This is a genomic window from Cupriavidus sp. KB_39, from assembly GCF_052114485.1.
Lineage (GTDB): Bacteria > Pseudomonadota > Gammaproteobacteria > Burkholderiales > Burkholderiaceae > Cupriavidus.
In genome coordinates, this window is sequence record NZ_JBFREV010000017.1 from 56,864 (window position 1) to 114,534 (window position 57,671).

The window sequence follows — 57,671 nt, forward strand, 5'->3', positions numbered from 1 at the left end:
GCATGACGCGGAACGTTGGGCCGGCAAAGGGGCGCGCGCATGCGGGTGGCAATGTCTGGAATGTATTGCAAGCGGTCGGGAAATGCCATTTCGTTTTTTTTAGATCTGTTTCGAGACAATTGACTAAATTGTCATAAATAGACGCCGGCGCGCATTGCCGATSCCTGGGGCGCAACAAGCGCGTATCCCATGGGTTAACGGCATGACGCCGCGTGACTTGCGCGTTACCATACCGGGCAGCTTCGCCGCGACCTCACCCGCTCATCGCGGGGCAGGGCCGCAACCTTCATGCCAGGCTCCCGCACCCAGATCCCGCCTCATGTCTACCCAGCACGCCCTGTTGATTTCGCTGATCGAAAAGCCGTCCTCCGGCTACGACCTCGCGCGCCGGTTCGACARGTCCATCGGCTATTTCTGGCACGCCACGCACCAGCAGATCTATCGGGAACTGGGCCGCATGGCCGATCACGGCTGGATTGCGGCCGATGAGCAGGGCAATGGCGCGAGCAATGGCACCAACGGCGGCGAGCCCGCCGAGGCCGATGGCGTGGAGAAGAAGAGTCGCAAGAAGGTGTATCGCGTGTTGCCGGCTGGTCGCGACGAACTGGCGCGCTGGGTGCTCGCCCCCGGGCTGGGGATCGATCAGCGTGAGGAAATTCTGGTGAAGCTACGTGCAGATGCTGCAATCGGGCCACTGGGACTGGCCGACGAGATGGCACGGCTGATCGCGCTGCATGAGGCGCGGCTTGAGACGTTTCTCAAGATCGAGCAGAAGGACTTCGCGGCCGGGCAGGCCGACCGCACGCGGCAGATTCATCATGCGCTGCTCAGGCGCGGCATCCGCTATGAGGAAGACTGGGTGAAGTGGGCCAAGGACCTGCTGCCGCTGCTGGCGGCTCCCGCCGCCAGCGACAACACGTAACTGCTACCGTCAGGCCACGTCGAGCGCGGAGGCCGCGCTGGCCGGGGCGGCTTCGGCCAGACCGAGGCGACGGCGAGCGAGTGCATACTCCTCCACAAATCGACGCACCAGTTCACCGGCCGGCACCACGCGCTTGATCGCGCCCACGCCCTGGCCGGCGCCCCAGATGTCCTTCCACGCCTTGACGCTCGCCGAGCCGAAATTCATCTTCGAGGCATCGGAGGTCGGCAGGGCTTCCGGGTCCAACCCCGCGCGCACGATGCTGTTGCGCAGGTAATTGCCGTGTACGCCCGTGAACAAGTTGGAATAGACGATATCGTCCGCCGAGCTGTCGACGATCATCTGCTTGTAGGCGTCCTGCGCGTTCGCTTCCTGGGTGGCGATGAAGGCCGAGCCGATATAGGCAAGGTCCGCCCCGGCGGCCTGCGCGGCCAGCACGGCGTTGCCACTGGCGATGGCGCCGGACAGCAGCAGCGGGCCATCGAACCATTCCCGGATTTCATGCAGCAGCGCGAACGGCGACAGTGTGCCGGCATGGCCGCCCGCGCCGGCCGCCACGGCGACCAGCCCGTCCGCGCCCTTCTCGATCGCCTTGCGCGCGAAGGTGTTGTTGATGACGTCATGCAGCACGATGCCGCCGTAGGAATGCACGGCGTCATTGACTTCCTTGCGCGCGCCGAGCGAGGTGATGACGATGGGCACCTTGTAGCGCACGCACAGTTCCAGGTCGTGCTCCAGGCGGTCGTTGGACTTGTGCACGATCTGGTTCACCGCGAACGGGGCGGACGGACGGTCCGGGTGCCTGGCGTCGTGCTCGGCCAGATCCGTGGTGATGCGGTCCAGCCATACCTCGAGCTTCTCGGCCGGGCGTGCGTTCAGCGCCGGGAACGAGCCGACCACGCCGGCCTTGCACTGGGCGATCACGAGGTCGGGATTGGAAATGATGAACAGCGGCGAGCAGACGGCCGGCAGTGACAGGTTCTGGAGCAGGGCGGGAAGGGCCATGATGGGATTCCTCTGATCTCTAATAGATGGGGCGTGGAAATACGAGTCGCTCAGGCGCCCCGCAAGATGTGTTTCTGGGCGCCGAGGCGGGCGCCCATGGCCTCGCCCAGCGCCTGCAATGCGCTCAGCGGGCGCACCATGACTTCGAATTCGACGATCTTGCCGGTGGCATCGAAACGGATCATGTCGATGCCCTTCAGCGCCTTGYCGGCCACATTGGCACTGAATTCGAGCACCACGCTCGCCTGGTCGTCGCCGACGAAGCTGCGGTGGTAGCGGAAGTCCTCGAAGACCTCGTTCACCGTGGTCAGCACCAGCTGGATGGCGGCGCGGCCYGGGTAGGGCGTGTGCGCCACGGGTGAACGAAACACCACTTCGTCGGCGACGACGCTATCGAGCGCGTCCATATTGTGGGTGGCGATCATCGTGTGCCACGTGTCCAGCGATTGCGCCGCGGCGGGCGCGAGTGAGAGGTTTCGCATCGGGTCTCCTCCGATCACGTCGAAAGTCGTAGTGGAATCTGCTCTATGCAACTGGTTGCATAGTGAGTGGCAAGGTATCACGACGCGGAGGCGTTTTGCAAGCGGCAGGCAGCTTCGTGTGCCGGGTTGTCTACAATGCACGCATCGCCGTTTTTCGCGGCGCGTCATCCAGGAGCACTCTTGACCACGCTTTCCGGGGCCGACCCGCAGCCCGATGCCCTGTTCGATGCCGACCTCGACGCCTGGCGCCGTCAACCCGAGCGCGCGTTCGATGGCTGGCTGGCCAGCCAYGGTTTCCGGCACGGCACCGCCGTCGTCTATCGGGCGATGTGGGGCAAGCTGCTGCGCTGGTCCGGCGAGCAGGGYTTGCCGCCGCTGACGTGGTCGGCGGGGCAGATCGGCGCGTTTCTCGATGCCCAGGACCTGCACAAGCGCCATCGTTATCGTTATGCGCGGCTGATCGAGCGCGTGTTCCACCATCTCTCGCTGCKGCAACAGAACTTGCACAATCCCGCGAGTCAGGCGGTGAAGAATCATCTGACGGAGGGGGATAACGACCCCACGGCMTTCCTGCTGCCGGGCGAGCGCGATCTGCTGGTGGCGCGCGTGCTGTCGCCCGATGGGCTCGAGCGGCCGGACCTGTCGCGCGGCATTTCGCCTACGCAGTGGAAGCGCGCGCGCGACGTGGCGCTGATCGCCGTGCTGCTGGGTGGCGGCCTGAAGGTGGCAGAGGTGCGCGCGCTGCGYGTGGAAACCATCGACGGCTTGGAGGAAGGGGCTGGCGATGGTGGAGAGGGCGCCGCGCTGGCCCTGCGCATGGTGCGCCCGGACAACGGCCGCGCCTATACCGTGCCGCTGTTCCCGTTCGCCGAGGTGCCGCTGCGCCACTGGCTGGCGCTGCGCGCGGCCGCCGGCACGCTCGGCGAACTGGTCTTCCCGGCGATGGCCAATGGCCGGCCGATGCATGCGGCTTCGATCTACCGTCGCGTGGAGCTTCTATTAGAAGAGGCCGGCGTGCTGGCCGGGCGGCGCGAGCGGGCGTCGCCGCAGACGCTGCGCAATACGTGCGGTGCGATGCACTTCGATGCCGGTACTGCACCGGCCAAGGTGGCCCAGGTGCTCGGCATGCGCGATCTGGAGTCCGGCTGGCGGCTGCACGCCGCCTATGAGGCGTGGCAGGCACGTGCCGRCCTGCCGCCGACCCGGTCCGCCGCGCCTCAGCCGTCTTGACGATGGCGCTGTGACGCAGCCGTGATATGTTGGGCGTAACCCGCGCCGGCTATGATGAGCGCCCCGCGCAAATGCGCCCGATCCGGCGCKTGGCATCGCCCCCGAATTCCTATTTCTGACCCTGATCCTTTCCATGGCTGAGACCTTACTGCTGACCGGTGCCACCGGCTATATTGCTTCCCACACTTGGGTGGCACTGCACGAAGCAGGCTACAACGTTGTCGGTATCGATAATCTCTGTAACAGCAACCGTGCAGTTGTCGATCGCCTGACGCAGATTACTGGCGCGACGCCCAATTTCGTCGAAGGCGACGTGCGTGACCGCGCGCTGCTGGACAAGCTGTTCGCCGAACACAAGATTTCCGGTGCGATCCATTTTGCCGCGTTGAAGGCGGTGGGCGAGTCGGTGAGCCAGCCGATCGAGTATTACAGCAACAATCTCAACGGATTGTTGACGCTTTGCGCCGCGATGCAGTCGGCCAACGTGAAACAACTGGTATTCAGTTCGTCGGCCACGGTTTACGGGAATCCKCATGCCGTGCCGATCCTCGAGGATTTTCCGCTGTCCGCGACCAATCCGTACGGCCAGACCAAGCTGATGGGCGAGCAGATTCTGCGCGATATCGAGATTTCGGATGCGAGTTGGCGAATCGGATATCTCCGGTATTTCAATCCGGTTGGTGCCCATGACAGCGGGCTGATTGGCGAGGACCCGGGCGGCATTCCCAACAACCTGATGCCGTATGTGGCCCAGGTGGCGGGCGGGCGCCGGCAGAAACTGAGCGTCTATGGCGGCGACTACCCCACCGTGGATGGCACCGGCGTGCGCGACTATATCCACGTCTGCGACCTGGCCGACGGCCATGTGGCTGCGCTGAAATACTTGCGCGAGCAGCCGCGCGGCATGACCGTGAACCTTGGCACCGGCCGTGGCTACAGCGTCCTGGAGGTGGTGAAGGCTTACGAACGTGCGAGCGGCCGGCCTGTTCCTTATGAAATCGTGGCGCGGCGGCCCGGCGATATCGCTTCCTGCTATGCCGATCCGGCGCTTGCCCAGGAGCTGCTTGGCTGGCGCGCCCAGCATGACATCGACCGCATGTGTGAGGACTCGTGGCGCTGGCAGTCAATGAATCCGAACGGGTTTGCCGGCTGAGCGATGACGGGGTGCGTACCCGTTTCTGCGGCAGCGGGATAACCGACGCGCAATAAAAAACCGGGCCAAGGCCCGGTTTTTTATTGGTGCGGTGACGCGGCGATCAGCGGATCAGGAAATCTTCCACCGTTTTGCCGTTGGCCAGGGCCTGGGTCAGCCAGCCCGGGCGCTTGCCGCGGCCGGTCCAGGTATTGCCGGCGCTGTCGCGATAGCGCACCGGCACCTTGCGCGCGGCCTTCTTGCTGGCCACGGCCTTGCCGCTGCCAAATCCGAGATCGTCGGCGGTCAGGCCATATTGTTCGATTTTTTCGCGAATATCGGCAATCACAGTCGCCTGCTCGCGCGACTTGATCTCTTCCGCCTGCTTCTGCAGTTCGCTGATTTTCTGAACGATTTCCTGATAGGTCGCCATTTCCAAGCCTCTATTTATAGATGGGTCCGCGAATTGTCGAGGGCATTATAACCGCTGCACCCCGCCCTGCAAATCCYTTTTCCGCGCCAGGGGCCAATTTGCGAAAAGTCTCAAATCACTTAATCTCCTGAACTTTTATCAGGGAGGGCTGTCGCCGCCGGCATTTGCCGGGGCAATCGAGTAACGCCAGCGCGAATACCCGGGTGGTCAGGATAACCATCGATTCGGCACGGCAGCGCGCGGCCCGTAGATGCAAAACGGCGCGATATTCGGCGGACGCTGAACTGGCCTGCCGACGCGTTTCGGATTCTGCCGCATTTGAGACGATTCGCCTGTTTGAGTCGGCCGTTTTGTGCAGTGCATCCGGGGCATATGTGCGGTGTATGCCACCGCATTTTGCGCATTTGCCTCGGGTGCCTTATCCGCACAGTGAATTCGATTTGCCGGTTGCCTCAAGGATGGTTGAGACCGCGCCGTTATCGTGTCTTGAGCAGGCTGCCAGGGGTGTCCGCCTGCCGGACCGGTGCCGGGAGGGCGCCGGGTTTCCTCCTATTCATTCAGCGAATCATGTCCTTTCACAACGATATTCAGATCAAGACCCTTTTGCGGGGCGCCATGGTCGTGCTCACCGCCATCCTGCTGCTGGTGGGCGGGGCCGGGCTGCATGGCATCTCGCAAACCAATGATGCGCTGAAGGAAACCTATTCGAACCAGCTTGCCTCGGCGCTTGCGCTGAGCGAGGCGATGCTGGGCACCACCCGCGTGCGCCTGGCGCTGGACCGTGGCGTCATGCCCGGCAGCGAAAGCGACGACATGAAGAAGAACGTGGACCGCTCCATGATCTTCGTCGAGTCGTCCAACGCCGGCTGGAAGCGCTATTCGGCGCTGCCCCAGGGCGATGAGGAAAAGGCGCTCGCCACCCCGCTGGGCGTCGCGCGCCAGGCTTTCTTCGAGAAGGGCGTGACGCCGCTCCAGCAGGCGCTGGTCGCCGGTAACCGCGAAGAGTCCCTGCGCCTGGCCCGCGACGTGCTGCCCGACCTCCAGCGCACGATGGCCACGGCCCACGAGAAGCTCGAGAAATTCCAGATGAACGTGGCCAAGGGCAGCTTCGAAGGCGCCCAGGCCCGTTTTGAGAGCATTCGCCTGTTGTCGATCGTCCTGATTGTGGCCGGAACCGTCGTTGCCATCCTGGCGGCCGTGATGCTGCAACGTGCGATCGTGCGCCCGGTGGAGGAAGCGCTCGACGTGTTCGAGCGCATGGCGCGCGGTGACCTGACCTCGCGCATCGTCAGCATGTCGAAGAACGAGATCGGCCGGATGATGCAGGCGCTGGCGAAGATGCAGGAGAGCCTGTCGGGCATCGTCGCCGAAGTGCGCGGCGGTACCGATTCGATTGCCTCGGCCACGCAGCAGATTGCCGCCGGCAACACCGACCTGTCGCAGCGCACCGAGGAACAGGCGTCGTCGCTGGAGCAGACCGCGGCGAGCATGGAGGAACTGACCACGGTGGTGCGCCAGAACGCCGACAACGCGCGCCAGGCTGGCGTGCTGGCTGGCGAGGCGTCGCAGATCGCCATGAAGGGTGGCGACGTGGTGGGCCGCGTGGTGGATACGATGAACGAGATCAACGGCGCCTCGCGCAAGGTGGTCGAGATCATCGGCGTGATTGAAGGCATCGCCTTCCAGACCAACATCCTGGCGCTGAATGCCGCCGTGGAAGCGGCGCGGGCCGGTGAACAGGGCCGTGGCTTTGCCGTGGTGGCCGGCGAGGTGCGCAGCCTGGCGCAGCGCAGCGCCAACGCCGCCAAGGAAATCGAGACGCTGATCGGCGAATCGGGCCAGCGCGTGGAAAGCGGTACGCGTCTGGTGGCCGAGGCCGGCCAGACCATGGGCGAGATCGTCCAGGCSGTGCGTCGCGTGACGGACATCATGAACGAGATCGGCGCGGCGTCGCAGGAGCAGACCACCGGCATCGAGCAGGTGAATCAGGCGGTGAACCAGATGGACCAGGTGACGCAGCAGAACGCGGCGCTGGTCGAGGAAGCGGCGGCTGCCGCCGGTGCGCTCGAGGAACAGGCGCAGAAGCTCAAGAACGTGGTGTCGGTGTTCACGCTGGGTGGCGAGGACGGTCGTCGCGCCGCCGCGCCGGCCCCGGTGCATGCCGCGCCGAAGCTGGCCATGTCGTCGCCCGCGTCGGGCCCGGCACGCGCTGCCGCCCGCCCCGCCAGCGCACGGCCGCCGGTGGTGCGCAAGTCACGCGAGTCGCAGCTGGTGCGCCCGCAGTTGTCGGCGTCGGGGGCGGCCCCTGCCTCGCGCGCGGACGACGACTGGGCCGCGTTCTGATCGCCCAATCATCGTTTGAAGTAAGCGCTTGACTGTTCCCATGGCGGAGACACGATGCCGTGATACGGGCCGCCCGATGGCCCGCATCGAGGGTATGCCGGCATCCGTGCCCGCCACAAACGCGCCGCCCCCATGACTGCCACGACTTACAGCCTCCTGATGCTTGCGTCCGTGCTCGGCCTTGCCGCCGCGCGCGCGCGCCGCACGGCATCGGGCGACCGCACGCCGGGCCGCAAGGCCGCGCGCAGCCTGACGTGGTCGGCGGCATTGATGTCGCAGGCCACGCTCGGCATGCCGGTCTGGGTGGCCATCGCCTCCGGCACGCTCACCGCCGCCAATGACGGCGTGAAGATGGCCGCCACGTTCGTGGCGACGCTGGCGGCGACGGCCATCGTCGCGCAAGTGATTCCACCCATCTTCCATTGGTTCCGCCAAGGCCGACGCGGCTGGGGTGTGGCCGTGGCGCTGGCGATGGCGTCCGGCGCCGGCCTGGTGGCCGTGGCTGGCGCGCGCCTGGGAGGCGTGTGCGGTGGCACGGGCTTGAGCGCCCGCGCCTGCGTGGAAGCGACCGGGCTGCCCGCACCGGCCTGGCTGGCCGGCGGGTTGGCGCTGCTCTGCGCCGCGATGTTTGCGGTGCACCGCGCGCAGTCGCGCGGCTGGCTGCCGGCTGGCGTCGAGCCGGTTCTGGCGGGCGATGGCATCGACGAACTGCCTGCCGGCATGGTCTCGCGCCAGGAGCAGCGGGCAGGGCGGCGCGGCCTGTCGCGCATTCCCGGCCTGACCGTGCGGCCCGCCGCGCGTGGACAGGCACCAGTCGGCGAGTACAGCGTGACGACCGACCTCCCGGACCGCAACGCGTTCGCGCGGTGGCTCGACCAGACCATCGCCCATGCGCGGCTCTCCGACACCGGCTGCGCGGTGCTGCTGATCCATATCGCCGATTTCCGCGAGGTGGACGAAGTATTCGAGGTGCGCGCCGACGACATCCTCGCCCAGGATGCCGGCGCGCTGGCGCAAGCCGCGCTGGAGCCGCACGACTTCCTGGCCCGACTGGCGCGCGACGAATTCGCCGTGGGCGTGCCGGCACTGGTGCARCACAGCCGGGCGCATGAACTGGGCTCGCGCGTGCTCGGCTCGCTGGCGGAGTTCGTGGCGGCGCGGGGCTTGCAGATGCAGATCGGCGTGAATATCGGCATCGCCATCTATCCGCGCGACGCGCAGACCTCCGAGGCGCTGATGCAGGCCGCCCGCGTGAGCCTGGCGGAGGCGCGCGAGAGCGGCTCCAACCAGGTGCGCGTGTTCAATTCCGCCGCCGGCGAGCGCGCGCGCCGTATGCGCGTGATCCGGCGCGACCTCTGGCTGGCCATCCAGGACGACGGCCTGCGGCTGATGTACCAGCCCAAGTTCGATGTGAAGACCCGCCGCGTGGTGGGCGCCGAGGCGTTGTGCCGCTGGCGCCATCCCACGCTGGGCGCGGTCAATCCGGCCGAATTCATCATGGTGGCCGAGCAGTCGGGCCAGATCGACAAGCTCGACGACTGGGTGATCGCCACGGTCTGCGCGCAGGTGCGCCAGTGGCACGATGCCGGGCTGCCCATCGTGCCGGTGGCGATCAATGTGTCCGGGTTGCGYTTCGCGAGCCGGAAYTTCCCGCAGTACCTGCTGGAACAGATCCACCAGCACGACATTCCGCCTTCGGCCATCACGCTGGAGATTACCGAGACGGCGGCGATGAAGGACATCGGCAAGTCGCTGGAGACGCTGGCGGAACTGCAGGCGCTGGGCATTCAGGTGGCGCTGGACGACTTCGGCAGCGGCTATTCAAGCCTGGGTTACCTGAAGCGGCTGCGCGTAGGCACGCTCAAGATCGACCGGACGCTGATCGGCGGGCTCGATACGGACCCGCAGGGCCGCGCGATCGTCGGCTCCATGGTGGCGCTGGCGCACGAACTGCGCATGAAGGTGGTGGCGGAGGGCGTGGAGTCGAACTCGCAGCTGGACATCCTGCACGGCATGGGCTGCGACGAAGTGCAGGGCTTCCTGATGGCGCTGCCGCTGGAGCCGTCGGCGTTCGCCGACACCCTGCACGGCGCTGAACCGCTGCGCGCCTGACCTCGCGCCGGGATCCCCGGATTAGAAGCTTTCCTCTAATCGACGCGTTGTTKCCTCAAATCCGGGCACGAACGGGTCGATATGCTGAAGACAGGCAGTGGCACGCGTACCGCGTGCACACGGCTGGCCCGTCCGTCGCCAGCAGCCTGGGCGCGCGCGCCTCTTGCACGCACGCAGGCGGACCAACTTTTACCCCGGAGTCCCCCCATGTCCCTCCCGAGCATTCTCGTCGTCGACGATTCGCCTTCCCTTCGCCGCATGATCGGCGCCTGCCTGCGGGCTGGCGGCTACACGGTGACGGAGGCCGCCGACGGCAAGGAGGCCCACGAGGTGGCGCTGGAAGGGCGCTTCGGGATGCTGGTGACCGATCAGGTGATGCCCGGCATGGACGGCCTGGCGCTGATCCGCGCGCTGCGGGCGCTGCCGGACTATGCCGGCGTGCCGATCCTGATGCTTTCCACCGAGCACGACGACCGCATCCGCGATCAGGCCCGCGAGGCYGGCGCGTCCGGTTTCCTGGCCAAGCCGTTCGATCCGGAAGAGTTGATGGCGTCGGTGGAAGCCTTGCTGGACCTGCCGACCCCTCCCACGGAGGGGTAATGTCGCGGGCCATGTCGCCCTTCATTCACCCCGTTTGCTGCCGTAAATACTGGAGGGCCATAGCAGGTGTCCGGCGCGCGCCGGCTGCCTCTGGCCGCATATTGTGGGTCGCAAATCGCGGGTCGCCACAAGCCAAGGGGCACGGAACCCCGGCCTCGACCCATCCAGCCAGCGGGGGCAACCATGAATACGAGCATCAACAAGGCAGACGGCGCGGGTGAAGAATTCCTCGCGTTCCGCCTCGGTCGCGAAGAATACGGCATCGACATCCTGAAGGTGCAGGAGATTCGCGGCTACGAATCGGTGACGCAGATCGCCAACGCGCCCGCCTATCTGAAGGGCGTGATCAACCTGCGCGGCATCATCGTTCCCATCATCGACCTGCGCATCAAGTTCAATCAGGCCGAGGTCAGCTACGACCAGTACACCGTGGTGATCATCGTTGATCTCCATCAACGCACCACCGGCATCGTGGTTGACGGCGTGTCAGACGTGCTGACGCTGGCGCCGGCGCAGATCAAGCCCGCCCCGGCACTTTCCGGCGGCGTGGACACCGAATACATCCGCGGGCTGGGCTCGCTCGAAGGCCGCATGCTGATCCTGGCGGACATCGAGAAGTTGATGAACATCGACGACCTCGCCGCCATCGACGCCGCGGCCAGCAGCCACTGATCCCCACTTCACACCGGCCCACGGCGCGTACGCCTGACAAAGCGCGCTGGCGCCCACGGCTTTCACGCAGCAACGAGACATGCGCAACAACCAGCCTGTAACCCAACGCGAGCACCTGCTCTCGCCGAACGACTACCTGATTTCGCGAACCGATCTCAAGGGACGGATCACGTTCGCGAACCGGGCGTTCATCGAGACCAGCGGCTTCACGGCGGAGGAGCTGCTTGGCGCGGCGCATAACCTCGTGCGCCATCCCGACATGCCGCCGGAAGCGTTCGCCGATCTCTGGCGCGCCCTGGAGGCCGGCCAGTCCTGGACCGGCGTGGTCAAGAACCGCCGCAAGGACGGCGACCACTACTGGGTGCTGGCCACCGTCACGCCCACGCGCGTGGCAGATCGTGTGGTGGGCTACACCTCGGTCCGGGCGATGGCCAGCCGGGAGCAGATCGACGCCACCGCCGCGCTGTACCAGCGCTTCCGGGAGAACCGGGCGCGCGGGCTGGCGATTCGCGATGGCGCRGTGGTGCGCACGGGCCTCGCCGGGCTGCTGGGCCGCCTGACGCGCGTGGACCTCAAGCGCCGCATCCTCTGGGCCCAGCTGGCCGGACTGGTCTGGTTCCTGGCGGCTGCGGGCGGCGCGCACTGGCTCGCGCCGGAGGCCGCTGCGCAACTGTGGCCGTGGCTGTGGGGCGCCTTCGGGCTGGCCGTGCTGTCCTCGTTCGCGGCGGGCTCGATGCTGGTGACGCGGGTGGAGCGCCCGGTCGGCGAGATGCTCGACTTCGCCCTGCGCATGGGCGCGGGCGACCTGACCACTGGCTTCGACCACGAATCGAACGATGAAATCGGCGCGCTGGCGCGGGCCATGCGCACGATGCAGCGCAGCCTGCTGTCCGTGGTGCACGACATCCACGAAGGCATGGCGAGCATTTCCACGGCCACGCACGAGGTGGCGGCCGGCAACAACGACCTGTCGCAGCGTACCGAGCAGCAGGCGGCCTCGCTCGAAGAGACCGCCTCGAGCATGGAGCAGCTGACCAGCACGGTCCGCCAGAACGCGGACAACGCCCGCCAGGCGACCGGACTGGCCGCCAATGCCTCGGACACCGCCGTGCGCGGCGGTGACGCCGTGGGCCGCGTGGTGCAGACGATGGACGAGATCAACGAAGCCTCGCGCAAGATCGTCGACATCATCGGCGTGATCGAAGGCATCGCCTTCCAGACCAACATCCTGGCCCTGAATGCCGCCGTGGAAGCGGCGCGGGCCGGGGAGCAGGGTCGGGGGTTTGCCGTGGTGGCGGGCGAGGTGCGCAGCCTGGCGCAGCGCAGCGCCAACGCGGCCAAGGAAATCAAGGGCCTGATCGGCGACACCGTGGCGCGCGTGGAGAACGGCGCGGCGCAGGTGAGCGACGCAGGCGCGACCATGGACGAGATCGTGCAGGCCGTGCGCCGCGTGACCGACATCATGGGCGAGATCAGTTCGGCATCGGCGGAGCAGAGTTCTGGCATCGAACAGGTGAACCAGGCCGTGGCGCAGATGGACGAGGTGACGCAGCAGAACGCTGCGCTGGTGGAGCAGGCCGCTGCCGCGGCCGGCGCACTGGAAGAACAGGCCAACCGGTTGCGCGAGTCGGTATCCACCTTCCGCGTCAGCATGCAGGCCGAAGTCCGGCCGGCGCGCCCGCGCAAGGGCTTGCCGGCGCCGGAAGTGGGAAGCGGAGCCGGGTACGCAAGTATCTGAACGTCAAGACGCCGCGGGCACAACGTGGCGCCAGGAACGGGGTAAGAGCGGCCTAGCGGCCGCGATAACAACGCGGGAGGCGGCAACCGATGCCCATCCCGGTCTTTTTTGACAGAAGGGGGTAGTTCTATGCAGTGGTTCAATCAACTGCGCGTTACGACCAGGCTTATTGCCGGCTTCCTGGTCGTTTCCGTGATCGGCGCCATCATCGGCCTGCTGGGCGTTGTCAATATGGGGCGCATGGCGGAATGGACCGGCAAGATCTACAACAGCGATCTGCAGGCCCTGAAGGCCGTGCAGGACGGCAATATCARCCTCGTCTACGCCAGCCGCTCGCAGATCGCGCTGCTGTCCGCCTCGACGATGGGCGAGCGCGCCACCGAGCGCGAGACCATCGAGAAATCGCTGGCCGCCATGGAAGCGCGCGTGAAGGCCGCCAAGGACTCGTTCACCTCGCCGGAAGGCCAGGCGATGGTCAAGCAGTATGAAACGCTGGTGCCGGCCTTCCGTGAACGCATGGAGAAGTACGTGGCGCTGGTCGGCAAGCAGCCGCTGGACACGTCGCAGTTCGAATCCACCGTGTTCACCGAGAGCGCGGACCTGCTCAAGGACAGCCGCGCGCTGGAAGACGTGCTGTTCAAGATGGTCAAGCGCCGCGACGAGCGCGCCAAGCTCAACATGGACGAATCGACCAGCGTCTATAACAGCTCGCGCGTGCTGATGCTGATCCTGGTGGTCGGCGGTCTGGCGCTTTCCGTGCTGCTGGGCTGGTTCCTGGCGCGTCAGCTGTCGAAGCAGCTGGGCGGGGAGCCCGATTACGCAGCGTCGATCGCCTCGCAGATCGCCGATGGCGACTTCTCGGGCAAGGTGGCGCTGCGCAACGGCGACCGTGGCAGCCTGCTGCTGGCGATGAGCCAGATGCAGGAGCAGCTGTCGTCGATGGTGCGCGAGTTCAAGGAATCGGCGGAATCGATTGGCACGGCATCGCGCGAGATCGCGGCCGGCAACAACGACCTGTCGCAGCGTACCGAGCAGCAGGCGGCCTCGCTCGAGGAAACCGCATCGAGCATGGAAGAGCTGACCAGCACGGTCCGCCAGAACGCCGACAACGCGCGTCAGGCCAGCGGGCTGGCCGCCAATGCCTCRGAGACCGCCGTGCGCGGTGGCGAGGTGGTGGGTCGCGTGGTGAAGACGATGGACGAGATCAACGAGGCCTCGCGCAAGATCGTCGACATCATCGGCGTGATCGAAGGCATCGCCTTCCAGACCAACATCCTGGCGCTGAACGCCGCCGTGGAAGCGGCGCGTGCCGGCGAACAGGGCCGCGGCTTTGCCGTGGTGGCTGGCGAGGTGCGCAGCCTGGCGCAGCGTAGCGCCAATGCGGCCAAGGAAATCAAGGGCCTGATCGGCGACACCGTGGCGCGCGTGGACAACGGCGCAGCGCTGGTGGGCCAGGCGGGCAYGACCATGGGCGAGATCGTCCAGGCCGTGAAGCGCGTGACCGACATCATGGGCGAGATCAGCGCGGCCTCCGCCGAGCAAAGCTCGGGCATCGAACAGGTGAACCAGGCCGTGGCGCAGATGGACGAGGTGACGCAGCAGAATGCGGCGCTCGTGGAGCAGGCCGCTGCGGCGGCCGGCTCGCTGCAGGATCAGGCGTCGAAGCTCCAGGATTCGGTGTCGGGCTACAAGCTGTCGCATGACGATGTGGCGCCGTCGGCGCCCGCGCTTGGCCTGCCGGCCGCCCCTGCGGCGCGTTCGGCGGTCCGGCCCGGCGTCAAGGCGGTGACCTCGGCGCTGAAGGGTGCCAAGGCCCGTGGCGCGCGTAACAAGGCCGCTGGCACGGCGCTGGTCGTGGCCGGTGCCGGTGCGGCGGCAGCGGAAGCCGCCGACGACACGGCAGCGACCGAGCCGAAGCTGTTGCGTCCGTCCGCCACGGCGGCCGGTAATGGATCCGACAACGGCGACTGGAGCGCATTCTGACCGGCGCCACGCCGCTCTGATTGCCGTGCCCGGTCGCGCCGTGCGCCCCGGCTGCAGCGTTGTAAAAGCTGCGCCGGGGCGCGCTTGCATGCGATGACATCATGACTACCGATATCAACCTGTCGCTGTCGGCCGAAGCCACGGCAAGGCTGCGCGCGGACTTCGACGCCTTTGTAAAAGTTTCCACCGGCATCGATCCGCAGTTCGTGCCGCCCGCGTTCGATGACTTCCTGCGGGCGCGGCTGATGCAGCAGGACGGCCCGCTGACCGAGCGCGCCGTGATGCGGCTGCTGGCCAGCGGCGAGTACGGCTGGGCCAAGAAGGTCTTCGACAAGCAGCTCCCCAACGCGCTGGCGGCGCTGATGCGCGACGCGCAGCGCTTCGGCTTCGGCCTGGCCATCCAGCCCGACTGGACGCCGCAGCAGCGCGTGGAGCACGCGCGCGAGTGGGCCACGCAGATCCTCACCGAGGCCGGCGCCGACGCCGCCTTCACCGAAGCGCTGGCCGCGCAGATTTCTGCCTCCGCCATCGACATCCGCACGCTGGAGGAACGCATGCGCACCCCGGCGTGGCGGATATCCGACAGTCTTCGCCAACGCGCGTATGACGTCATGTACGCGTTGCAGACTGAGCAGAGCGAGGCGCTGGGCCGCAGCAAGGTGGGCGAGATGCGCGCGCTGCTGGGCCTTGCGTTGGAGTACGGCTCGGTCAGTGCCGATGAGGCCGCACGCATGCTCGAGCAAGTGGAGCGTGCGCGACCCCAGCTGTTCCGCGAGGCGCCTGACGACGTCTTCGCGCGGCTTGCCGCATGGTTGCGGCGCGTGTTTAGCCAAGGCGCGATGGTTCGTCAATAGTGGAATCTGCGGGGCGCTGTTTGGCCATGTCATGTCCACCGCACAAGGCGTGTATCCGTTTGGTACACGATGCGTTACGTGCTTGAGCACGCTTGATGTAAACCACAAGCAGGCGTGTGCTGGTGTTACAAATTCGGCGGGCCATGTCTTTTCCATGCGACATTTGCTGGACCCCAACTCAAGTAGGGATTGGCATTCCGGGCCGATTGCCGATATAAACGTAACAGTTTCACTTACACTCTGTAACAGATGTAACGTTTCTGAGAGAAGGTGTAACCGGGCGAAGTTCTTTCGTAGTACGTCGTACCCATCGAACACGCACTAAACGATCTGGTCGCCGGCAAGGGTCCTCACGGACACGAAGCTGGTAAGCGCCGGACAAGCGGTCGAAGGGTTTTGGTAGCGGGGAAAAATTGGAAAGCAGTGAAGTTCTCCAGGAGATCAGGGAGGTCAATCTCGCCTATCTTCTGCTCGCGCAAAGACTGGTGCGCGAAAACCAGGTGGAAGCCATGTTCAGGCTTGGCGTCAGCAAGGAAATTGCCGACATTCTTGCCAAACTGACCTCGGCGCAACTCGTCAAGCTGGCAGCATCGAACATGGTGCTGTGCCGTTTCCGCTTTGACGATCATGCGCTGCTGTCCACGCTCACCCACACGGCCAAGAGCCATGATATGCAGCAGATCCACGCTGCTATCCTGCTGGCCCGGCAACCTGTGGAGTCGCTCAATTGACCGCGCTCCTACAGGCCCAGCCGGCCCGCAGCTTTACGGCCACACCGGCACCTAACCGGAAAAGCGTCCTGCAGGACGCGAACCAGACCCAGCTCGCCATCGAGCTGATTGGCCTGGGCGCGCGCCTGCAGGTGCTGGAAGCCGAGACTACGCTCTCGCGCGACCGGTTGATCCGCCTCTACAAGGAGCTGCGGGGCGCCTCGCCGCCCAAGGGCATGCTCCCGTTCTCGACAGACTGGTTCACCACCTGGCTGCCGAATATCCATTCGTCCCTGTTCTTCTCCGCGTACCAGTTCATGGTGCAGGAAGGCGAGACGTCGGGCATTCGTGCAGTAGTGGCCGCTTACCGTCTGTACCTCGAGCACGTTTCGCTGCTGGGCGGCGAAATTGTCTTAAGTTTCACCCGTGCCTGGACGTTAGTACGGTTTTTCGAGAGCAATATGCTGCAGCTTTCCTCGTGCACATGTTGCGGCGGACAGTTCGTCACGCACGCTTATGAGCCGCACGCGAACTTCGTGTGCAGCCTGTGCCGTCCGCCGTCGCGTGCTGGGAAAGTGAAGAAGCTCTCGAAGGACGCCGCAGCCACGCAGACTGAAGCCTGATCCATCGGGCCAGACGTCCGCGCGGCAATCGGGCTCCCCGGGACGGGTGAGCGGTGACCCCGCTCGCCCCTACAGGATGCCCGTGCGTGCCTGACGCGTGTTTTTCAGACGGGGATCCGATCGTGCTAGTAGTTATTGGCTATGTCGTCGTGGTGGCATCGGTGCTGGGCGGTTATGCCATCACCGGCGGCCACATGGGCGCGCTTTATCAACCGGCGGAGCTCATCATTATCGGCGGTGCCGCCTTGGGCGCCTTCGTGAGCTCCAACAGCGGCAAGGCCATCAAGGCCACCATGAAGGCCATGCCGATGCTGCTGCGTGGCTCGAAGTACAACAAGGAGTTGTACCTCGACATCATGGCACTGCTGTACGTGCTGCTCTCCAAGGCCCGCCGCGAGGGCATCCTGTTCCTCGAGAAGGAAATCGCCGACCCGGCGGCCAGCAGCGTGTTCAGCCAGTATCCGCGCATCCTGGCCGATGCGGTGATGATGGAATTCCTCACCGACTATCTGCGCATGATGGTCAACGGCAACATGAACGCCTTCGAGATCGAGGCGCTCATGGACCACGAAATCGAAACGTACCGCCACGAGGCCGAGATTCCCGCCCATGCGCTGTCGCGCGTTGGCGACGGCCTGCCGGCCTTCGGCATCGTGGCCGCGGTGATGGGCGTGGTGCACGCACTGGCCTCGGCAGACCTGCCGCCGGCCGAGCTGGGCGCCCTCGTGGCCCACGCCATGGTCGGCACGTTCCTCGGCATTCTGCTGGCGTACGGCTTCGTCTCGCCGCTGGCCTCCCGCGTGGAGCACCAGGTGTCCGAGAGCGTGAAGATGTACGAGTGCATCAAGGTCACGCTGCTCGCCTCGCTCAATGGCTACGCGCCGCTGGTGGCGGTGGAATTCGGCCGCAAGGTCCTGTACTCCACGGTGCGGCCGTCGTTCCTCGAGCTCGATGACCACGTCCGCGAAGTCAAGAGCCTGACCTGACCGGAGAGACGTCATGAGCAGCGCCCAGGATCTGCGTCCGATCATCATCCGCAAGGCCAAGTCGCACGCCAAGCCGCATGGCAACCACAGCTGGAAGATTGCCTACGCCGACTTCATGACGGCGATGATGGCCTTCTTCATGGTGATGTGGCTGCTGAGCTCGGTCTCGCCGAAGACGCTGGAAGGCGTAGCGGAGTACTTCCGCACGCCGCTGAAGGTGGCGATTGCCGGCGGCGACAAGAGCAGCATGTCGAAGAGCGTCATTCCCGGCGGCGGCAAGGACGTGCAGGCCAAGGACGGCGAGGTGATGCGCGCGCAGACCAACGATCCGTCCGACGCCCAGCGCCGGCGCGACCAGATGGACACCGAGCGCCTGCGCGCCCTGAAGGGCCGTCTCGAACAGATCATCGAGAACAACCCGGTGCTGCGCCAGTTCCGTCCGCAGCTGCTGCTGGACATCACGAGCGAAGGGCTGCGCATCCAGATCCTGGATACGCAGAACCGGCCGATGTTCCGCACCGGCAGCGCCGCGGTGGAGCCGTACATGCGCACCATCCTGCGCGAGATCGGCCCGGTGCTGAACGAGATGCCGAACAAGGTGAGCCTGTCCGGCCACACCGACTCGGCCACGTACATGATGGGCGAGCGCGCGTACAGCAACTGGGAGCTGTCGGCGGACCGTGCCAACGCCTCCCGCCAGGAGCTGATTGCCGGCGGCATGCAGGAAGGCAAGGTGCTGCGCGTGCTGGGCCTGGCGGACACCATGCCGCTGGAGAAGAAAGACGTGCTGGCCCCGGTGAACCGCCGCATCAGCATCGTGGTGCTGAACAAGCGGGCCCAGGCGCAGTTCGAATCCGAAAACGCGAGCGCGGCCGAAGTGTCCGTGCAGGCGCAGAAGGGCCGTGCCGCAGAGGAGTTGCAGGCACAGGTGGAGCAGGCGCAGGCAGCATCCGCGCCGGCGGCCAGGCCGTCCGGCAGCGGCGCTGCAGGCAAGGGCAAGATCGAATGAGGCGTGCCGCCCGTCACAGGGCGGCACATCTTCCAGAGCAATTTAGCGAGTCAGGACGGTCATGTCTGTCGATATCGATATCACGCAGTTTTATCAGACCTTCTTTGAAGAGGCGGAAGAACTGCTCGTGGAAATGGAGCAGCTGCTGCTCGGGCTGGACATCGAGTCCCCCGATTCGGAAGAGCTGAACGCCATTTTCCGTGCCGCGCACTCCATCAAGGGCGGCGCCGCCACCTTCGGCTTCGCGGCACTGACCGCGACCACCCATATTTTCGAGAACCTGCTTGACCGTACGCGTCGGCGGGAACTGGCCCTCAACCGGGTCATCATCGACACCTTTTTGGAAACCAAGGACGTGTTGCAAGATCAGCTCAACGCCTACCGCAACGGCACCGAACCCGATCCGGAAACGCTGGCGCGCATCTGCGCCGTCCTGCAGCAGCTGGCCGAGGAAGCCGGCGGCGAGCCGGGCCATGCGCCGGTGGCCGCTGCCGCTCCGGCCCCCGTGGCCGCCGCACCCGCTGCCGGTGGTGGCGCTGGTAACCTGAAGATCAGCCTGCTCAAGGTATCGGCCGGCGACCAGGCGCTGCTGCGCGAGGAAATCGCCAACCTGGGCGAGATCACCGGCCAGCAGGAAGCCGATGGCGACCTCGTCATCTGGCTGAACAGCCAGTGCAGCGCCGACGACATCATCGCGGTCTGCTGCTTCGTGATCGACGACAAGCAGATCACCGTAGAAACCGTGGCTGCTGGYGCTGCGCCGGCCGCCGCCGCAGCACCCGCCCCGGCCCCGGTGGCMGCGCCGGCACCTGTAGCCGCTGCGCCGGCCGCCGCCGCGCCTGCCAAGGACAAAGAAAAAGAGAAGGCCAAGCCGGCCGCCGGCGCCGCCGCGCCGGATTCCGGCTCGATCCGCGTGCCGACCGAGAAGGTCGACCAGATCATCAACCTCGTGGGCGAACTGGTCATCACGCAGTCGATGCTGGCACAGACCGCTTCGTCGCTGGACCCGGTGCTGTTCGACCGCCTGTTCTCGGGCATGGGCCAGCTGGAGCGCAATGCGCGTGACCTGCAGGAAGCGGTGATGTCCATCCGCATGATGCCGATGGACTACGTGTTCTCGCGCTTCCCGCGCCTGGTGCGCGACCTGGCCAGCAAGCTCGGCAAGCAGATCGACCTGGTCACGTTCGGCAAGGCGACGGAACTCGACAAGAGCCTCATCGAACGGATCATCGACCCGCTGACCCACCTGGTCCGTAACAGCCTGGATCACGGCATCGAGACCCCCGAAAAGCGCGTGGCCGCCGGCAAGGAGCCGACGGGCCAGCTGATCCTCTCCGCGCAGCACGCGGGCGGCAACATCGTCATCGAAGTGAGCGACGACGGTGGCGGCCTGAACCGCGAGCGCATCCTGGCCAAGGCGATCCAGAACGGCCTGCCGGTGTCCGAGAACATCAGCGACGAGGAAGTCTGGCAGCTGATCTTCGCGCCGGGCTTCTCGACGGCCGAGGTGGTCACCGATGTGTCCGGCCGCGGCGTGGGCATGGACGTGGTCAAGCGGAACATCCAGGAAATGGGCGGGCACGTGGAAATCGCGTCGCGCCCGGGCAATGGCACCACCACCCGCATCGTGCTGCCGCTGACGCTGGCGATTCTGGACGGCATGTCGGTGCGCGTGGGCGAGGAAACCTTCATCCTGCCGCTGAACTGCGTGATGGAGTCCCTGCAGCCGAAGTCCGAGGACGTGCACACCGCCGCCAACGGCGAGCGCGTGATGAACGTGCGTGGCGAATACCTGCCGCTGCTGGAGCTGCACAAGGTCTTCAACGTGACCGGCGCGCTGCAGGAGCCGACGCAGGGCATCGCCGTGATCCTGGCCGCCGAGGGCAAGCGCTTCGCGCTGCTGGTGGACCAGCTGATCGGCCAGCACCAGGTGGTGCTGAAGAACCTCGAAACGAACTATCGCAAGGTGCCCTGCATCTCGGCCGCCACGATCCTCGGCGACGGCAGCGTGGCGCTGATCGTGGACGTGGGCGCGCTGCAGCGCACCGGCGTGCGCCGCCAGGACGCGGTTGCACAGTAACTGACAGCATAGCGACAGCAAAGGAGCACTGACATGGCCGGCATCGGACACATCGATACCCAGGCGGGCGAAGCCTCTGGCCAGGAATACCTGGTCTTCACGCTCGGCACCGAGGAATACGGCATCGATATCCTGAAGGTGCAGGAGATCCGCAGTTACGAGACCGTCACCCGCATCGCGAACGCCCCCGGCTTCATCAAGGGCGTGACCAACCTGCGCGGCGTGATCGTCCCGATCGTGGACCTGCGCCTGAAGTTCGACCTCGGCAACGTGCGCTATGACCACCAGACCGTGGTGATCATCCTCAACGTGGCGGGCCGTGTGGTCGGCATCGTGGTGGATGGCGTCTCGGACGTGCTCACGCTGACCGGTGACGATATCAAGCCGGCGCCGGAGTTCGGCGTGTCGGTGTCGAACGAGCACCTGACCGGCCTAGGCTCGGTGGAAGGGCGCATGCTGATCCTGATCGATATCGAACGCATGATGACCAGTTCCGAGATGGAGCTGGTGGAAGCCGAACTGGCCTGATCGGGCCAGCCGGCAGATCGCCCCCGAAGTCTCATTAGATTTACCCGCCGCGACCCGGCACTCCACGAAGATACACACCATGACGCCGCTCCGTTCTTCCTCCAGCGCCATCGGGAAGCCAGGCGCGGTTGCCGCCCCCGCCGCGCCGGTGCTGGCGCCGCTGCGCGACGACATGCGTGACTTCCTGCTCACCGAGCATGATTTCGAGAAGGTGCGCGCGCTGATTCACAAGCGCGCGGGCATCTCGCTCGGCAGTCACAAGCGCGAGATGGTCTACAGCCGGCTCGCGCGGCGCCTGCGCTCGCTGGGGCTCGCCGATTTCGGCAGCTACCTGGCCCTGCTCGAGTCCGATGATCGCTCCCAGGAATGGGAGTTCTTCACCAACGCGCTGACCACGAACCTGACCTCGTTCTTCCGCGAGGCGCACCACTTCCCGCTGCTGGCCGAGCATGCCAAGAAGGTTGGCCGGCCCTACAGCGTGTGGTGCGCGGCGGCCTCGACGGGCGAGGAGCCGTACTCGATCGCCATCACCCTGGCCGAGGCACTCGGCGACCGCGCCGGTTCGGTGCTGGCCACCGACATCGACACACAGGTGCTGGCCAAGGCCCGCGCCGGCGTGTACACGGCCGAGCAGGTGGGTCGGCTCTCGCAGGAACGGCTGAAGCGCTTCTTCCTGAAGGGCACCGGCGCACGTTCGGGCTCGGTCAAGGTCAAGCCGGACCTGGCGTCGACGATCGCGTTCGAGCCGCTGAACCTGCTGGCGCCGGAATGGGGATTGCGCGAGAAGTTCGACGCCATCTTCTGCCGCAACGTGATGATCTACTTCGACAAGCCGACCCAGGGCCGCATCCTGGAACGGTTTGCTCCGTTGCTCAAGCCGAATGGCCTGCTGTTCGCCGGCCATTCCGAGAATTTCTCGTATGTCACGCGCGCGTTCCAGCTGCGTGGGCAGACGGTATACGAACTGGCCGGCAAGGGCGGCAGCGGAGGTGCATGATGCGTACGCCCCAGATGCCGGAAGCCATTGCCACGCGCAAGTATTTCGACCGCGAGTTCGGCAAGCAGGCCATCAAGCTGCTGCCGAACGAGTACTACGTGAGCGGCGAGGACGTGGTGCTGACCACGGTGCTCGGCTCTTGCGTGGCCGCCTGTATCCGTGACGAAGTGGCGGGCGTGGGCGGCATGAACCATTTCATGCTGCCGGACGACGAGAACGCCGGGCCGGACCGCATGCTGTCCGCCTCGATGCGCTACGGCTGCTACGCGCTGGAAGTGCTGATCAATGAACTCCTGAAGATGGGCGCCCGACGCGAGCGCCTGGAAGCCAAGGTTTTTGGCGGCGGTGCGGTGCTGGCGAACATGACGACCCTCAATATTGGGGATCGGAATGCCGATTTTGTATTGAAGTACCTGAAGACCGAAGAGATTCGACTGGCGGCGCAGGATCTGCGTGGCCCGCACGCGCGACGGGTGAGTTATTTCCCGCGCAGTGGCCTGGCGCTGGTGCGCCGGCTGACACGACAAGACGATACGGTAGGCGTGGAACGCGAGGAGCGTGCGCTGGCACGCGCGATTTCCACCTCCACGAAGGCGCCCGTACGAGGCGCAGTGGAATTGTTCACGCGGCAGGCCACGGCAAGGGTGCCGACCTGAAAATGAGACGTAGAGACCAGATATGACCGCCGCGAAGATCAAGGTGCTGTGCGTGGATGATTCCGCGCTTATCCGCAGCCTGATGACCGAGATCATCAACAGCCAGCCAGACATGGAAGTGGTGGGCACCGCCCCCGACCCGCTGGTGGCGCGCGACCTCATCAAGCGCCTGAACCCGGACGTGCTGACGCTGGACGTGGAAATGCCGCGCATGGACGGCCTCGACTTCCTCGAGCGCCTGATGCGCCTGCGGCCCATGCCGGTGCTGATGGTGTCGTCGCTGACCGAGCGCGGGTCCGAAATCACCATGCGCGCGCTGGAGCTGGGCGCGGTGGATTTCGTCACCAAGCCCAAGCTGGGCATCCGCGACGGGCTGATGGAGTACACGGACACCATCGCCGACAAGATCCGCGCGGCGTCGCGCGCCCGGGTGCGGGCCCCCCGCGCCGAGGGCGCGGCCGAAGGCGCCCCGCCGGCGCCGCTGCTGCGCACGCCGTTGCTGTCGACGGAAAAGCTGATCATCGTGGGCGCGTCCACGGGCGGCACCGAGGCCATCAAGGAATTCCTGATGCCGCTGCCGCCGGACTGCCCGGCCGTGATGATCGTCCAGCATATGCCGGCCGGCTTCACGAAGTCGTTCGCGCAACGGCTGAACGGCCTGTGCCGCATCACGGTCAAGGAGGCCGAGCACGGCGAGCGCGTGCTGCCGGGCTATGCGTACATCGCGCCGGGTGACTCGCACCTGTTGCTGGCGCGCAGCGGCGCCAACTACGTGGCGCACCTGTCGCAGGAAGCGCCGGTGAACCGGCACCGCCCGTCAGTCGACGTGCTGTTCGACTCCGCCGCCGTGCATGGCGGCAAGAACGTCACGGGCGTGATCCTGACCGGGATGGGCAAGGACGGCGCGCGCGGCATGCTGCGCATGCGCGAGGCCGGGTCCTACAACCTTGCGCAGGACGAGCAGTCCTGCATCGTGTTTGGCATGCCGAAGGAGGCCATCGCCACCGGCGGCGTGCATGAAGTAGTGCCCTTGCATTCGATGAGCCAGCGCGTCATGGCGCACCTGGCCACCTTCGGTGCGCGGGCGCAGCGCGTGTAGGGCACCGACCCTGGGCACGCGCCGGGCGCAGTTTTCGTATTTGTTATCCACAACCGTATTGGAGCCGTATAGTGGACAAGAACATCAAGATCCTCGTGGTCGACGACTTCCCGACCATGCGTCGGATCATCCGTAACCTGCTCAAGGAACTCGGTTTCACCAACGTGGAAGAAGCCGAGGACGGCGCCGCCGGCCTGGAGAAGGTGAAGGACGGCAGCTTCAATTTCGTCGTGTCCGACTGGAACATGCCGAACATGGACGGCCTGACCATGCTGCAGTCGATCCGCGCGATTCCCGAGATCGCCAAGACGCCGGTGCTGATGGTGACCGCCGAGGCCAAGAAGGAAAACATCATTGCTGCAGCGCAGGCTGGCGCCAATGGCTATGTGGTGAAGCCGTTCACCGCGGCGACGCTGGACGAGAAGATCACCAAGATCTTCGAGAAGCTGGGTCAGTAAGAGGGGCACGACATGTCGACGACTCAGACTTTCAGCAATGAATCAGCCGATCAGATCATCCATCGCATCGGCAACCTCACGCGGATGCTGCGCGATAACATGCGGGAGCTGGGGCTCGACAAGGAAATCGAGCGGGCCGCACAGGCCATTCCTGACGCGCGCGACCGCCTGAGCTACATCGCCGCCATGACCGAGCAGGCCGCCGAGCGTACGCTCACGGCCGTGGAACTGGCGCAGCCGCTGCAGGAAGACCTCGAAGCCCGCGCCAACGCGCTGGACAAGCGCTGGGACGCGTGGTTCGAGACGCCGGTGGAACTGGGCGATGCCCGGGCCYTGGTGCTCGACACGCGCGAGTTCCTGACCGAGGTGCCGCAGAAGGCCAAGGCCACGGGCAGCCACCTGCTCGAGATCATGATGGCCCAGGACTTCCAGGATCTGACGGGTCAGGTCATCAAGAAGATGATGGACATGATCCGCTCGCTGGAGCAGGAACTGCTGCAGGTACTGATCGACAACGTACCGGCCGATCGTCGCGTGGAAGCTCCGCCCACGCTGATGAACGGTCCGCAGATCAACCCCGAGGGCAAGGCCGACGTGGTGTCGGACCAGTCGCAGGTGGACGATCTGCTGGCAAGCCTGGGCTTCTGAAGCCACATCAGGTCATGGCAGGATGCAACGGGACAATCGCGTCGGGCGATTGTCCCGTTTGTTTTTGGAGACGGTCCCGCGAGCACATCGCCGCATTCGCTGGCAGAATGTGATCGCTCCCCGGCTTCGCGGTACCGAGCAGGTCCCGGGCCGGGTTTTTGTGTCGTATCACTGCCAGAGGATACTGTCGCCATGCCAGCCCGTTGCCGTACCGTCTTCGCCCGTCACGTCGTCCCGTTCGCCACGCTGGCCTTCGCCGGGGTCGCCTCCGCACAAACGCTGACGGTGCCGCAGGTCTCGCCCCAGGTTGACAGCACCTATACGCGCCTCGAGGCCTCGCCGGTGGTGAAGAAGCTGCTCGACGACGTGAAGGCAGACGACGCCCGCGCGCTGACCGAACTGAAGACGATGACGGAGATTCCCGCGCCGCCGTTCAAGGAGTCCGCGCGCGCGCAGTATTTCGTATCGCGCCTGAAGGCGCTGGGGCTGACCGATGCGCGCATCGACGCCGAGGGCAATGCCATCGGTATCCGCAAGGGCACTGGCAACGGGCCCAAGYTGCTGATCTCCGCCCACCTCGACACCGTGTTCCCGCAGGGCACCGACGTCACCGTGAAATCGCGCGACGGCAAGCTCTATGCGCCCGGTATCGGCGATGACACGCGCGGCCTGGCCGTGCTGCTGTCCTGGCTCAAGGTGCTCAACGAGAACAACGTCCGCACGGTGGGGGACATCGTGTTCGTGGGCAACGTCGGCGAGGAGGAACTCGGCAACCTGCGCGGCATGAAGGCAGTGTTCCGCGATCATCCCGATATCGACGGCATGATCGGCCTCGAACCGGGCACCGGCGAGCGCGTGCTGACGCAAGGCACCGGCAGCCATCGCTACGAAATTACGTTCCGTGGCCCGGGCGGCCATAGCTTCGGCGCGTTCGGCCTGCCGAGTGCCATCCACGCGATGGGCCGCGCGATCGGCAAGGTCAGCGATGTCCGCACGCCGACGGACCCCAAGACCACGTTCACGGTCGGCACGGTGGGGGGTGGCACATCGGTCAACGCCATTGCCGGAGAYGCCAAGATGGCCATCGACATCCGCTCCAACGGCACGCCGGCCCTGCTCGAAACCGAGAAGCACATCATGTCCGCCATCGCATCGGGTGTGGCTGACGAGAACGGCCGCTGGTCGCCCACCAAGGGCAATGAGATCACCTTCCAGGCAAAGCAGATCGGCGACCGGCCGGCAGGCCAGACCGCCACGGACTCGGTCATCGTGCAGTCGGCCGTGCGCGTGATCAAGGCTAACAGCAAGGAAGCGCCCAGCCTGCGCGGCGGCAGCACCGATGCCAATGTGCCGATGTCGCTCGGCATTCCGGCGGTTATCCTCGGCAGCGGCGGCAAGTCGGGCGGTTCCCACTCGCGCGACGAATGGTTCGATCCGACCAATGCCCATGAGGGTGCGCAGTGGGCACTCACCACGGTGCTCGGGCTGGTCGGCGTGGAAGGCGTGAGCGAGCCCTTGCTCGCCAAGCGGCCGACGAAGTAGGGCGCTGCCCCGGATCGCTGTCAGGCGGGCAGTCCGAAGCGGGTGTCGAACGTCGATGCCACTTCGAGCCGCTGCTTCAGCAATCCGGATTTGAGGTAGAAGTCGGCGGTCTGCTGCTGGATGGCGACGAGGCTGGCATCGATCGGCTGCCATGTCGTATGGCGTCGCTCGAACTGCAGCCGCGCCGCCTCCGGCGAGATGCCGATGATGCGCGCCAGCGTGGCGGAGAACTCCGCCGCGTGTTCATAGGACCAGACCTGGGCGCGCACCACGCGCTGGAGGAAATCGGCCAGGACCGCGCGCTTGGCAGCGAGCGCCGCGTCGGTGGCGGCGAGATAGCTGAGCCCCGACCACAGGCCACGCCCGCTGACGAGTACCCGGGCATGGCCGCTGGTCTCCGCCATGGCCGTGTACGGTTCCCAGGTCGCCCACGCATCGACGGAGCCATTGGTCAGCGCGAGCTTGGTATCGGCTGGAGGGAGGAAGCGGATGTTGGCGTCCTCGGGTTTCAATCCGGCTGACGCCAATGCCTTCAGCGTCACGAAATGGCCAATCGAACCCCGGTTYGTGCCGATGCTCTTGCCTTTGAGGTCAGCCGCGGTCTTCAGCGGTGAATCGGGCCGCACGAGGATGGCGGTGCCATAAGGGTCCGACCGGTTGGCGCCAATCAGCTTGATCCGCGTCCCCGCCGCGAGTGCGAAGATCGCCGGCGCATCGCCAATCGGCCCGCAATCGACCGCCCCCGCATTGAGCGCCTCCGCCAGCGGCGCGGCGGCCGGGAACTCCGTCCACTGGATATCGTAGCCAATGCCCTTGAGYGCATCGGCGGATTCGAGCAGCGCCCGCAGGCCRCCCTTCTGGTCCCCCGCCTTGAGGACAGGGCGCGACTGCCCACGCGCGGTGGAAATCAGCACAGGAGCGGCGGCAAGCATGGCGCCATAGCGCAGGAACTGGCGACGGGAAGCGGTCATCGGAATCCGTTCGAACAAGGCCGGACTGGCCAACAGTCCAAGACCCTACGCCGTGCCCCCGACGATGCGAACGAATGTTTTCGCGCTTTGTTATGCGGGGGCGGGAGCTTCCCGGAACGCCCCGGTCCCCTAGCCATCTCCCGCTACCGCCGCGCCGCCGGTGCGTTCTCCGCAAACGCCTTCACGTCCCGCAGCCGATCCACGATTTCGGCGATGTGTGGCCATTGCTCCAGTTCGATGCCCGCGCGCTCCGCGTTGATCGCTTGGGGGAAGAGGAAGATGTCGGCGATTGTCGGCGTGTTGCCGGCCACGTAGGGGCCGGTGCGGCGGGCGGCGAGGCGGGCTTCCACGGCGGTCAGGCCTTCCAGGATCCAGTGGCGGTTCCACGTCACCACGCCCGTCGCGCCCATCCCGGGCATCTTGCCGAGGTAGGCCGCCACGCGCGGTGGCACCAGCGCGTGGATTTCGCTGGCGATGGCCAGGGCGATCGAGCGGGAGAAGGCGCGGCCCGCGCCGTCCTTGGGCAGCAGCGGTGGCAGCGGGAAGCGCTCGTCGAGGTACTCCACGATGGCCAGCGACTGGGTCAGCAACTCGCCTTCGTCGGTCTGCAGCGCCGGCACCAGTCCTTGTGGATTGATGCCGAGGTAGTCCGCCTGCCGGTTCTCGGCACCGTCGCCCAGGATGCCGACGGTGACCAYCTCGACCTGCACCCCCTTCATGGCCAGCGCGATACGCACGCGCGATGTGGCCGACGAAATCTCGTTCGCGTAAAGCTTCATGCTGAATCTCCTTGGATTGGCCGTCGGGTTACTGCGCCGGTGCCGCTGCCGCTGCCGGTACTGGCGCCGCTGCCGCGCCAGCCTTGGCTTCCTTCAGCAGCGTCTGGATGATCTGCTCGGACTTCTCGTAGTCCCCTTCGCCCACGTGGTAGTGCCGGATGCGCCCGTTCGCGTCGATGAAGTACAGCGCCGGCCAGTAGTTGTTCTGGAAGGCGCGCCAGATCTTGTAGTCGTTGTCGATGGCGATGGGGTAGGTGAGCTTGAACCGCTTCAGCGCGTCGCGGACGTTACCCACGTCCTTTTCGAACGGAAACTCGGGCGTATGCACGCCGATCACGGTCAGCCCCTGGTCCTTGTACTTCTCGGCCCAGCTGCGCACGTACGGCAGCGTATTGATGCAGTTGATGCACGAATAGGTCCAGAAATCGATCAGCACGACCCGGCCGCGCAGTTGCGCCATGTTCAGCGGAGGCGAGTTGAGCCAGGTCGTCGCGCCGTCCAGGGGGGGCGCCGGGGCGTCCGTGCGGGCGGCGCGGGCGTCGCTCAGGCCGGGAAACTGGCCGTTGGCCAGGCTGACGCCGACGGCGGCAAGCGCCGCCAGCGCCATGGCGCCAAAGGTGCGGCGCGTGAAGGAAGAGGGGGTGGTCATGGCAGTGCGCTCCGTTCGGGTGGTGTATGGTCGCTATCAGACACCGTGCGCGTGTACCGGATGTATCGCCCGCCGGCCGCCAGGTAAGGTATTGTCTGCCCGGCTTGGCCAGATACACTGGCATACAAAGGGAAGTGCAACCAATCGCCAGAGCGGGCAAACTCCGCTCATCGCCACTGAAATCTACCAAGAGCGCCGCCAGATGGACGCCCATATCGACCATATCCTTGTTGTTGACGACGACCGCGAAATCCGCGAGCTGGTGTCCACCTACCTGACCCGTAACGGGCTGCGGGTGACCATTGCGCCGGACGGCCGCCACATGCGGACCTTCCTGGAGTCGAACGTCGTCGACCTGATCGTGCTGGACATCATGATGCCCGGCGACGACGGCCTGACGCTGTGCCGCGAACTGCGCGCCGGGAAGCACAAGAGCACCCCGATCCTGATGCTGACCGCCCGCAGCGATGAGACAGACCGGATCATCGGCCTCGAAATGGGCGCCGACGACTACCTCGCCAAGCCGTTCGCCGCGCGCGAGCTGATGGCGCGGATCAAGGCGGTGCTGCGGCGCACCCGGATGCTTCCGCCCAATCTCCAGGTGTCCGAGGCGGGCCGGCTGCTCACTTTCGGCGACTGGCGTCTCGACACCACCGCCCGCCATCTGCTGGACAAGGACGGCACTGTCGTGGCCCTGAGCGGCGCCGAGTACCGGCTGTTGCGCGTGTTCGTCGACCATCCGCAGCGCGTGCTGAACCGTGACCAGCTGCTGAACCTGACGCAGGGCCGTGACGCCGAGCTGTTCGACCGCTCGATCGACCTGCTGGTCAGCCGCCTGCGCCAGCGGCTGGGCGATCACGCCCGCGAGCCGATCTACATCAAGACGGTGCGCAGCGAGGGCTACGTGCTGGCGATGCCCGTCGAGATCACCGAGGCACGCGAATGACCACGGCCGCCCTGGTAGCGCCGCAGTCGCGGGTGCGCTGGTGGCCCGGCACCCTGAGCGCACGGCTGTTCCTGATCCTGCTGGCGGGGCTGGTCATCGCCTATGCGATGTCGTTCACGGTGCTGTTCATGGAACGCTACGTCACCGCGCGCACGGTCATGCTGGGCACGCTGGAAAACGAAGTGGCCACTTCCATCGCCATTCTCGACCGCCTGCCCGCCGCCGAGCGCCCGGACTGGATCCACCGGCTGGACCGGCCGACGTACCGCTACGTCCTCGGCCCKGGCCTGCCGGGCGTGCCCGACATGACCATGCGCGCCAAGGACATCGCCAACAAGATCGAGGAGGCGGCCGGCCAGCGCTTCCCGGTCCGGGTCGAGATGATTCCGGGCGACGGCAAGCGCCTGCAGGCGCACCTGACACTGAGCGACGGCAGCCCGCTGACTATCGACGTCCATCCTGCCATGGCACCGCTGGCGCATTGGCTGCCCTATGTGATGGTGGCGCAACTCGCGCTGCTGGTGCTGTGCAGCTGGTTTGCGGTGCGGCAGGCCATCCGGCCGCTGGCGACGCTGGCCGATGCGGCGAACACGCTCGACCCGAACCAGACCACGCCGCGCATGAGCGAGACCGGCCCGAGCGAGGTGGCCCACGCGGCGGTGGCGTTCAACGCCATGCGCGACCGCATCGCCCATTTCGTGGAGGAGCGCGTGCGCATTCTCGCGGCCATCTCCCACGATCTGCAGACCCCCATCACGCGCATGAAGCTGCGTGCCGAGATGGCCGAGGAGTCTGTCGAGAAGGACAAGCTCATCAGCGACCTGTCCGAGATCGAGCGGCTCGTGCGCGAGGGGCTGGCCTATGCGCGCAGCACGCACGTCGATGGCGAGGCCGATACGCGTATCGACATCGGCTCGTTCCTGGAAAGCCTGGTCTACGACTATCAGGACACTGGCAAGGCCGTGACCATGGAGGAATGCGTGGGCGGGGCGATCGTCACGCGCCCGCATGCCCTGCGGCGCATCCTGACCAACCTGATCGACAACGCCCTGAAGTTYGGCGGCGCGGCCGAGATCGTCGCCCGGCGCGACGCCGATGGCGCCCTGCGGCTGATGGTGATGGATCGCGGCGCCGGCATCCCGGAGGAACAGCTCGATGCSGTGCTCCAGCCGTTCTATCGCGTGGAGGCCTCGCGGAACCGCGATACCGGCGGTAGCGGGCTGGGGCTGGCCATCGCGCAGCAACTGGCGCAGGCGCTCGGCGGCAAGCTGGCGCTGCGCAATCGCGAAGGCGGCGGACTCTCCGCGGAGGTGATCCTGCCTTGATGGCTTGATGCGCCGCGCGGGCGGCAGTTGCATCGTCCCCGCGCTTGCGATCCAATGGGCGCCTTCGCGTGATCACGCCCCTCACCTTGATGTCATCGATGAATGCCAATACAGAAATCCCGGCGCGGCCGCCGCTGCGCGCGCTGACGGCGCTGGAAGGCCGCGTGGTCGCTGTGCTGCTGGAGAAGCAGTACACCGTGCCSGACACCTATCCGCTCTCGCTCAATGCGCTGGCGTCGGGCTGCAACCAGAAGACCGCGCGGTCGCCGGTGATGAGCGTGTCGGAGGACGAGATCCTGACGGCCATCGACGGCCTGAAGTCGCTGAGTCTGGTGTTCGAGGGCAGCAGCAGCCGGGTGCCGCGCTTCGAGCAGAACATGGCCAAGGTGCTTGGCGTGCCGAGCCAGTCGGCGGCGCTGCTGTCCACGCTCCTGCTGCGCGGCCCGCAGACGGCGGCGGAGCTGCGCCTCAACACGGCGCGCCTGCACGCCTTCGCGGATATCTCGTCCGTGGAGGGCTTTCTCGATGAACTCGCCGAGCGCAATCCGGCCCTCGTTATCCGCCTGCCGCGCGCCCCGGGCGAGCGGGAGAGCCGCTGGATGCATCTGCTCTGCGGCGAGGTCAGCGTGGCAGACCTGGCGGCGCCGCGCGGGGCGTCGGCGCCGGAAGGCGGCTCGTCTTCGGAACTCGAAGCGCTGCGCATCAGCCAGCGCGAGCTGGCCGACAAGGTGGCGCGGCTGCAGGCCCTGGTCGAAGAGATGGCCGGGCAGCTCGGCATCGAGGTGGAACCCGGGCGGCYCGGCTAGCCTGCCACCTCCGCCCACTCAGCCTCAGCTCCCCGCTAGATGGCAGTTGCGTTAAACCCGCCGCCCCGCCAACGTGGGGGTGTTGCGGGGAGGAATCAGTCCGCGCGCGCGGGCGCCGTTATCGGCACGGCGTAAAAGGTTCGATGCTATAAAGGGGCGTCGGCCGTCACACGGCCTTGTTTGCCTGCGCCCTTCCGGAATCCTCATGAGCCAGCCCAGTGGCGACATCCAGTCCGCCATGGTGCGACTGCTGTATCGACAGTCGCATGGGGTCCTGTTCGCCAACTTCGTGATTCCGGTGGCCATCGTGTACGCGCTGCGCCACAGCGCATACATCGGGCCGCTGCTGTGGTGGATGGCGATGGTCTATGCCGTCACGCTTGCGCGCATTCTGCTCTCGACGGTGTTCTATCGGCATGAGTCCAGCGCCACGCCGCGCGCCTGGGCTAACCGCTTCGCAGCGATGTCATGGGTATCGGCGGCGTTGTGGGGATGGGTCGGCTCGACCGCGCTGTTCCCGCCGGGCGCCGAGTGGACGGCTTTCGCCTGCATCGTCCTGGCCGGCATGACGTGCGGCGCCGTGCCGGCGCTGTCCGCGCAGCCACGCATCTACGTCGGCATGGTCTTGCTGATGAGCGGCCCGTTCATCGTCCATTGCGCGATGCGGCCGGAGCCTATCTACAACGTTTACGCAGCATTCGGGGTCGCCCTGGTCGTCGTGAACAGCTATTTCAGCCGCGTCACGTATCACACCCTGCTGACCGGGGTGAAGCTGCGCTTCGAGAATCTCGCCCTGATCGGCCAGCTCGAGCATGAGCGCGACCGGGCAACCGCGGCCGACATGGCCAAGACGCGCTTCCTGGCCGCCGCCAGCCACGACCTGCGCCAGCCGGTGCATGCGCTCGGGCTGCTTTCCGCCTCGCTGTCGGCGGTGGCGGAGCGTGGCGATGTCCGCGCCGATGCGGCCACGCAGATCAGCCGGCGCCTGAACGGCACGCTCGACCGCATGGGCGGACTGCTCGACGGGCTGCTGCACGTGTCGCGGCTCGACGCCGGCCTGATGCCGGCACGGCGCCGGCCGTTGTCTCTCGGCAAGCTGCTCGCCGAACTGCGCGACGAGTATGCCGAGCAGGCCAGCCAGCGCGGCAGCACGCTGCGCGTGCGGGTCGCCCAGGCGTGGATCGACAGTGAYCCCGAGCTGCTGCGGCGCATCCTGGACAACCTGTTGAGCAACGCGCTGCGCTACGCGCCGCAGTCGCGCATCGTGGTGGGCGCCCGGCGCCGGCCCGGCGCGATCGAGATCCAGGTCCTGGACAGTGGGCCCGGCATTGACCCCTCGCAGCAGGCGCTGGTCTTCGAGGAGTTCGCCCAGTTGCCCAATGTGCAGAGCGAACACGGGCTGGGCCTCGGTCTCGCCATCGTGCGTCGGCTGGCGGACCTGCTCGGCCATCCCGTGAAGCTGCGCTCCACGCCCGGCCGGGGGAGCAACTTCTCGGTGACCGTGCCACTGGCGCGCGATGTCGAGCCGGAAGCGCCGGCCCTGACCAGCGCCGAAGGTCGCGCCCCGGCGGACCTCCAGGCGCGCTATGGCGTGATGCTGGTCGACGACGATCCCCAAATCCTCGCGGCGCTGGGCGACCTGCTCGCGTTCTGGGGCCACACGGTCTATGCGGGCGCCACGGTCGAAGCCGTCTGCGCCGCCCACCAGCGCGCGCGCATCGCCGGCCCGGCCCCGGTGGACCTGATCCTGGCCGACTATCGGCTGGCCGCGCAGGTGACCGGCCGGCAGGCCATCGCGTGGCTGCGCGAGTACCTCGACACCGAGGTGCCGGGCCTGATCGTCACCGGCGACACGGCGCCGGACCGCCTCAAGGCGCTCCACGCCAGCGGCTTCCGGGTGCTGCATAAGCCGATTGCCGCCCCGTTGCTGCGGCAGGCGATCGTCGAGACGGTACGTGGCGACGCGATGGCCGAGAGCCTCCATTCCGGCTAAGGTCGATTCACAACCAGCAGTTGCTTTTCATGTAATCYACATCACCATTGTTTGTGGAAGTCTGACTACCTACCATGGGTCTCAACGGTAACCGACACGCCGCGACGATCGCAGCGAAGGCCGGAACCGAGCCAACCCAATCCCAGGAGTCAGTCATGTCCGATTCGAAGCAATCCCAAAGCAAGGTCTGGTTCATTACCGGTGCGTCGCGCGGTTTCGGCACGCTGTTTGTCCGCAACGCGCTGGCACGCGGTGACCGCGTCATCGCCACGGCGCGCAATCCCCAGGCCATCGTCGATGCCATTGGCGACCAGCCCGGCCTTCTCGCGGTCAAGGTCGATGTGACCAACGAATCGGACGCCGTCGAGGCCGTGCGCCAGGGCGTGGCCTGCTTCGGCCGGATCGACGTGCTGGTGAACAACGCCGGCTACGGCGTGCTCGGCGCGGTGGAGGAGACCAGCATCGCCGAAGCGAAGGCTAACTTCGACACCAACGTCTTCGGCATGCTCGCCGTCASCCGGGCCGTGCTGCCGCAGATGCGCCAGCAGCGCAGCGGCCATGTCATCAATATCTCGTCGCTGGGCGGCTACTCGGCCTATCACGGCTGGGGCGTCTATGGCGCCTCGAAGTTTGCGGTGGAGGGGCTGACCGAAGCCATGTCCCAGGAGCTGGCCCCGCTGGGCATCCACGCCACGGTGGTCGAGCCGGGCTTCTTCCGCACGGACTTCCTGAACGACAACTCGCTGGTTGCCACCAAGACCGAGATTGCCGACTACGCCGAGACGGTGGGCGCGATGCGCGTCTTTGCTGCTGGTGCCAACCACAACCAGCCGGGCAACCCGGAGAAGCTCGCCGAGGCGATGCTGCAACTCGTGGACAGCGACCATCCCCCGCTGCGGCTGCCGCTGGGCACCGACGCCATCGCCCGCATCGAACAGAAGCACAAGTTCGTGGAAGCCGAACTGGCCGCATGGCGCACCCTGGCTGAGTCGACGGATCACGCGGACGTGGTGCGGTAAGGCAGCCGGGTTAGCGGTCAGGCATGGCCGCCAACCCGCGCTAAGTGAGACGCCGACGCTGCTGACGCGTACCAACGATACGCAGGATGTGAATGACCTCCTCCTGCGGATGCCATGCGTAGACCAGCACGTGTTCGCGATTCAAGAYAATGTGTCGTGTACCAGGCACTTTTCCGGCGGGATACATTGCTGGAAACCTGACAAGCGCTTCGAGGCGATCGGCAATGAGCAGGTTCAGGTTCACGGCGGCCAACCGGTWGTCAGCGGCGATGCGGTGGAACAGGGCCTTGCGTTCCTCCCGTGCGGTCGTTGACCACTCCACCCTCAACGGTCAACTCCCCCGGTTCGAATCGCGGGCGATGCTGGCCAGCAGCGCCTCATTCTCTTCCGCCATTTCCCGCAATACGACTTCGTGCGGCACGCGCGGCCGGGAATCATCTAACCCCGCCTGCACCTGCCCCTTAAACCACCGGTCATAAGCTGCCGCCTCATGGGCCGCGCGCATGCGCTCGGCGGCGTCCAGGCGGGGACGGGCGACGTGGGTGCCAGGCTGGAACGCCGTGGCGTCGACTTCGAATTCTGCTATCTGCATACGGACGAGAAAGTTGACCAACGTGTCGAGCTTCGGCCAGACGCGGACGTTGCCGCGCCGGACCACCAGGGTGCTCTCGCTCGTCCCGTACCGGACCACGATCCGCCAGCCGCCCGTCTGCGCCACCGCGCGTACGCGCTGCAGGCTGCCGGAGGCGGACAGTTTTTCGAGCATCGTCTGGTCGATGGTGGCCGTCTGTGCCGTCATGGCATATCCCCTCAATTGTGATCGATACGGGGAATATGCTACCAAACATCTATTGGCTGGCAGCCGATCCACTACAAAATGCGAGATTTTGCGAAAGCCAGGCCAGACTACCCGGACTGCCGGCAAAGACTGTCGAATTGCTGTTGAGATCACATGTTTGGTGCAATCTTTAACGAAAACACATCATTGCGTGGTACCGGCAAGACATGGCAAGATGGCCGCCCGATCGGTGCCAAAACGACGCCGGAGTGGCCGCCACCGCACCTTTGCCCTAAAGGTCGGTACCCCCCGGGCCGTTAACTCCGCTGCCCCCCTCATTCCTGAAACAGGCACCTGTTTYCCTCCCTTTTCCCCTGAATGCCAGCGCCCCCGGGATTTGATAATCCTCGCTGACGAAGTGCCGCCTGCGCGCTTCGCGTTGGAGCGTCCATGTCCGAGGAAAGCGATCTCGAGAAAACCGAACCCGCMTCACCCCGGCGCCTGGAAAAGGCGCGCGAGGAGGGGCAGGTGGTGCGTTCGCGCGAGCTCGGCACGTTCGTGATGCTGATGACGGGCGTGATCGGCCTGTGGGTCATGGGCGGCACGCTGGGCCGCCGGCTGGACGCCGTGATGCACAAGAGCCTGGCTTTCGAGCCGGCCACCGCGTTCGACACCAACCGCATGCTGTCGCAGTTCGGCATCGCTATCTGGGACAGCCTGCTGGCCTTCCTGCCGCTGCTGCTGATGTTCGGGGTGGCCGCGCTGATGGCCCCGCTGGCGCTGGGCGGCTGGCTGTTCGCGAGCAAGTCGTTCATGCCGGATTTCTCGCGCCTCTCCCCGCTGCAGGGGCTGGGCCGGATGTTCTCCTCGCATTCGCTGGTGGAACTCGGCAAGGCCATCGCCAAGTCGCTGCTGGTGGGCGGCGTGGGCGCCTGGATGGTCTGGCGCAAGCTGCCGGAGGCCGTGGCGCTGATGAACGCGCCCGTGCAGGAGGCGCTGCTGCACCTGATGGAGCTAGTGCTCTACGTGTGCGGCGTGGTGTCCGGCTCGCTGCTGCTGGTGGTGGCGCTGGACGTGCCCTGGCAGCTCTGGACGTTCTACAAGAAGCTCCGCATGACCAAGGAAGAGGTCAAGCAGGAGATGAAGGAAACCGATGGCGATCCGCACATCAAGGCCCGCATCCGGCAGCAGCAGCGGGCCATGGCGCGTCGCCGCATGATGACCGAGGTGCCCAAGGCCGATGTGGTGGTGACCAACCCCACGCACTTCGCCGTGGCGCTGCGCTATGAGGAAGGCGGCATGGGCGCGCCGCGCGTCGTCGCCAAGGGAACCGAGGAAGTGGCCGCTCGCATCCGCGAACTGGCCGCCGAACATCGCGTGCCGATCCTGTCCGCGCCGCCGCTGGCGCGGGCGCTGCACCGGCACGTGGAGCTGGGGCATGAAATCCCGGCGGGCCTGTATACCGCCGTGGCCGAGATCCTGGCCTGGGTCTATCAACTGAAACACTGGCACTACTCCAACGGTCCGCAGCCTTCGGGACCGACGGAGCTGGTGGTGCCGGACGAACTTGCCGTACCGGAAGCCCGCGCATGAACGCACTGACGAATTTCTTCAAYATCCCGGGCCTGCGCTCGGGCGCCCAGCTGAAGGCGCTGGCAGGACCGCTGCTGATCGTCATGATCCTCGGCATGATGATCCTGCCGCTGCCCGCGTTTGTGCTGGACCTGCTGTTCACGTTCAACATCGCGCTGTCCATCATGGTGCTGCTGGTGGGCATGTACACCCGCACGGCGCTGGACTTCGCGGCGTTCCCGGCCGTGCTGCTGTTCTCCACGCTGCTGCGCCTGTCGCTGAACGTGGCCTCCACGCGCGTGGTGCTGCTGGAGGGCCATACCGGCCCGGACGCCGCCGGCAAGGTGATCGAGGCCTTCGGCCACTTCCTGGTGGGCGGCAACTTCGCGGTGGGTATCGTGGTGTTCGCCATCCTGGTGGTGATCAACTTCATGGTGATCACCAAGGGTGCGGGCCGTATCGCTGAAGTGGGTGCGCGCTTCATGCTCGATGCCATGCCCGGCAAGCAGATGGCCATCGACGCGGACCTGAACGCCGGCCTGATCAACGAGGAAGGCGCCCGCAAGCGCCGTACCGAAGTGGCGCAGGAGTCCGACTTCTACGGYGCCATGGACGGTGCCTCGAAGTTCGTGCGCGGCGACGCCATCGCCGGGCTGATCATCATGTTCATCAAYRTCGCGGCCGGCATGGTCGTGGGCATGGTGCAGCATGACCTGGACTTCGGCACCGCGGTGCAYAACTACACGCTGCTGACCATCGGCGATGGCCTGGTCGCGCAGATCCCGGCGCTGGTGATCTCCACCGCCGCCGGTGTGATCGTCTCGCGCGTGTCGAACGAGCAGGACGTCGGCCAGCAGCTTACCGGCCAGCTCTTCTCGAACCCGCGCGTCATGTTCCTGACCGCCGGCATCATCGGCGCGATGGGCATCATCCCCGGCATGCCGCACTTCGCCTTCCTGCTGCTGGCCGGCGCGATGGCCTGGTTCGGCCGCTACATGCTGCGCCGCGACGCCGTGCAGGCCGAGACCAAGGTCCGCGAAGAGCGCAAGCCGGCCGTGGCCGCAGAAGCCGCCGAAGCCACGTGGGAAGACGTGACGATGGTCGACCCGCTGGGCATGGAAGTGGGCTACCGCCTGATCACGCTGGTGGACCGCGGCCAGAACGGCGAACTGCTGGGCCGTATCAAGAGCATCCGCAAGAAGATTGCGCAGGACATCGGCTTCCTGGTGCCGGTGGTGCATATCCGCGACAACCTCGAACTCAAGCCCAACGCCTACCGCATCACGCTCAAGGGCGTGGAGATTGGCAGCGGCGAGGCCACGCCGGGCCAGTGGATGGCCATCAACCCCGGCCAGGTCAGCGGCACGCTGCCGGGCCCGGTCACGCGCGACCCCGCTTTCGGCCTGCCGGCGGTGTGGATCGACGCCAGCCTCAAGGAGCAGGCGCAGGCCTACGGCTACACCGTGGTCGACGCCAGCACAGTGGTGGCCACCCACCTGAACCACCTGATCCAGATGCACGCCTCCGAGCTGCTGGGGCGCCAGGAAGTGCAGTCGCTGCTGGACCGCATCGCCAAGGAATCGCCGAAGCTGACCGAAGACCTCGTGCCGAAGACGATCTCGCTGACCGGCCTGCAGAAGGTGCTGCAGAACCTGCTGGACGAAGGTGTGCCGATCCGCGACATGCGCACGATCCTCGACGTGGTGGCCGAGCACGCCACCAAGGTCAGCGAGCCTACCGAACTCACGGCGCTGGTGCGCGTGGCGCTGGGCCGGGCCATCACGCAGCAGCTGTTCCCGAACAATGCCGACCTGCAGGTCATCAGCCTCGACGCCGGCCTGGAACGCGTGCTGACGCAGGCGCTGGCCAACGGCGGCGGCATCGAGCCGGGCCTGGCCGATGCGCTGCTCCAGCAGGCGCAGGGCGCGGTCGGCCGCCAGGAGCAGATGGGTCTCGACCCCGTGCTGCTGGTGCCGTCCCCGCTGCGGCCGCTGATGGCGCGCTTCCTGCGCCGTACGCTGCCCCAACTGAAGGTGCTGTCGCATGCCGAAGTCCCGGACAACCGCAACATCCGCATTACCGCAATGATCGGCGGCGCGGCGTAAGGAACGAACATGAGCGTGGCGAAGTTTGTGGCGGCCAATGGCCGCGAAGCGATGCGCAAGGTGCGCGAGGCCATGGGCCCCGACGCCGTGGTGCTGTCCAACCGGGCCATCGAGGGCGGCGTGGAAATTGTGGCGATGCGCGATGCGGACCTGGGCGCCGTCAGCGCCACGGCGCAGCCGTACGCGCCATCCGCGTCATCGGCGTCATCGGCATCGATGCTGTCGATGAGCCCGATGGCGCCGCTGTCTTCGATGCCCCCGTCGTCCTCGATGTCTCAGTTCGCACCGGCCCCGATCGCACAGATGCCGTCGATGATGACCGCCGACGCGTCCGACCCGGCCGCGCTGGGGGACCTGCGCGGCGAGCTGGCCTCGATGCGCAGCATGCTGGAGCGCCAGTTCGCCGGCCTGGCCAACACGCCCGCCGGCGTGGCCGCTGGCGACCCGCTACGCGAGTCGCTGTTCGAATGGCTCGTCAACGCCGGCTTCTCGGGCCAGCTTTCGCGCACGTTGCTCGCCCACCTGCCAGTCGGCACGGACCGTCCGGCCGCGATGGCCTGGATCCGCCAGGARCTGGCCCGCAAGGTGCCGGTGCTGGCCGATGAGGACACGCTGTTCGCGCAGGGCGGCGTGCTCGCGCTGATCGGCCCGACCGGCGTCGGCAAGACCACCACCACCGCCAAGCTGGCCGCGCGCTTCGTGCTGCGCCACGGCCCGGGCAAGCTCGCGCTGCTGACCACCGACCGCTTCCGGATCGGCGCGCACGAACAACTGCGTATCTATGGCGACATCCTCGGCGTGCCCGTGCATGCCGTGAAGGACGCCGCCGACCTGCGCTTCGCGCTGTCGGCCATGAAGGACAAGCACCTCGTCATCATCGACACGGTGGGCATGAGCCAGCGCGACCGCAGCCTGTCCGACCAGATCTCGATGCTGGCCGGCGTGCAGGCCCCGATGCAGCGTGTGCTGCTGCTCAACGGCGCCGCGCACGGCGACACGCTCAATGAAGTCGTGCACGCCTACCGCAACGACACCGCTGGCGACGCCGCCGGTATCGACGGCTGCATCATCAGCAAGCTGGACGAAGCCACCCACCTGGGCTCGGTGCTCGACGTGGTGATCCGCCACCGCCTGCCCGTGTTCTACGCCTCCACCGGCCAGCGCGTGCCGGAGCACCTCGAACTGGCTCAAGCCGATGCCCTGGTCGAACGTGCCTTCCTGACGCCGCGCCGTGGCTCGCTGTTCGCCGATGCCGATGTGGCGCGGCGCCAGGCCAGCGCCGCCGAGCCAGCCCAGACCGAGCGTGCCGGCGCCGACGATGTGCTGCGCTCGCTGACCGACAGCGCCAACGCCGTGGGCGTGTGCGTGGAGGAACTCAACGGCGCGCAGTACGGCTTCGACGTGGCCCGCTCGCTGTGGCAGCAACGCGGCGCCGGTGCGCCGGCGCTGCGCCAGATGGCCCAGCAGGTGCGCCTGTCGATGTGCCGCGACGCCAGCCGCGCGTGCGACCGCTACGTGCTCGCTGTGACCGGCACCGCCTCGCAGACCGTGCCGGGTCGCCGCGCCCCGCAACTGCTGCAACAGACGCTGTGGCTGGCCGACCGTGACGGCACGCCGCTGGCCACCACGGTGGTGCCCGCCGGCCGCACGCGCCAGTCGATGGCCGAAGCCGAGGCGGAAGCCGAAGCCGCCACCGTGCGCGCCACGCTGGCCGCCGCCCGCACCGTGGTCAACCTCAATGCCTCGCTGCCGTCCGCCGCCACGCTGGCGCGCTGGCAGCAACTGGGCGAACGCTGGGTGGCCGGCACGCGCAAGACCACGCGCGTGATTGCCGACGGCGCCGCCAACAAGCTCGACACCATTGCCGATACGCTGACCTTCCTCGCCATCGGCGACACCACCTGCCGCGACCGCGACGCCGTGCACTGGCTCGGCCACTGCATGGTGCGCGTGCCCGAAGGCCAGGTGCGCGCCGCCGCCCGTGGCCGTGGCCAGGGGGCCGGCGCCGAGGCCGGCACCGAGGCTTGCCTCGTGGTGTCCCGGCTGGTCGATCGAGAAACCGGCGACATGCTGTCCGTGGACTACGTGCTGTGCGACCCGGCGCTGGCCGACGTGGCCGCCCAGGTGGCCCGCTGGGCTCAGTGGACGCACCACGCGGAAGAGCAGTTCCGCACGCTGCGCCATGCGATGGAGCACTTCGCGCAGGGCAGCGAGGGCAACGGTGCGGGCGACGACGACACGCTCGGCACGCTGGTCTCGGTGCAGCTCGGCCTGACCGCGCTGCGCCTGCAACACAACCCGACGCCGACGGCGCCCGCGTTCCTGTCGCGCCTGGCTGGCCGCGCCACCGCCCGCGTCAATGCGCCGGTGTCCGGCGCCGTGCTCAACGAAGGCATGGGCCGCCTGCTGGCGCTGCTGGACGTGCTCGAGAACTACCCGGGCCGCAACGTGGCTTCGGCCCCGGCCCCGGCATTCGACGACACGCCCGACTCGGCGCGCCAGGCGATGGACGCCCTTGGTGCCAGTGCCGCCCGTCAACTGGCCCCCGCAGGAGAGTAAGCCTTGAACCTGATGGGCTCCGACCAGGCGGAAAGCCTGCGCCGCATGCTGGCACCGCGCGTCACCCGGCGTATCGCCGTGGTGGGCTGCGAGGCCGGCGCCGGTGCCACCACCGTGGCGCTCGGGCTGGCCAACGCGCTCGCCATGCAGGGCGAACGTGTGCTGCTGGCCGATGAAGACCGCGCCGCCGCGCGCGCCACCCGGCTTGCCGGCGCGGCGCCGAAGGCCACGCTGGCCGATGTGCTGGGCGGCCGGATGCCGTTCGACGCGGCGGCGGGCACCCGTGCCGCCAGCGGCGTGGCCGTGCTGCCGGCCGGCAACGTGCCCGCCGGCGCGCAGATCGACGACCGCGCCTTGCCGGGCATCCGYACGGTGCTGGTCGATGCGCAGTCGAGCGAGTCCGGCGCGCTGTCGCCCATGGCCGGCGCGGCGCACAACTTCGTGATCGTGATGCGGCCCGAGGCCACGTCGATCACCGCTGCCTACGCCTGCATCAAGCGGCTGCACCATGAATTTGCATGCCGTCACTTCCAGCTGATCGTCAATATGGCGGACAAGGAAGCGACGGTGATGGCCCTCTCGCGCAACCTGGCCCGCACGGCGAGCCAGTACCTGGGCGTGGAGGCAAGCCTGGCGGGCTACCTGCCGCTGGATCCGCTGGTGGCCCGTGCGCTGCAGCTGGGCCGCTGCGTCGTGGAGGCCTATCCGGCCGCCGCGGCCACCGGCGCGCTGCGCCACGTGGCCAGCGGCATCGGGGCATGGCCGCTGCGCCAGGAAGCAGTCTCTCCGGGGATGGCCGCGGCCGTTCCCGCCTGATACCAGAACAAGAAGTCGCAACAACCGGACCGACACTCAGCCAGCCAGTCCGCCCCGCAAGGAATGTGGGGCGCTGGCACCGAACCAAGTTATTACCGAGAATTCCACCATGTATACGATTCAGGGAAAGCTCGAACAGGCAGACGTGGTCAAGTCACATGCGCCGCTGGTGCGACGGATCGCGTTGCAACTGGCGGCCAAGCTGCCTGCCAGTGTCCAGATCGACGACCTGATCCAGGCCGGCATGATCGGCCTGCTCGACGCTGCCAAGCGCTATGAAGACAACCACGGCGCCCGCTTCGAGACCTACGCGAGCCAGCGCATCCGAGGCGCGATGCTCGACGAGGTGCGCGCCAACGACTGGCAGTCGCGCAGCCTGCGCCAGTTCACGCGCAAGATCGAGCGCACCCAGCGCAGCCTCGAACAGAAGCTCGGCCGCACGCCGATCGACTCCGAGGTGGCCAAGGAACTCGATATGGCGCTCGACGAATACCAGGAGCTGCTCAACGAGGTCTACGGCTGCCAGCTGCTGCACTACGAGGACTTCGAGCGCTCCGGCGAGGAAGACTTCCTGGACCGCCATCTCGGCGTGACCGACGACGGCAACCCGCTGACGGTGCTGATGGAGTCCGGCATGCGCGAGGCGCTGATCCGCGCCATCGACAAGCTGCCCGAGCGGGAAAAGCTGGTGCTGTCGCTGTGCTACGACCAGGAACTGAACCTGCGCGAGATTGGCGCGGTGCTGGAAGTGACCGAGTCACGCGTGTGCCAGATCCGCAGCCAGGCGATTACCCGCCTGCGCAACCAGCTGCGGGGTTTGCTGTAATGCGTGSCTGGCTGTCGATGACGGTGGCCGCRCTCTGCGGCTTCCTGCCGGCGATCCTGTCGGCGCAGGGCTTGACGAAGGCAACGCTCGAAATCGGCCCGTCGCGCCATGCCTGGACTGGCTCGGCGGTGGGCCCGATGATTGCGAACCGGGGCCAGCGCGCGCTGTCCGCGCCGATCGTGCCGGGCGGGGTGCTGCCGCAGTCGGCTGGCGTCATCACCGCGGTGCGCTGGCGTTACAGCTTCACGCGCGTGCCGCCGCCGGACCTGCAGGCCTACCTCTGCAATGCCGACCGCTGCGTGATGCTGCCGGGTGCCGAGGGCAAGACCAACGCCTTCGTTGGCGACGATGCCAGCAAGGGCTTCGTATTCGCCTTCCGCGTGCCGGGCAACGGCGGCCTGGCGCCGTCGCTGCAAGGGCGCAGCAACGAGGTGACGGTCAGCTTCCGCTAACCGTCCCGGGCTTTACATCTGCCGCCTCACGCCACGCGTGTGTGCGTGACGGCCACCACCTTCGCCCATCGCGCGATTTCCGCCTGCAGGAACTGCGCGAACTGGGCGGCGCTATTCCCCACTGGTACCAGACCTTCCCCCTGCAAGCGCTTGCGCATGGCCGGCGCYGCCACGGCCGCGCGGGCTGCCGTCTCCAGTTCCCGCACCATGTCCGGCGGCATGCCGGCCGGGCCGAGCAGGCCGTACCACGAGCTGTAGTCGAAGCCCGGCACGAGATCGGCAATCGGGGCGAGGTTCGGGAACGCCGCCAGCCGCTGCGGGCTGCTCACGCCGAGCCCCTTGAGCTTGCCGGCCACAAGCAGCGGCTGCACTGTGGCCACGTTGCCTAGCAGCAGGTCGGCCTGGCTGCCCACCACATCGGCCACGGCCGGGCCGGCGCCCTTGTACGGCACGCTGACGATGTCGATGCCGGCCTCGTGCTTGAGCATCTCTCCCGCCAGATGGTTGGCGCTGCCCACGCCGGCCACGGCGATGCTCAGCTTGCCCGGCTTCGACTTCGCCAGCGCCACCAGTTCGCGCAGGTTGCTGACGCCAAGGTCCGGGCGCGACACCAGGATCAGCGGCGAACTGGCGATCAGCGAGATCGGCGTGAAGTCCTTGATGGCGTCGAATGGCTTTTTCTCGAACAGCGCCGGATTGATCGCGTGGCTGGTGTAGCTCAGCAGCAGCGTGCCGCCATCGGGGTCCGCCTTGGCCACGGCGATGGCGGCGATATTGCCGGCCGCGCCGCCCCGGTTTTCGACGATGAAGGGATGCTTGAGCCGCTGCTCCAGCTCGGCCGACAGGGAGCGCGCGACGATGTCGGTGCCGCCGCCCGGCGTGGCGCCGACGAGGACTTTCGTGACGGCCGGCGCCGCCCGCGCCAGACCCGGGGGCAGGATCAGCGCCGCCGACAGCAGCGCGAGGAAATCGCGTCGTTCCATGGTTGTCTCCGTATTTATCTTTGTATTTTTTGTGGGGCGATGCTGGCGCCTAGGCCGTGGCGGGCTGGGCGGCTGGCGCCCACGGCATCAGCGGCATGCCCAGTGCGGCGGCCTGGCGGCGCTCGTAGGCGTCGAACTCGGCACTGCGCGCGCTGCCGCGCAGGCCACCCCGCACCGCACCCGCGCGGACGTCGGTGAAGTAGTCGGCCCACTCGTCCGGCAGCGGCTGGGCGCCCGGCACGGCCAGCCAGAGCCGCAGCAGGTGGCGCTTGCGGTCGAACTCCTCGTAGTCCTCGAAATTCGTGCGCGAATGCACAGTGACATAGTTGTTCAGCAGTTGCAGGTCGCCCTGTTCGAGCTGCATCGAGAAGCACAGGCTCGGGTCGGTCAGTAGCGCGTCCAGTTCGTCGAGGGCCGCTTCCTGGGCCGCCGTCAGGCGCGGCACATCGTCGAAGTCGCGCTGGGCGGCCACCACGTTCTTGCGGTTGGTGCGCATGGCGAAGGCCCAAGGATGGTTGCCGAGGATGGTGCAGGCATAGTGCGGCGGCTGGGCGGGGTCCTGCGCGCCCTGGTAGCTGTAGTGGAACGGGGCGTGGAGCACGGCTTCGAGGTCCGGGCGGCGGCGCAGCATGGCGTCGCGCAGGGCGATCGAGCTGACTACCTTGCTTGCGCCGCCGCTGCGGGCCGCGCGGCGGCACAGCAGGCCGACCACGTCGCAGGAATCGGTGTGGAAGTCGAGGCCGGCGTTGGTGTTGTAGCCGCGGCCGTTCTTGCCCTTGTACGCGGCGCCCACGTCGCGCACATCGTTCATGAAGTCGCTGGCGCGGTTCTGCGTGCGCGCCACGCCCATGTGCAGGCCCATGCCCCAGTAGGCGAGGCGGGTCTCGTCCTCGGTCCAGCGGTGCACGGGAAAGCCCTTCAGCAGGCACATGCCCCAGCGGCCCTGCGTGGTGTCGATGGCGCGGGCCAGCGCGTCGCGGGCGGCGGCGTCGAGCGGGAAGTCATCGGCGGTCATCTCCAGCAGCGGCTTGTCCAGCGCGATGGCGTGGGTGAGGGCGGTGTCGAAGCTGGCCACTTCGGCAGCGGAGAGGCGCTGGATCCAGGAGGTGTCGCGGTCGGCATCGGCGGCCAGCCACGCGGTGGGACGATAGGCGGTCATGGGGCGGTGTCTCGGAGTCTTATGGAAGGGACGTCTGGGYGCGGGCGCTGGGGGGCGCCTTGCATGACGTCGTGCAGCCAGTCTAAGCTTCAGAACAGCTAAGAAAAAGTGACGTTCCTTGACGTCGCTGATAAGGAAAACTGATGAAGCTGGAGACCTTCGCCACCCTCGCTGCCGTGATCGAGGAGGGCTCGTTCGCGGCGGCTGCCGCCACGATGCACCTCACGCCGAGCGCGGTCAGCATGCAGATGAAGCARCTGGAGCAGTATGTCGGCCAGCCGCTGTTCGATCGATCCGGCCTGCAGGTACGGCCCACCGCCGTGGCCCGCGAGGTGGCCGCCGCCATGGAGGGCGGGCTGCGCTACCTCCATGCGCTGCGGCGCCGGGTGTCCGTGGCCGTGGAGGGTTCGGTGCGGCTCGGGGTGATCGAATCGATCCAGCCGGTGCTGCTGCCGGGCACGCTGCGCTACCTGCGCGAYCACTACCCGAAGCTGCGCGTGCGGCCGGTGCGCGGCCGCAGCGCCGGGCTGCTGGATCTGGTCAAGGCGGGGCAACTCGATGCGGCGGTGGTGGCCCGGCCCGAAACCGGCCGCCTGGCGAGCCTGCGCTGGCATCCGGTCGGCACGCGGGAGATGGTGCTGATCGCCCCGCCGGACGCCGGGGAGGCCAGCGCGGCCGAGCTGCTTGCCCGCTACGACTGGATCCGCTACGACCGCGCCACCGTCACCGGCGCCATGGCGGCGCGGTACGTGCACGGGGTGATGCCGGAGAAACGCAGTGCGATGGAGTTCGACAGCGTCATCGCCATCGTCGCCATGGTCAGCGCGGGGCTGGGCGTTTCCGTGGTGCAGTTGATGGACCCGACGGTCTGCGACCGCTACCCGGTGCGGCGCGTGCGGCTGGGGGCCGACGCGCCGACGCTGCAGATCTCGCTCGTGTCGCGCAAGGCGGACGAGGACAGCCGGGTGCTGCAGGCGCTCACGGAGGCCGTGGAGCGCACCTTGCTGCGGGCGTCCGCTAGGCGTCCACGATGACCTCGAAGCCGCCGAAGATCATGCGCTGGCCGTCGAACGGCATCGGRTCCATGCCTTCCTTGAGCCGCTCGTCGGCCATCGCGGCGGCCATGCCCTTGTCGCGCGCCTCGCGCGACGGCCACAGGATCCACGAGAACACCACCGCCTCGTCGTCCTTGCGCTGAACGGCCATGGTGAACGAGGTGACCTTGCCTTCCGGCACGTCGTCGCCCCAGCACTCCACCACCTTCAGCGCGCCGTGCTCCTTGAACACGGTGGACGCCTTCTGCGCCACCTGCCGGTAGGTTTCCCGATTGGCCGTCTTCACGGCCAGCACGAATCCGTCGATGTATGCCATGGCACTCGCTCCGCTGGGTCTTGGGCTTATCACCATAGACCATGGCCGTGACGTATGACGAATAGTGCCTATTTAGGGGGCGATGCAGCGCCGCCGCAATTGGCGAGGAGCGCCAGCAAGGCCTCCAGCCCCACCGGCTTCACGAGGTGGGCGTCGAAACCATGCGCGCGGGTGCGGTCGCGGTCGGCGGCCTGGCCCCAGCCGGTCAGCGCGACCAGCATCACCGGGCGGTCGCGCCAGGTCTGGCGGATGCGCGTGGCCACCTCGTAGCCATCCATCGACGGCATGCCGAGGTCCAGCAGCACCACGTCCGGCCACCATTGGGCGAGGGCCTCCAGCGCGCTCGCGCCATCGTAGGCCACCGTGGCGGTCGCGCCGTACATGTCCAGCAGCATCGCCACGCTGTCGGCGGCATCGCGGTTGTCGTCCACCACCAGCACGCGCACCGGCTTGGGCAGCGAGCCGGGCCGGCTTTTCGCGTCGTCAGCCGCGGCGGGGCCATCGCTGGCCGGCAGCGAGACGGTGAAGGTGCTGCCGAGCCCCAGCCCGGGGCTGGCGGCCTGGACGTCGCCGCCATGCATCTGCGCCAGCTTGCGCGTCGTGGCGAGCCCGATGCCGAGCCCGCCCTGCGAGCGCGGCGCGTTCTTGTCGAACTGGCCGAACAGCGCGAACAGCCGCCCCAGATGCCCGGGCGGGATGCCGATGCCGGTGTCGGCCACGGCGGCGTGGATGCCGGCGGCGTCGCGCCACGCGTGCACGTCGATGCGTCCACCAGGGTCGGTGTAGCGCACCGCGTTCGCCAGCAGGTTGCCGAGGATCTGCGCCAGCCGCACCGCGTCGCCGAGCACCGGCAGCGGGGTGTCGGCCGGCTGGAGCGTCAGCACGTGGCCCGCCTGGATGGCGGCGGGGCGGGCGGCCTCCACGGCATTGCGCAGCACGTCGGCGAAGTCGAGCGGCTCAACCTTCAGCTCGATCACGCCCCGCGTGATGCGGGAGACTTCCATCAGCTCGTCGATCAGCCGCATCATGTGCTCCACCTGCCGGTCGAGCATGGCCTGGAGGCGCGGCGCGTCCATCCGGGTGGCAGCGGCGGCCTGGAGCTGGAGCGCATTGTGGATGGTGGCCAGCGGGTTGCGTAGCTCGTGGGCCAGCGTGGCGAGGAATTCGTCCTTGCGGGCGTCGGCCTCGCGCAGGATGGCTTCGGCCTGCTTGCGCACCGTGATGTCGAGCGCCGTACCCAGCACATTGGCTTGATGCCGCCGGCGACCCTCGCCCTCGAACTCGACCTGTCCATTGGCCGCGTGCCAGTGCTCGCTGCCATCGGGCCAGAGGATGCGGTAGTCCACCTCGAAGCCGCCGCCACCACTCTCGTCGGCCGTGGCGATGGCGGTTTCCACGGCCTGCAGCAGCCGGGGCCGGTCATCGGGGTGCACGCGCTGGAGGGTCTCGGCCAGCGGCATGACTTCGGCCTCGCCGCCGCCGCGCAGCTCGCGCATGCGCGCATCCATATAGACCAGCCCGGTTTCCGTGTCCTGCCGGAAGGTGCCGAGCCGGGCGATGGCCACGGCCAGTTGTGCCTGGGTTTCGGTCTTGCGCAGCGCCGCCTCGGCCTCGCGCCGGGCGGTGATGTCGCGGAACAGGACGCCGACCAGCGGGCGCACCCCATCGCCCACGCGGAAGGCGTAGACCTCGAACCAGCGGTCCAGCGCGCGCGCCTGCTCGACGAAGCGACGCGGATGGCCGCGCAGCGCCACCTCGCCATAGATCTCGAACCAGTGGGCCTCGTGCCCGGGTGCGAGGTCGCGCATATTGCGGCCCTGCGCCTGATGCAGCCCGGTCTGGGCCTCGAACACGTGGTTGACGGTGACGAAGCGGTAGTCGATCGCCCGGTCGCCGTCGAAGATCACCTCGATGACGCAGAACGCCTGGTCGATCGCGTCCGCCAGCGCGTGGAAGGCGGCGCTGTCTAGGCCGGCGGCGGCGAGGGCATGCGGGGATTCCTGCACGATGTGGCTTGCCTGGTGGTCAATGCAAAAACGGCCGGCACCACGCATTGCGCGGGTCCGGCCGTTCCGGCGATTCCGCCCCGGGTGCCGGGGCGGAGGGAGCAGTCATCAGCCCTTCACGGCCTCCAGGGCCGCGTTGAGCGTCTTGCTCGGGCGCATCACCGCGTCCAGCTTGTCGAAGTCAGGCTTGTAGTAGCCGCCGATGTCGGCTGCCTTGCCCTGCACGTCCGACAGCTCGCCGACAATGGTCTTCTCGTTGTCGGTCAGCGTCTTGGCCAGCGGTGCGAAGGTCTTGGCCAGTTCGGCGTCGTCCTTCTGCGCGGCCAGTTCCTGGGCCCAGTACATGGCCAGGTAGAACTGGCTGCCGCGGTTGTCGAGCTGGCCGGTCTTCGGCGACGGGCTCTTGTTGTTGTCGAGCAGCTTGCCCGTGGCGGCGTCCAGCGTCTTGGCCAGCACCTTGGCGCGGGCGTTGCCGGACTTGATGCCCAGCTCTTCCAGCGACACGGCCAGGGCCAGGAACTCGCCCAGCGAATCCCAGCGCAGGTGGTTCTCTTCCACCAGCTGGGCCACGTGCTTCGGAGCCGAACCGCCGGCGCCGGTCTCGTACAGGCCGCCACCGGCCATCAGCGGCACGATCGACAGCATCTTGGCGCTGGTGCCCAGTTCCATGATCGGGAACAGGTCGGTCAGGTAGTCGCGCAGGATGTTGCCGGTCACCGAGATGGTGTCCAGGCCGCGGATCACGCGTTCCAGCGTGTAGCGCATGGCGCGCACCTGCGACATGATCTGGATGTCCAGGCCGTTGGTGTCGTAGTCCTTCAGGTAGGTTTCCACCTTCTTGATCAGCTCGGCCTCGTGCGGACGGTACGGGTCCAGCCAGAACACGGCCGGCGTGCCCGAGTTGCGGGCGCGGGTCACGGCCAGCTTCACCCAGTCGCGGATCGGGGCGTCCTTGACCTGGCACATGCGCCAGATGTCGCCCTGCTCGACCTTCTGCGTCAGCGCCGTCAGCACTTCATTGGTGGCGTTGTCGACGATGCGGGCCTCGCCGTCTTCGGCAATCTCGAACGTCTTGTCGTGCGAGCCGTACTCTTCGGCCTTCTGCGCCATCAGGCCGACGTTCGGCACCGTGCCCATCGTCACCGGGTCAAAGGCRCCGTTGGTCTTGCAGAAGTTGATGATTTCCTGGTAGATCCGGGCGAAGGTCGATTCCGGGATCAGGCACTTGGTGTCCTTGGTGCGCCCGTCGGCGCCCCACATCTTGCCGCCGATACGGATCATGGCCGGCATCGAGGCATCGACGATCACGTCGTTCGGTGCGTGCAGGTTCGAGATGCCCTTGGCCGAATCCACCATCGCCAGTTCCGGGCGATGTTCGTGGCAGGCGTGCATGTCGCGGATGACTTCCTCGCGCTTCGACTCCGGCAGGGCCTCGATCTTGGTGTACAGGTCCACCAGGCCGTTGTTCACGTTCACGCCCAGTTCGTCGAACAGCTTCTGGTGCTTGGCGAAGGCGTCCTTGTAGAAGACCTTCACGGCGTGGCCGAACACGATCGGGTGCGACACCTTCATCATGGTCGCCTTCACGTGCAGGCTCAGCATGACGCCGGTCTTGCGCGCGTCTTCCATCTGTTCTTCGTAGAAGGCCAGCAGGGCCTTCTTGCTCATGAACATGCTGTCGATGACTTCGCCGTCCAGCAGGGCCACCTTCGACTTCAGGACGATGGTCTTGCCGCTCTTGGTGACCAGTTCCATGCGCACGTCACGTGCGCGGTCCAGCGTGATCGACTTTTCACCGTGGTAGAAGTCGCCATGCTTCATGTGYGCCACGTGGGTGCGCGAAGCCATGCTCCAGTCGCCCATGCTGTGCGGGTGCTTGCGGGCGAAGTTCTTCACGGCGGCCGGTGCGCGGCGGTCGGAGTTGCCTTCGCGCAGCACGGGGTTCACGGCGCTGCCCAGGCACTTGGAGTAGCGCTTCTGGATGGCCTTTTCTTCGTCGTTCTTCGGATCTTCCGGGTAGTCGGGGATCTTGTAGCCCTTCGACTGGAGTTCCTTGATCGCGCTGACGAGCTGGAACAGCGAGGCGCTGATGTTCGGCAGCTTGATGATGTTGGTGTCCGGCAGCAGCGTCAGGCGGCCCAGTTCGGCCAGGTTGTCCGGCACGCGCTGCTCTTCGGTCAGGAATTCGGGGAATTCGCCCAGGATGCGGCCAGCCACCGAGATGTCGCTGGTCTCGACGTTCACGCCAGCCGGGGCTGCGAACGTGCGGATGATGGGCAGGAAGGCACTGGTCGCCAGCAGCGGAGCTTCGTCGGTCAGGGTGTAGATGATGGTTGGCTGCTGGGTACTCATTGCTTATCTCGCATCAAGAATCAGGTTGGAAAATGCCCCGGGTGGGTCACAGCCGGGGGCAAGACCCGAATTTTGCCTTATTTTTGGTGTCGGGAGGGGCGAACCATTGCGGTTTTTGCGCGGATGTATGCAAAGGCATTCAGATGTCGAAGTCGTCTCTGTCGCGCATCAAGCCTGCAAGTCCGTCAATTGTCGGCCATCTTCCTTCAAATTGCCGACTGACGGCTAGGTGTGGAACCCTTGCGGCGCAGGGTCCACGCYGGAGCGCTCCACGGCGGCAATGACCTGGGCGCCGAACAGCAGCAGCGTGGCGGCAATCTCCAGGCTCAGCAGCACCACGATGGCCGTGGTCAGGGAGCCGTACACCCGCCCCACCTGCGACAGCGTGGCGAAATACCAGACCAGCACGTGGCGGGACACCTCCCAGAGCACGCAGGCGAAGACCGCCCCCACCAGCGCATGGCGCACGGACAGCCGGCCCACCGGCATRACGAGGTAGATCGAGGTCAGCAGCAGGATCTCGCCGGCCAGCCCGAGCAGGTAGAGCAGGGTGCCGGACAGGCGGTCCAGCGACCATTCATGGCCGAGCACCTCCAGGTGCCGTTCGCCGATGGTCTGGAGCCCGCCCGCCACCAGCGTCACCACCAGCAGTCCCACGCTCAGCACGAGGATGTAGCAATAGGGCAGGATGGCCGAGACGAGGAAATGCCGCCGCCGGATGGCCACGCGATGGATGAAGATGACCGACATGGCGTTCTCCAGCACGGTGAAGGCCAGCGAACTGAAGAAGATCATCGTCACCAGCAGCACCCAGCCGAGGGCGCGGTGGTCCATGAAGCGCGCCAGTTCGGCCACCAGTGCGCGCGACTGCCCGGGCAGTAGCCATTCCAGATAGCGCGCCAGCGTATCGAGCAGCCGGGCCGGCTCGATCACGTGCGACAGGCCAATCAGCATCAGGATCAGCAAGGGCACGATCGACAGCAGCGCGTAGTACGCCACCGCCCCGGCCAGCAGCAGGCCCTGGTTGGCGCGGAATTCCCGGAGCGTGGTCAGGATGAAACGCCCGGGGTGCTGGAGGACGTGCCGGATGCGGGTGTCGAGGATGGGCATGGGAGGCAAGGAGGCGTCACAGACCAATGTGGCCCATCGGCGGTGCCCCGGCAAGGCGAGTTTGTCCGACACGGTGCCCGGGGCTGTACACGGTGCTGTACAGATCGGCCCGAAAGTCATGCCGATCTGTATCCAATCGACGCTGGCCCCCGTCCCTATAATGGCCCAATCCCCCGAAGTCGCCCTTTTTGAAGGAAATCCGACATGCTCGACTGGCACGACCTGGCCTTTTTCGCCCTGGCGGCCCTTGTTCTGGTGCTGACGCCGGGGCCGAACATGATCTATTGCGTGTCCCGCGCGCTGTGCCAGGGCCGAGCGGCGGGGCTGGTCTCGCTGGCGGGCGTGCTGCTCGGGTTTGTGGTCCACCTGATGGCCGCCGCGCTGGGGCTGACCGCGCTGCTGATGGCGGTGCCCTTCGCCTTCGATGCCATCCGGCTGGCCGGCGCGGCCTACCTGCTCTGGCTGGCCTGGCAGGCGGTGCGCCCCGGCGGCGCCGCGCCGTTCCAGGCCCGGGCGCTGCCCGACGATCCACCGCGCAAGTTGTTCAGCATGGGCTTTGTCACCAATCTGCTGAATCCCAAGGTGGCGATGTTCTACCTGTCGTTCTTCCCGCAGTTCCTGCATCCCGAGCAGGGCTCGGTGCTGTGGCAGAGCCTGCAACTGGGCGCGGTGCAGATCGGCGTCAGCGGCGCGGTGAATTTGCTGCTGGTGATGGGGGCGTCCGGGATTACCGCATTCCTGTCGCGTAGCGAGCGGTGGTTGCGTGCGCAGCGCTATGTGATGGGAACCGTACTTGGCGCGCTGGCCATGCGCATCGCGCTGACAGACCGGAAGTAGCCCGATTCAGCGCGTGGCGTAGGGAAAGTGATGCTGCGCCGCCATCTGGGACAGATGGTCGCGCAGATGGCCCAGTTCGGCCGACAGCTGCAGCGTCAGGAACGCGAACGAGCTATGGCCGATGGACGGATCGTCCGGGTGCGGCGCCGGCAGGGTGATGTTCTGGCGAACCATGGACTCGTCGCCGGCTTCCAGCGCGCTGGAAATTTCCAGCAGCAGGTCGCGGATGCAGTGCTCGTCCCCGCAGGCATCGATGCTCTCGGGCGGAATCGTCGCCAACATCTCCAGCGCGCTGATGCACACCCGCGCGCAGTGCTGGACCTCCTCCAGATCCGCCGGCAGCGTGCCGGTTTCCTTCGCTACCGAGGGGATCAGGCTGCGCAGYTGCACCAGCGGCGGGCCCAGCTTCATCATGGCCTGCTGCCGCTCGCTCTCATCCGCAAAACCCCGTTCGATCTTGGCGTGCACGGCCGCACAGGCGCGCAGCAGCCCGGCCAGCTTGAAACGCCACGAATATGACGCATAGGCCGGCAGCGCGAACGAGAACACCAGCGCGATGGCCGTGCCGATCATCACATCAACCGTGCGCCAGAGCGCGTCATAGACGTTCTGGTCRCCGTGGCCRGCCGTGATGACCACCGTAATGCCAGCCAGCAGCGCGATATATCCCCCCTTGCCGACCGCATGGTAGGCCGCATACCCGCACGCCACGGCGATCAGCAGGTAGGTCAGCAGCGGAATGCGGAAGTAGCTTTCCTGGAGGATCAGGAAGAGGCCGACGAAGGCGCCGATCAGCGTGCCCACCCCGCGCTCGGCGGCGCGGCGGCGGATATTGCCGTGATGCTGGAGCCCGCCAATGACCACGAGCACCGTGATCGACGCCCATTCGCCATGCGGCACGTTGATGCCGGTGGTCAGCGCGATGGACACCAGCAGGGCCAGCGCCACGCGCGTGGCGTGGAAGATGCGGGCCTGGCGGAATCGGCGATCGGGGTCGAACAGCGCGCTTGTTGTATTTCGCAGGGCCTCAAGCATGGGGGCGATCACCTTCAGGGGGGGCCGGGACGCTTGTAGTGTATAGAGCCCGGCGCACGATCCGCAACATGGGCCGCCGCTTCCCTGGCGCTGGGGGTTCCTGGCCGCCATCTGAAGTCATGCAGATCTCATTGAAGTTTATCTAAGCGCACTTTCGAACTTGTCATATTCGATGATGCGAGCCTTCGCCGCATTGTGCTGGCTGCGCCGCGCAGCAGCCGATGCAGCCGTCGCCTTGCCTTCATCCTGTGTCGACATGCTCCGATATGCGCAACCCCTCGCCGTCGCCGTCCCGTACCGTCTCTGTCCGTTGCGCCGGTCTGCCCACGTTGATGGGTGCACCGGCGCTGGTGTTCTCGCGGYTGTCCGGGACGGAGCGGCTGTGCGAGTTGTTCGAATACGAAGTGCAGCTGAAGACGCCCGACGCCCGGTATGCGCCGTCCGGTCCGGCGGCGAACCTCGACACGCAGGCCCTGCGCGGCCAGGAACTGACGGTGGCCATCGAACTCGATGGCAGCGGCACCGGGCCAGTTGGCCGCACCGGCGTGGGCACGCGGGAGATCACGGGGCTGATTACCGACGTGCGTGGCCCGATCCCGCAAGGCCGGCAGATCGCCTACTGCCTGACGCTGCGCCCGTGGCTCTGGCTGGCCACGCTGACCACGAACTTCCGCGTCTTTCAGCAACAGACCGTGGTCGGGATCCTCGAAGCGCTGCTCTCCGCCTACACCTTCCCCATCGAATGGCGCCTCGACGTGGGCCGCTACCCCAGCCGTGAATACCAGGTCCAGTACGGCGAGAGCGACTTCGATTTCTTCCAGCGCCTGACCCAGGAGTGGGGCATTTCCTGGCACATCGCGCACAGCGATGGCAAGCACCGGCTGGTGCTGACCGATGCCAACAGTGCCTTCGCGCCATACACCAGCCTCGCCTACCACACCATTCGCTGGCAGCGCAGCGCGGACCGCATCGACGAGGAGTGCCTGCACGCGTTCGTGCTGCACGACCGCCTCGTGTCCGGCCAATGGGCCAGCTCCGACTACGATTTCGTCAAGCCAGGCGCGGATCTGGCGGTGCGCTCGGCGGCGCCGCTCGATACCGCGCATGCCGAGGCAGAGATCTATGAATATCCGGGCGACCATGGCCAGCCYGCCACCGACAACGACCCGTGGCGCGAAGGCGGCCATCTCGCCCAGTTGCGGATGGAGGCACTCCGCCAGCACGGCAGTCGGGCGAGCGGACGCGGCCACGTGCGCGCGATGGTGCCCGGATGCACGTTCAAGCTGAGCCATTTTGTCCAGGACAAGGCCAATCGCGAGTACCTGATCCTCGGCACCGATCTGGAGATCGAGGATGTCCCCGAAGTGTCGGGCATGGGCCAGCAGTGGCGTTGCGAGGTCGCCTTCACGGCGCAGCCGACGAACGTGCTGTTCCGGCCCGAGCGGACCCAGCCCAAGCCGCGCACSAGCGGCCCGCAGACCGCCACGGTGGTMGGGCCGGAGGGCGAGGAGACGTGGACCGACGCGTACGGGCGCATCCGTATCCAGATGCATTGGGACCGGMTCGGCCAGCGCAACGCCAACAGCTCATGYTGGGTGCGGGTSTCTTCGGCGTGGCAGGGCAATCGCTTCGGGGCGGTGCACGTGCCGCGCATCGGCCAGGAGGTGGTGGTCGAGCACCTGAATGGCGATCCCGATTGTCCTATCGTCACCGGCCGTGTACCGAACCGTCTCAATATGCCGCAGTGGCCGCTGCCGGCGCAGCACGCGCTRTCCGGCTTTGTCAGCAAGGARTTGCATGGCGAGCGGGCCAACGCCTTTGTCCAGGACGATACCCAGGGAGAAATCCAGACCCAGCTGCAGAGCGGCCATCAGACCTCGTGGCTGGGCCTCGGCTTTCTGACGCGCGTGCTGCACGGCGCCGGGCGCAAGGACAAACGGGGCGAGGGTTTCGAGCTGCGCACAGACGGGCAGGGCGTCGTGCGCGCCCACGGCATGCTGCTGACCACCGAGCGACGTGCCAACGCCCGGGCGCATCACAAGGACATGGGCGAGACCGTGGAGCGGCTGGCCGTGGCGCGCGCGCAGCAGGAAACGCTGGCCGAACTGGCGCAGCAGCACGCGGCGCAGGACGCGGCCGACCAGGCCGACCACGCCGAAGTGGCCCGCGCCATCCAGCAGCAGAACGAGGACATCCACGGCACAGGAACTGCCAATGCGGATGCCGGCAGCTTTCCGGAACTGTCCGCGCCGCACCTTGTGCTGGCCAGCCCGGYCGGCATCGAGGCCACCACGGCGCGCTCGACGCAYCTCGCTTCGGGCGAGCATCTGGCGCTTACCAGCGGTGGGCATACCAGCCTTGCCGTGGGCAAGCGGCTGCT

The 57,671-nt window shown here is 66.8% G+C and carries 50 protein-coding genes and 1 pseudogene (1 of these 51 cut by a window edge); 36 read left to right on the plus strand and 15 right to left on the minus strand.

Features of this window, described 5'->3' with window-relative positions; all coding sequences use genetic code 11:
- Window positions 1-319 precede the first annotated feature (319 nt).
- Entirely contained in the window at window positions 320-922 is a 603-nt protein-coding gene (locus AB4Z27_RS14775; protein WP_441644678.1) for a PadR family transcriptional regulator, read from the plus strand.
- Window positions 923-931: 9 nt separating this feature from the next.
- On the opposite strand, the gene AB4Z27_RS14780 is transcribed toward AB4Z27_RS14775, so the two are convergent.
- The gene (locus AB4Z27_RS14780) at window positions 932-1,927 is read right to left on the minus strand and encodes an NAD(P)H-dependent flavin oxidoreductase (protein WP_441644679.1); all 996 of its coding nucleotides are present in this window, start codon (window positions 1,925-1,927) and stop codon (window positions 932-934) included.
- 50 nt (window positions 1,928-1,977) lie between these two features.
- A complete protein-coding gene (locus tag AB4Z27_RS14785; protein WP_441644680.1) occupies window positions 1,978-2,409 on the minus strand; it encodes a nuclear transport factor 2 family protein in 432 nt (143 codons plus the stop codon).
- A 180-nt stretch (window positions 2,410-2,589) separates the two neighbouring features.
- Between AB4Z27_RS14785 and AB4Z27_RS14790 the strand changes: the two genes are divergently transcribed.
- Together AB4Z27_RS14790 and galE are read left to right on the plus strand one after the other, a co-directional pair.
- Window positions 2,590-3,639, plus strand: a complete 1,050-nt coding sequence (locus AB4Z27_RS14790) for a tyrosine-type recombinase/integrase (protein WP_441644681.1) — start codon at window positions 2,590-2,592, stop codon at window positions 3,637-3,639.
- Window positions 3,640-3,772: 133 nt separating this feature from the next.
- Window positions 3,773-4,792 (plus strand): UDP-glucose 4-epimerase GalE, encoded by a 1,020-nt coding sequence (gene galE, locus AB4Z27_RS14795; RefSeq protein WP_441644682.1) that lies wholly within the window; start codon window positions 3,773-3,775, stop codon window positions 4,790-4,792.
- A 103-nt stretch (window positions 4,793-4,895) separates the two neighbouring features.
- On the opposite strand, the gene AB4Z27_RS14800 is transcribed toward galE, so the two are convergent.
- Window positions 4,896-5,204, minus strand: coding sequence for an H-NS histone family protein (locus AB4Z27_RS14800; protein ID WP_092295967.1), 309 nt, complete (start codon window positions 5,202-5,204; stop codon window positions 4,896-4,898).
- A gap of 567 nt (window positions 5,205-5,771) precedes the next feature.
- Between AB4Z27_RS14800 and AB4Z27_RS14805 the strand changes: the two genes are divergently transcribed.
- The 19 genes from AB4Z27_RS14805 (at window position 5,772) to AB4Z27_RS14895 (ending at window position 26,842) form a co-directional block, all read left to right on the plus strand.
- Entirely contained in the window at window positions 5,772-7,547 is a 1,776-nt protein-coding gene (locus tag AB4Z27_RS14805) for a methyl-accepting chemotaxis protein (protein ID WP_092295964.1), read from the plus strand.
- Window positions 7,548-7,679: 132 nt separating this feature from the next.
- Window positions 7,680-9,659, plus strand: coding sequence for a putative bifunctional diguanylate cyclase/phosphodiesterase (locus tag AB4Z27_RS14810; RefSeq protein ID WP_441592656.1), 1,980 nt, complete (start codon window positions 7,680-7,682; stop codon window positions 9,657-9,659).
- 207 nt (window positions 9,660-9,866) lie between these two features.
- Window positions 9,867-10,259, plus strand: a complete 393-nt coding sequence (locus AB4Z27_RS14815; protein WP_441592655.1) for a response regulator — start codon at window positions 9,867-9,869, stop codon at window positions 10,257-10,259.
- A gap of 183 nt (window positions 10,260-10,442) precedes the next feature.
- Entirely contained in the window at window positions 10,443-10,931 is a 489-nt protein-coding gene (locus AB4Z27_RS14820) for a chemotaxis protein CheW (RefSeq protein ID WP_092295955.1), read from the plus strand.
- Between the two features lie 79 nt (window positions 10,932-11,010).
- On the plus strand, window positions 11,011-12,669 hold the full coding sequence (locus AB4Z27_RS14825) for a methyl-accepting chemotaxis protein (protein WP_092295952.1): 1,659 nt from the start codon (window positions 11,011-11,013) through the stop codon (window positions 12,667-12,669).
- A 129-nt stretch (window positions 12,670-12,798) separates the two neighbouring features.
- Complete coding sequence (locus tag AB4Z27_RS14830) at window positions 12,799-14,652, plus strand: methyl-accepting chemotaxis protein (protein WP_441644683.1); 1,854 nt, start codon at window positions 12,799-12,801, stop codon at window positions 14,650-14,652.
- A 101-nt stretch (window positions 14,653-14,753) separates the two neighbouring features.
- Window positions 14,754-15,506, plus strand: coding sequence for a DUF4088 domain-containing protein (locus AB4Z27_RS14835; protein WP_092295946.1), 753 nt, complete (start codon window positions 14,754-14,756; stop codon window positions 15,504-15,506).
- Window positions 15,507-15,919: 413 nt separating this feature from the next.
- On the plus strand, window positions 15,920-16,237 hold the full coding sequence (gene flhD, locus AB4Z27_RS14840) for a flagellar transcriptional regulator FlhD (RefSeq protein ID WP_010812713.1): 318 nt from the start codon (window positions 15,920-15,922) through the stop codon (window positions 16,235-16,237).
- Complete coding sequence (gene flhC / locus AB4Z27_RS14845; RefSeq protein WP_092295943.1) at window positions 16,234-16,839, plus strand: flagellar transcriptional regulator FlhC; 606 nt, start codon at window positions 16,234-16,236, stop codon at window positions 16,837-16,839. Before flhD ends, flhC begins: the two co-directional genes overlap by 4 nt.
- A gap of 122 nt (window positions 16,840-16,961) precedes the next feature.
- On the plus strand, window positions 16,962-17,825 hold the full coding sequence (gene motA, locus AB4Z27_RS14850; protein ID WP_092295940.1) for a flagellar motor stator protein MotA: 864 nt from the start codon (window positions 16,962-16,964) through the stop codon (window positions 17,823-17,825).
- A gap of 13 nt (window positions 17,826-17,838) precedes the next feature.
- Complete coding sequence (motB, locus tag AB4Z27_RS14855) at window positions 17,839-18,834, plus strand: flagellar motor protein MotB (RefSeq protein WP_092295937.1); 996 nt, start codon at window positions 17,839-17,841, stop codon at window positions 18,832-18,834.
- Window positions 18,835-18,895: 61 nt separating this feature from the next.
- Window positions 18,896-20,914, plus strand: a complete 2,019-nt coding sequence (cheA, locus tag AB4Z27_RS14860; protein ID WP_092295934.1) for a chemotaxis protein CheA — start codon at window positions 18,896-18,898, stop codon at window positions 20,912-20,914.
- Window positions 20,915-20,947: 33 nt separating this feature from the next.
- Window positions 20,948-21,442, plus strand: a complete 495-nt coding sequence (locus tag AB4Z27_RS14865) for a chemotaxis protein CheW (RefSeq protein ID WP_092295931.1) — start codon at window positions 20,948-20,950, stop codon at window positions 21,440-21,442.
- A 79-nt stretch (window positions 21,443-21,521) separates the two neighbouring features.
- Window positions 21,522-22,439: a CheR family methyltransferase gene (locus AB4Z27_RS14870; RefSeq protein WP_092295928.1), complete on the plus strand. Its 918-nt coding sequence runs from the start codon at window positions 21,522-21,524 to the stop codon at window positions 22,437-22,439.
- Window positions 22,439-23,095: a chemoreceptor glutamine deamidase CheD gene (gene cheD, locus AB4Z27_RS14875; protein ID WP_092295925.1), complete on the plus strand. Its 657-nt coding sequence runs from the start codon at window positions 22,439-22,441 to the stop codon at window positions 23,093-23,095. Before AB4Z27_RS14870 ends, cheD begins: the two co-directional genes overlap by 1 nt.
- Before the next feature lie 22 nt (window positions 23,096-23,117).
- Window positions 23,118-24,194: a protein-glutamate methylesterase/protein-glutamine glutaminase gene (locus AB4Z27_RS14880; RefSeq protein ID WP_441592652.1), complete on the plus strand. Its 1,077-nt coding sequence runs from the start codon at window positions 23,118-23,120 to the stop codon at window positions 24,192-24,194.
- Window positions 24,195-24,265: 71 nt separating this feature from the next.
- Entirely contained in the window at window positions 24,266-24,652 is a 387-nt protein-coding gene (gene cheY / locus AB4Z27_RS14885) for a chemotaxis response regulator CheY (protein WP_144199859.1), read from the plus strand.
- Between the two features lie 12 nt (window positions 24,653-24,664).
- A complete protein-coding gene (cheZ, locus tag AB4Z27_RS14890) occupies window positions 24,665-25,300 on the plus strand; it encodes a protein phosphatase CheZ (RefSeq protein ID WP_092295916.1) in 636 nt (211 codons plus the stop codon).
- 192 nt (window positions 25,301-25,492) lie between these two features.
- The gene (locus tag AB4Z27_RS14895; RefSeq protein ID WP_441592651.1) at window positions 25,493-26,842 is read left to right on the plus strand and encodes a M20/M25/M40 family metallo-hydrolase; all 1,350 of its coding nucleotides are present in this window, start codon (window positions 25,493-25,495) and stop codon (window positions 26,840-26,842) included.
- A gap of 20 nt (window positions 26,843-26,862) precedes the next feature.
- On the opposite strand, the gene AB4Z27_RS14900 is transcribed toward AB4Z27_RS14895, so the two are convergent.
- From AB4Z27_RS14900 to AB4Z27_RS14910, 3 genes and pseudogenes are all read right to left on the minus strand, one after another.
- Entirely contained in the window at window positions 26,863-27,813 is a 951-nt protein-coding gene (locus AB4Z27_RS14900) for an ABC transporter substrate-binding protein (RefSeq protein ID WP_092296241.1), read from the minus strand.
- A 143-nt stretch (window positions 27,814-27,956) separates the two neighbouring features.
- Window positions 27,957-28,592, minus strand: coding sequence for a maleylacetoacetate isomerase (maiA, locus tag AB4Z27_RS14905; RefSeq protein ID WP_441644684.1), 636 nt, complete (start codon window positions 28,590-28,592; stop codon window positions 27,957-27,959).
- An 85-nt stretch (window positions 28,593-28,677) separates the two neighbouring features.
- Window positions 28,678-29,205: pseudogene (locus AB4Z27_RS14910) on the minus strand (thioredoxin family protein); the annotation flags it as partial.
- A 238-nt stretch (window positions 29,206-29,443) separates the two neighbouring features.
- Between AB4Z27_RS14910 and AB4Z27_RS14915 the strand changes: the two are divergent.
- The 5 genes from AB4Z27_RS14915 to AB4Z27_RS14935 all read left to right on the plus strand — a co-directional run bounded on the left by AB4Z27_RS14915 (window position 29,444) and on the right by AB4Z27_RS14935 (window position 35,330).
- Window positions 29,444-30,187 carry a response regulator gene (locus AB4Z27_RS14915; RefSeq protein ID WP_092295903.1) on the plus strand — a complete coding sequence of 248 codons (744 nt, stop codon included), beginning with the start codon at window positions 29,444-29,446 and terminating at the stop codon, window positions 30,185-30,187.
- Window positions 30,184-31,512 (plus strand): sensor histidine kinase, encoded by a 1,329-nt coding sequence (locus tag AB4Z27_RS14920; RefSeq protein WP_092295900.1) that lies wholly within the window; start codon window positions 30,184-30,186, stop codon window positions 31,510-31,512. Before AB4Z27_RS14915 ends, AB4Z27_RS14920 begins: the two co-directional genes overlap by 4 nt.
- A 98-nt stretch (window positions 31,513-31,610) precedes the next feature.
- Window positions 31,611-32,318 (plus strand): YceH family protein, encoded by a 708-nt coding sequence (locus AB4Z27_RS14925; protein WP_441644685.1) that lies wholly within the window; start codon window positions 31,611-31,613, stop codon window positions 32,316-32,318.
- 205 nt (window positions 32,319-32,523) lie between these two features.
- Window positions 32,524-34,311 carry an ATP-binding protein gene (locus AB4Z27_RS14930; RefSeq protein WP_441592647.1) on the plus strand — a complete coding sequence of 596 codons (1,788 nt, stop codon included), beginning with the start codon at window positions 32,524-32,526 and terminating at the stop codon, window positions 34,309-34,311.
- Between the two features lie 155 nt (window positions 34,312-34,466).
- Window positions 34,467-35,330: an oxidoreductase gene (locus AB4Z27_RS14935; protein WP_441644686.1), complete on the plus strand. Its 864-nt coding sequence runs from the start codon at window positions 34,467-34,469 to the stop codon at window positions 35,328-35,330.
- A 40-nt stretch (window positions 35,331-35,370) separates the two neighbouring features.
- Here the strand turns inward: AB4Z27_RS14935 and AB4Z27_RS14940 are convergent, their stop codons facing one another.
- The gene (locus AB4Z27_RS14940) at window positions 35,371-35,652 is read right to left on the minus strand and encodes a type II toxin-antitoxin system RelE/ParE family toxin (RefSeq protein ID WP_441644697.1); all 282 of its coding nucleotides are present in this window, start codon (window positions 35,650-35,652) and stop codon (window positions 35,371-35,373) included.
- A gap of 9 nt (window positions 35,653-35,661) precedes the next feature.
- Window positions 35,662-36,129 (minus strand): antitoxin PaaA2 family protein, encoded by a 468-nt coding sequence (locus AB4Z27_RS14945; RefSeq protein WP_177219945.1) that lies wholly within the window; start codon window positions 36,127-36,129, stop codon window positions 35,662-35,664.
- 429 nt (window positions 36,130-36,558) lie between these two features.
- Between AB4Z27_RS14945 and flhB the strand changes: the two genes are divergently transcribed.
- From flhB to AB4Z27_RS14975, 6 genes are all read left to right on the plus strand, one after another.
- Window positions 36,559-37,701: a flagellar biosynthesis protein FlhB gene (gene flhB, locus AB4Z27_RS14950; protein WP_092295889.1), complete on the plus strand. Its 1,143-nt coding sequence runs from the start codon at window positions 36,559-36,561 to the stop codon at window positions 37,699-37,701.
- Entirely contained in the window at window positions 37,698-39,785 is a 2,088-nt protein-coding gene (flhA, locus tag AB4Z27_RS14955; RefSeq protein WP_441644687.1) for a flagellar biosynthesis protein FlhA, read from the plus strand. The genes flhB and flhA overlap by 4 nt, the downstream gene beginning before the upstream one ends.
- Window positions 39,786-39,794: 9 nt before the next feature.
- On the plus strand, window positions 39,795-42,344 hold the full coding sequence (flhF, locus tag AB4Z27_RS14960; RefSeq protein ID WP_092295883.1) for a flagellar biosynthesis protein FlhF: 2,550 nt from the start codon (window positions 39,795-39,797) through the stop codon (window positions 42,342-42,344).
- 12 nt (window positions 42,345-42,356) lie between these two features.
- Window positions 42,357-43,160, plus strand: coding sequence for a MinD/ParA family ATP-binding protein (locus tag AB4Z27_RS14965; protein WP_092296232.1), 804 nt, complete (start codon window positions 42,357-42,359; stop codon window positions 43,158-43,160).
- 109 nt (window positions 43,161-43,269) lie between these two features.
- Window positions 43,270-43,986 carry an RNA polymerase sigma factor FliA gene (locus tag AB4Z27_RS14970; RefSeq protein ID WP_092295880.1) on the plus strand — a complete coding sequence of 239 codons (717 nt, stop codon included), beginning with the start codon at window positions 43,270-43,272 and terminating at the stop codon, window positions 43,984-43,986.
- On the plus strand, window positions 43,986-44,438 hold the full coding sequence (locus tag AB4Z27_RS14975) for a flagellar protein FlhE (RefSeq protein ID WP_441644688.1): 453 nt from the start codon (window positions 43,986-43,988) through the stop codon (window positions 44,436-44,438). The genes AB4Z27_RS14970 and AB4Z27_RS14975 overlap by 1 nt, the downstream gene beginning before the upstream one ends.
- A gap of 26 nt (window positions 44,439-44,464) precedes the next feature.
- Here AB4Z27_RS14975 and AB4Z27_RS14980 read toward each other — a convergent pair whose 3' ends face one another.
- Together AB4Z27_RS14980 and AB4Z27_RS14985 are read right to left on the minus strand one after the other, a co-directional pair.
- Entirely contained in the window at window positions 44,465-45,421 is a 957-nt protein-coding gene (locus AB4Z27_RS14980) for a tripartite tricarboxylate transporter substrate-binding protein (protein ID WP_092295877.1), read from the minus strand.
- Window positions 45,422-45,470: 49 nt separating this feature from the next.
- Window positions 45,471-46,580 carry a TauD/TfdA family dioxygenase gene (locus tag AB4Z27_RS14985; RefSeq protein WP_092295875.1) on the minus strand — a complete coding sequence of 370 codons (1,110 nt, stop codon included), beginning with the start codon at window positions 46,578-46,580 and terminating at the stop codon, window positions 45,471-45,473.
- 143 nt (window positions 46,581-46,723) lie between these two features.
- Here AB4Z27_RS14985 and AB4Z27_RS14990 point away from each other — a divergent pair, with 143 nt between their 5' ends.
- Window positions 46,724-47,614 carry a LysR family transcriptional regulator gene (locus AB4Z27_RS14990; protein ID WP_441644689.1) on the plus strand — a complete coding sequence of 297 codons (891 nt, stop codon included), beginning with the start codon at window positions 46,724-46,726 and terminating at the stop codon, window positions 47,612-47,614.
- Here AB4Z27_RS14990 and AB4Z27_RS14995 read toward each other — a convergent pair.
- The 4 genes from AB4Z27_RS14995 to AB4Z27_RS15010 form a co-directional block, all read right to left on the minus strand.
- Window positions 47,598-47,951 carry a DUF1428 domain-containing protein gene (locus AB4Z27_RS14995; RefSeq protein ID WP_092295869.1) on the minus strand — a complete coding sequence of 118 codons (354 nt, stop codon included), beginning with the start codon at window positions 47,949-47,951 and terminating at the stop codon, window positions 47,598-47,600. The two genes, AB4Z27_RS14990 and AB4Z27_RS14995, sit on opposite strands and share 17 nt — an antisense overlap.
- Before the next feature lie 68 nt (window positions 47,952-48,019).
- On the minus strand, window positions 48,020-49,957 hold the full coding sequence (locus tag AB4Z27_RS15000; protein WP_441644690.1) for a hybrid sensor histidine kinase/response regulator: 1,938 nt from the start codon (window positions 49,955-49,957) through the stop codon (window positions 48,020-48,022).
- A gap of 108 nt (window positions 49,958-50,065) precedes the next feature.
- Window positions 50,066-52,309 (minus strand): NADP-dependent isocitrate dehydrogenase, encoded by a 2,244-nt coding sequence (locus AB4Z27_RS15005; RefSeq protein WP_092295863.1) that lies wholly within the window; start codon window positions 52,307-52,309, stop codon window positions 50,066-50,068.
- Between the two features lie 225 nt (window positions 52,310-52,534).
- A complete protein-coding gene (locus AB4Z27_RS15010; RefSeq protein WP_441644691.1) occupies window positions 52,535-53,419 on the minus strand; it encodes a YihY/virulence factor BrkB family protein in 885 nt (294 codons plus the stop codon).
- A gap of 204 nt (window positions 53,420-53,623) precedes the next feature.
- Between AB4Z27_RS15010 and AB4Z27_RS15015 the strand changes: the two genes are divergently transcribed.
- Window positions 53,624-54,256: a LysE family translocator gene (locus AB4Z27_RS15015; RefSeq protein WP_092295857.1), complete on the plus strand. Its 633-nt coding sequence runs from the start codon at window positions 53,624-53,626 to the stop codon at window positions 54,254-54,256.
- Between the two features lie 6 nt (window positions 54,257-54,262).
- Here AB4Z27_RS15015 and AB4Z27_RS15020 read toward each other — a convergent pair whose 3' ends face one another.
- Window positions 54,263-55,291, minus strand: a complete 1,029-nt coding sequence (locus AB4Z27_RS15020) for an FUSC family protein (protein WP_092295854.1) — start codon at window positions 55,289-55,291, stop codon at window positions 54,263-54,265.
- A 332-nt stretch (window positions 55,292-55,623) separates the two neighbouring features.
- Between AB4Z27_RS15020 and AB4Z27_RS15025 the strand changes: the two genes are divergently transcribed.
- Window positions 55,624-57,671: the 5' portion of a type VI secretion system Vgr family protein gene (locus AB4Z27_RS15025; RefSeq protein WP_441644692.1), read on the plus strand. It continues 844 nt past the right edge of the window; the window shows 2,048 of its 2,892 coding nt (coding positions 1-2,048); the start codon lies at window positions 55,624-55,626; its stop codon lies beyond the right edge, outside the window.

Coding starts and splice junctions, on each gene's coding strand:
- AB4Z27_RS14780 (WP_441644679.1), bottom strand. CDS start 1,927: ATGGCCCTTCCCGCCCTGCTCCAGAACCTGTCACTGCCGGCCGTCTGC.
- AB4Z27_RS14800 (WP_092295967.1), bottom strand. CDS start 5,204: ATGGCGACCTATCAGGAAATCGTTCAGAAAATCAGCGAACTGCAGAAG.
- AB4Z27_RS14820 (WP_092295955.1), top strand. CDS start 10,443: ATGAATACGAGCATCAACAAGGCAGACGGCGCGGGTGAAGAATTCCTC.
- AB4Z27_RS14835 (WP_092295946.1), top strand. CDS start 14,754: ATGACTACCGATATCAACCTGTCGCTGTCGGCCGAAGCCACGGCAAGG.
- motB (WP_092295937.1), top strand. CDS start 17,839: ATGAGCAGCGCCCAGGATCTGCGTCCGATCATCATCCGCAAGGCCAAG.
- AB4Z27_RS14865 (WP_092295931.1), top strand. CDS start 20,948: ATGGCCGGCATCGGACACATCGATACCCAGGCGGGCGAAGCCTCTGGC.
- AB4Z27_RS14870 (WP_092295928.1), top strand. CDS start 21,522: ATGACGCCGCTCCGTTCTTCCTCCAGCGCCATCGGGAAGCCAGGCGCG.
- cheD (WP_092295925.1), top strand. CDS start 22,439: ATGCGTACGCCCCAGATGCCGGAAGCCATTGCCACGCGCAAGTATTTC.
- AB4Z27_RS14880 (WP_441592652.1), top strand. CDS start 23,118: ATGACCGCCGCGAAGATCAAGGTGCTGTGCGTGGATGATTCCGCGCTT.
- AB4Z27_RS14915 (WP_092295903.1), top strand. CDS start 29,444: ATGGACGCCCATATCGACCATATCCTTGTTGTTGACGACGACCGCGAA.
- AB4Z27_RS14945 (WP_177219945.1), bottom strand. CDS start 36,129: ATGACGGCACAGACGGCCACCATCGACCAGACGATGCTCGAAAAACTG.
- AB4Z27_RS14970 (WP_092295880.1), top strand. CDS start 43,270: ATGTATACGATTCAGGGAAAGCTCGAACAGGCAGACGTGGTCAAGTCA.
- AB4Z27_RS14985 (WP_092295875.1), bottom strand. CDS start 46,580: ATGACCGCCTATCGTCCCACCGCGTGGCTGGCCGCCGATGCCGACCGC.
- AB4Z27_RS15015 (WP_092295857.1), top strand. CDS start 53,624: ATGCTCGACTGGCACGACCTGGCCTTTTTCGCCCTGGCGGCCCTTGTT.